This window comes from Pseudomonas sp. LjRoot277 (genome assembly GCF_964253845.1).
Taxonomy (GTDB): Bacteria; Pseudomonadota; Gammaproteobacteria; order Pseudomonadales; family Pseudomonadaceae; genus Aquipseudomonas.
Genome location: NZ_CAXURI020000001.1, coordinates 1 through 55,929, shown reverse-complemented (window position 1 = coordinate 55,929; position 55,929 = coordinate 1). Strand labels below are relative to the sequence as shown.

Annotated in this window: 53 protein-coding genes, 2 tRNA genes, 2 rRNA genes and 1 pseudogene (1 of these 58 only partly in view); 23 read left to right on the top strand and 35 right to left on the bottom strand. The window is 58.0% G+C overall.

The genetic code is table 11. The annotated features are described in order from the left end of the window. Together znuB and ACSQ87_RS00285 are read left to right on the top strand one after the other, a co-directional pair. On the top strand, positions 1–742 hold the 3' portion of the coding sequence (gene znuB / locus ACSQ87_RS00290; RefSeq protein WP_046044875.1) for a zinc ABC transporter permease subunit ZnuB. The gene continues 47 nt to the left of window position 1, outside the view; 742 of the gene's 789 nt are visible here — the last part of the coding sequence; the start codon falls outside the window, past its left edge; it ends in the stop codon at positions 740–742. Positions 743–779: 37 nt separating this feature from the next. Further along, the gene (locus ACSQ87_RS00285) at positions 780–1,496 is read left to right on the top strand and encodes a PA5502 family lipoprotein (protein ID WP_436273131.1); all 717 of its coding nucleotides are present in this window, start codon (positions 780–782) and stop codon (positions 1,494–1,496) included. A 110-nt stretch (positions 1,497–1,606) separates the two neighbouring features. Here the strand turns inward: ACSQ87_RS00285 and katE are convergent, their stop codons facing one another. Further along, complete coding sequence (gene katE, locus ACSQ87_RS00280; RefSeq protein WP_436273130.1) at positions 1,607–3,745, bottom strand: catalase HPII; 2,139 nt, start codon at positions 3,743–3,745, stop codon at positions 1,607–1,609. Positions 3,746–4,007: 262 nt separating this feature from the next. Between katE and ACSQ87_RS00275 the strand changes: the two genes are divergently transcribed. The 3 genes from ACSQ87_RS00275 (at position 4,008) to ACSQ87_RS00265 (ending at position 6,560) form a co-directional block, all read left to right on the top strand. Beyond that, entirely contained in the window at positions 4,008–5,015 is a 1,008-nt protein-coding gene (locus ACSQ87_RS00275; protein WP_150657821.1) for a methionine ABC transporter ATP-binding protein, read from the top strand. Next, complete coding sequence (locus ACSQ87_RS00270) at positions 5,015–5,710, top strand: methionine ABC transporter permease (protein ID WP_436273129.1); 696 nt, start codon at positions 5,015–5,017, stop codon at positions 5,708–5,710. Before ACSQ87_RS00275 ends, ACSQ87_RS00270 begins: the two co-directional genes overlap by 1 nt. Before the next feature lie 76 nt (positions 5,711–5,786). Then, entirely contained in the window at positions 5,787–6,560 is a 774-nt protein-coding gene (locus ACSQ87_RS00265; RefSeq protein WP_223432346.1) for a MetQ/NlpA family ABC transporter substrate-binding protein, read from the top strand. Positions 6,561–6,740: 180 nt separating this feature from the next. Here the strand turns inward: ACSQ87_RS00265 and ACSQ87_RS00260 are convergent, their stop codons facing one another. Genes ACSQ87_RS00260 through ACSQ87_RS00240 form a run of 5 tightly spaced genes read right to left on the bottom strand, consistent with a single transcriptional unit; the run spans position 6,741 to position 10,649 of the window. Then, positions 6,741–7,376 (bottom strand): SCO family protein, encoded by a 636-nt coding sequence (locus ACSQ87_RS00260; protein WP_223432345.1) that lies wholly within the window; start codon positions 7,374–7,376, stop codon positions 6,741–6,743. Continuing rightward, positions 7,373–8,272: a heme o synthase gene (gene cyoE / locus ACSQ87_RS00255; RefSeq protein ID WP_046044868.1), complete on the bottom strand. Its 900-nt coding sequence runs from the start codon at positions 8,270–8,272 to the stop codon at positions 7,373–7,375. The genes ACSQ87_RS00260 and cyoE overlap by 4 nt, the downstream gene beginning before the upstream one ends. Beyond that, positions 8,260–9,339, bottom strand: coding sequence for a COX15/CtaA family protein (locus tag ACSQ87_RS00250; protein WP_123367407.1), 1,080 nt, complete (start codon positions 9,337–9,339; stop codon positions 8,260–8,262). Before ACSQ87_RS00250 ends, cyoE begins: the two co-directional genes overlap by 13 nt. Before the next feature lie 10 nt (positions 9,340–9,349). Next, positions 9,350–9,943, bottom strand: a complete 594-nt coding sequence (locus tag ACSQ87_RS00245) for a hypothetical protein (RefSeq protein ID WP_436273128.1) — start codon at positions 9,941–9,943, stop codon at positions 9,350–9,352. Next, complete coding sequence (locus ACSQ87_RS00240) at positions 9,909–10,649, bottom strand: SURF1 family protein (protein ID WP_436273127.1); 741 nt, start codon at positions 10,647–10,649, stop codon at positions 9,909–9,911. Before ACSQ87_RS00240 ends, ACSQ87_RS00245 begins: the two co-directional genes overlap by 35 nt. A 70-nt stretch (positions 10,650–10,719) precedes the next feature. Between ACSQ87_RS00240 and ACSQ87_RS00235 the strand changes: the two genes are divergently transcribed. Beyond that, complete coding sequence (locus tag ACSQ87_RS00235) at positions 10,720–10,923, top strand: twin transmembrane helix small protein (RefSeq protein WP_008152470.1); 204 nt, start codon at positions 10,720–10,722, stop codon at positions 10,921–10,923. 3 nt (positions 10,924–10,926) lie between these two features. Here ACSQ87_RS00235 and ACSQ87_RS00230 read toward each other — a convergent pair whose 3' ends face one another. The 4 genes from ACSQ87_RS00230 to coxB all read right to left on the bottom strand — a co-directional run bounded on the left by ACSQ87_RS00230 (position 10,927) and on the right by coxB (position 15,388). Continuing rightward, on the bottom strand, positions 10,927–11,814 hold the full coding sequence (locus ACSQ87_RS00230) for a cytochrome c oxidase subunit 3 (protein WP_150657827.1): 888 nt from the start codon (positions 11,812–11,814) through the stop codon (positions 10,927–10,929). A 33-nt stretch (positions 11,815–11,847) separates the two neighbouring features. Continuing rightward, positions 11,848–12,405, bottom strand: coding sequence for a cytochrome c oxidase assembly protein (locus ACSQ87_RS00225; protein ID WP_150657828.1), 558 nt, complete (start codon positions 12,403–12,405; stop codon positions 11,848–11,850). Positions 12,406–12,585: 180 nt separating this feature from the next. Further along, positions 12,586–14,178 (bottom strand): cytochrome c oxidase subunit I, encoded by a 1,593-nt coding sequence (ctaD, locus tag ACSQ87_RS00220; RefSeq protein ID WP_008152477.1) that lies wholly within the window; start codon positions 14,176–14,178, stop codon positions 12,586–12,588. An 82-nt stretch (positions 14,179–14,260) separates the two neighbouring features. After that, positions 14,261–15,388 carry a cytochrome c oxidase subunit II gene (gene coxB, locus ACSQ87_RS00215; protein WP_436273126.1) on the bottom strand — a complete coding sequence of 376 codons (1,128 nt, stop codon included), beginning with the start codon at positions 15,386–15,388 and terminating at the stop codon, positions 14,261–14,263. A 371-nt stretch (positions 15,389–15,759) separates the two neighbouring features. Here coxB and ACSQ87_RS00210 point away from each other — a divergent pair, with 371 nt between their 5' ends. Further along, the gene (locus ACSQ87_RS00210) at positions 15,760–16,410 is read left to right on the top strand and encodes a hypothetical protein (RefSeq protein WP_046044861.1); all 651 of its coding nucleotides are present in this window, start codon (positions 15,760–15,762) and stop codon (positions 16,408–16,410) included. 44 nt (positions 16,411–16,454) lie between these two features. On the opposite strand, the gene ACSQ87_RS00205 is transcribed toward ACSQ87_RS00210, so the two are convergent. The 6 genes from ACSQ87_RS00205 to ACSQ87_RS00180 form a co-directional block, all read right to left on the bottom strand. Then, positions 16,455–17,984, bottom strand: a complete 1,530-nt coding sequence (locus ACSQ87_RS00205; protein ID WP_223432341.1) for a SulP family inorganic anion transporter — start codon at positions 17,982–17,984, stop codon at positions 16,455–16,457. A gap of 90 nt (positions 17,985–18,074) precedes the next feature. Continuing rightward, entirely contained in the window at positions 18,075–18,806 is a 732-nt protein-coding gene (locus tag ACSQ87_RS00200; RefSeq protein WP_223432340.1) for a carbonic anhydrase, read from the bottom strand. 243 nt (positions 18,807–19,049) lie between these two features. Continuing rightward, complete coding sequence (locus tag ACSQ87_RS00195; RefSeq protein WP_008152485.1) at positions 19,050–20,108, bottom strand: PA0069 family radical SAM protein; 1,059 nt, start codon at positions 20,106–20,108, stop codon at positions 19,050–19,052. A gap of 70 nt (positions 20,109–20,178) precedes the next feature. Then, positions 20,179–21,483, bottom strand: coding sequence for a c-type cytochrome (locus tag ACSQ87_RS00190; RefSeq protein ID WP_436273125.1), 1,305 nt, complete (start codon positions 21,481–21,483; stop codon positions 20,179–20,181). 12 nt (positions 21,484–21,495) lie between these two features. Continuing rightward, positions 21,496–23,280: a GMC family oxidoreductase gene (locus ACSQ87_RS00185; protein ID WP_150657836.1), complete on the bottom strand. Its 1,785-nt coding sequence runs from the start codon at positions 23,278–23,280 to the stop codon at positions 21,496–21,498. A 2-nt stretch (positions 23,281–23,282) separates the two neighbouring features. Further along, positions 23,283–24,023: a gluconate 2-dehydrogenase subunit 3 family protein gene (locus ACSQ87_RS00180; RefSeq protein WP_150657837.1), complete on the bottom strand. Its 741-nt coding sequence runs from the start codon at positions 24,021–24,023 to the stop codon at positions 23,283–23,285. Positions 24,024–24,323: 300 nt separating this feature from the next. Here ACSQ87_RS00180 and ACSQ87_RS00175 point away from each other — a divergent pair, with 300 nt between their 5' ends. After that, entirely contained in the window at positions 24,324–24,968 is a 645-nt protein-coding gene (locus ACSQ87_RS00175) for a phosphatase domain-containing protein (RefSeq protein ID WP_223432337.1), read from the top strand. A gap of 173 nt (positions 24,969–25,141) precedes the next feature. On the opposite strand, the gene ACSQ87_RS00170 is transcribed toward ACSQ87_RS00175, so the two are convergent. Continuing rightward, positions 25,142–25,429, bottom strand: coding sequence for a YheV family putative zinc ribbon protein (locus ACSQ87_RS00170; RefSeq protein WP_436273124.1), 288 nt, complete (start codon positions 25,427–25,429; stop codon positions 25,142–25,144). Continuing rightward, on the bottom strand, positions 25,426–27,504 hold the full coding sequence (gene prlC / locus ACSQ87_RS00165; protein ID WP_223432336.1) for an oligopeptidase A: 2,079 nt from the start codon (positions 27,502–27,504) through the stop codon (positions 25,426–25,428). The genes ACSQ87_RS00170 and prlC overlap by 4 nt, the downstream gene beginning before the upstream one ends. Before the next feature lie 62 nt (positions 27,505–27,566). Here prlC and ACSQ87_RS00160 point away from each other — a divergent pair, with 62 nt between their 5' ends. Then, complete coding sequence (locus ACSQ87_RS00160; RefSeq protein ID WP_436273123.1) at positions 27,567–28,112, top strand: gamma carbonic anhydrase family protein; 546 nt, start codon at positions 27,567–27,569, stop codon at positions 28,110–28,112. A gap of 26 nt (positions 28,113–28,138) precedes the next feature. After that, positions 28,139–28,789: an HAD family hydrolase gene (locus tag ACSQ87_RS00155; RefSeq protein ID WP_223432334.1), complete on the top strand. Its 651-nt coding sequence runs from the start codon at positions 28,139–28,141 to the stop codon at positions 28,787–28,789. Between the two features lie 112 nt (positions 28,790–28,901). Here ACSQ87_RS00155 and ACSQ87_RS00150 read toward each other — a convergent pair whose 3' ends face one another. Beyond that, positions 28,902–29,978 carry an aminopeptidase gene (locus ACSQ87_RS00150; RefSeq protein WP_436273122.1) on the bottom strand — a complete coding sequence of 359 codons (1,077 nt, stop codon included), beginning with the start codon at positions 29,976–29,978 and terminating at the stop codon, positions 28,902–28,904. A gap of 59 nt (positions 29,979–30,037) precedes the next feature. On the opposite strand from ACSQ87_RS00150, the gene ACSQ87_RS00145 reads away from it, so the two are divergent. Both ACSQ87_RS00145 and ACSQ87_RS00140 read left to right on the top strand, forming a co-directional pair. Continuing rightward, positions 30,038–30,460, top strand: coding sequence for a hypothetical protein (locus ACSQ87_RS00145; protein WP_223432332.1), 423 nt, complete (start codon positions 30,038–30,040; stop codon positions 30,458–30,460). Between the two features lie 41 nt (positions 30,461–30,501). Further along, the gene (locus ACSQ87_RS00140) at positions 30,502–30,924 is read left to right on the top strand and encodes a hypothetical protein (protein ID WP_436275068.1); all 423 of its coding nucleotides are present in this window, start codon (positions 30,502–30,504) and stop codon (positions 30,922–30,924) included. A gap of 6 nt (positions 30,925–30,930) precedes the next feature. Here the strand turns inward: ACSQ87_RS00140 and ACSQ87_RS00135 are convergent, their stop codons facing one another. Beyond that, on the bottom strand, positions 30,931–31,164 hold the full coding sequence (locus tag ACSQ87_RS00135; protein WP_150657845.1) for a DUF1161 domain-containing protein: 234 nt from the start codon (positions 31,162–31,164) through the stop codon (positions 30,931–30,933). Between the two features lie 190 nt (positions 31,165–31,354). Beyond that, on the bottom strand, positions 31,355–31,786 hold the full coding sequence (locus tag ACSQ87_RS00130; RefSeq protein ID WP_008152515.1) for an OsmC family protein: 432 nt from the start codon (positions 31,784–31,786) through the stop codon (positions 31,355–31,357). Positions 31,787–32,027: 241 nt separating this feature from the next. Here ACSQ87_RS00130 and ACSQ87_RS00125 point away from each other — a divergent pair, with 241 nt between their 5' ends. Then, positions 32,028–33,029 carry an LLM class flavin-dependent oxidoreductase gene (locus ACSQ87_RS00125; RefSeq protein WP_046044846.1) on the top strand — a complete coding sequence of 334 codons (1,002 nt, stop codon included), beginning with the start codon at positions 32,028–32,030 and terminating at the stop codon, positions 33,027–33,029. A gap of 68 nt (positions 33,030–33,097) precedes the next feature. Here the strand turns inward: ACSQ87_RS00125 and ACSQ87_RS00120 are convergent, their stop codons facing one another. After that, a complete protein-coding gene (locus ACSQ87_RS00120; RefSeq protein ID WP_150657848.1) occupies positions 33,098–33,319 on the bottom strand; it encodes a DUF1161 domain-containing protein in 222 nt (73 codons plus the stop codon). A gap of 122 nt (positions 33,320–33,441) precedes the next feature. Continuing rightward, positions 33,442–33,657 carry a dodecin gene (locus ACSQ87_RS00115; protein ID WP_008027736.1) on the bottom strand — a complete coding sequence of 72 codons (216 nt, stop codon included), beginning with the start codon at positions 33,655–33,657 and terminating at the stop codon, positions 33,442–33,444. Between the two features lie 155 nt (positions 33,658–33,812). Here ACSQ87_RS00115 and ACSQ87_RS00110 point away from each other — a divergent pair, with 155 nt between their 5' ends. After that, on the top strand, positions 33,813–34,139 hold the full coding sequence (locus ACSQ87_RS00110) for a DUF883 family protein (protein ID WP_436273121.1): 327 nt from the start codon (positions 33,813–33,815) through the stop codon (positions 34,137–34,139). On the opposite strand, the gene ACSQ87_RS00105 is transcribed toward ACSQ87_RS00110, so the two are convergent. Beyond that, complete coding sequence (locus ACSQ87_RS00105) at positions 34,136–35,029, bottom strand: LysR family transcriptional regulator (RefSeq protein ID WP_436273120.1); 894 nt, start codon at positions 35,027–35,029, stop codon at positions 34,136–34,138. The two genes, ACSQ87_RS00110 and ACSQ87_RS00105, sit on opposite strands and share 4 nt — an antisense overlap. A 126-nt stretch (positions 35,030–35,155) precedes the next feature. Here ACSQ87_RS00105 and trpB point away from each other — a divergent pair, with 126 nt between their 5' ends. From trpB to ACSQ87_RS00090, 3 genes and pseudogenes are all read left to right on the top strand, one after another. Then, positions 35,156–36,391, top strand: a complete 1,236-nt coding sequence (gene trpB / locus ACSQ87_RS00100) for a tryptophan synthase subunit beta (RefSeq protein ID WP_223432330.1) — start codon at positions 35,156–35,158, stop codon at positions 36,389–36,391. Beyond that, on the top strand, positions 36,391–37,203 hold the full coding sequence (trpA, locus tag ACSQ87_RS00095) for a tryptophan synthase subunit alpha (RefSeq protein ID WP_046044842.1): 813 nt from the start codon (positions 36,391–36,393) through the stop codon (positions 37,201–37,203). Before trpB ends, trpA begins: the two co-directional genes overlap by 1 nt. A 121-nt stretch (positions 37,204–37,324) precedes the next feature. Beyond that, positions 37,325–37,417, top strand: a pseudogene (locus tag ACSQ87_RS00090) (anti-virulence regulator CigR family protein); the annotation flags it as partial. Between the two features lie 110 nt (positions 37,418–37,527). On the opposite strand, the gene ACSQ87_RS00085 reads toward ACSQ87_RS00090, so the two are convergent. The 11 genes from ACSQ87_RS00085 to ACSQ87_RS00035 all read right to left on the bottom strand — a co-directional run bounded on the left by ACSQ87_RS00085 (position 37,528) and on the right by ACSQ87_RS00035 (position 47,630). After that, positions 37,528–39,489 carry a DUF7844 domain-containing protein gene (locus ACSQ87_RS00085; RefSeq protein ID WP_436273119.1) on the bottom strand — a complete coding sequence of 654 codons (1,962 nt, stop codon included), beginning with the start codon at positions 39,487–39,489 and terminating at the stop codon, positions 37,528–37,530. Then, positions 39,486–39,806, bottom strand: a complete 321-nt coding sequence (locus tag ACSQ87_RS00080; protein ID WP_046044839.1) for a DUF2388 domain-containing protein — start codon at positions 39,804–39,806, stop codon at positions 39,486–39,488. The genes ACSQ87_RS00085 and ACSQ87_RS00080 overlap by 4 nt, the downstream gene beginning before the upstream one ends. Before the next feature lie 27 nt (positions 39,807–39,833). Further along, positions 39,834–40,151: a DUF2388 domain-containing protein gene (locus tag ACSQ87_RS00075; RefSeq protein WP_436273118.1), complete on the bottom strand. Its 318-nt coding sequence runs from the start codon at positions 40,149–40,151 to the stop codon at positions 39,834–39,836. A 107-nt stretch (positions 40,152–40,258) separates the two neighbouring features. Further along, the gene (locus ACSQ87_RS00070) at positions 40,259–40,576 is read right to left on the bottom strand and encodes a DUF2388 domain-containing protein (RefSeq protein ID WP_008044656.1); all 318 of its coding nucleotides are present in this window, start codon (positions 40,574–40,576) and stop codon (positions 40,259–40,261) included. A gap of 145 nt (positions 40,577–40,721) precedes the next feature. Beyond that, positions 40,722–40,931, bottom strand: coding sequence for a DUF1127 domain-containing protein (locus ACSQ87_RS00065; protein WP_223432326.1), 210 nt, complete (start codon positions 40,929–40,931; stop codon positions 40,722–40,724). Positions 40,932–41,189: 258 nt separating this feature from the next. Then, complete coding sequence (locus ACSQ87_RS00060; RefSeq protein ID WP_008154465.1) at positions 41,190–41,405, bottom strand: DUF1127 domain-containing protein; 216 nt, start codon at positions 41,403–41,405, stop codon at positions 41,190–41,192. 319 nt (positions 41,406–41,724) lie between these two features. Then, on the bottom strand, positions 41,725–43,218 hold the full coding sequence (locus ACSQ87_RS00055; protein WP_436273117.1) for an acetyl-CoA hydrolase/transferase family protein: 1,494 nt from the start codon (positions 43,216–43,218) through the stop codon (positions 41,725–41,727). A 180-nt stretch (positions 43,219–43,398) separates the two neighbouring features. Further along, on the bottom strand, positions 43,399–44,835 hold the full coding sequence (locus ACSQ87_RS00050) for an NAD(P)(+) transhydrogenase (Re/Si-specific) subunit beta (protein ID WP_064675292.1): 1,437 nt from the start codon (positions 44,833–44,835) through the stop codon (positions 43,399–43,401). Continuing rightward, a complete protein-coding gene (locus tag ACSQ87_RS00045) occupies positions 44,835–45,158 on the bottom strand; it encodes an NAD(P) transhydrogenase subunit alpha (protein ID WP_003187010.1) in 324 nt (107 codons plus the stop codon). Before ACSQ87_RS00045 ends, ACSQ87_RS00050 begins: the two co-directional genes overlap by 1 nt. A 15-nt stretch (positions 45,159–45,173) precedes the next feature. Next, the gene (locus tag ACSQ87_RS00040; protein ID WP_223431503.1) at positions 45,174–46,295 is read right to left on the bottom strand and encodes a Re/Si-specific NAD(P)(+) transhydrogenase subunit alpha; all 1,122 of its coding nucleotides are present in this window, start codon (positions 46,293–46,295) and stop codon (positions 45,174–45,176) included. A gap of 435 nt (positions 46,296–46,730) precedes the next feature. Further along, the gene (locus ACSQ87_RS00035) at positions 46,731–47,630 is read right to left on the bottom strand and encodes a LysR family transcriptional regulator (protein ID WP_201184411.1); all 900 of its coding nucleotides are present in this window, start codon (positions 47,628–47,630) and stop codon (positions 46,731–46,733) included. Between the two features lie 157 nt (positions 47,631–47,787). Between ACSQ87_RS00035 and ACSQ87_RS00030 the strand changes: the two genes are divergently transcribed. The 6 genes from ACSQ87_RS00030 to ACSQ87_RS00005 all read left to right on the top strand — a co-directional run bounded on the left by ACSQ87_RS00030 (position 47,788) and on the right by ACSQ87_RS00005 (position 55,788). Next, a complete protein-coding gene (locus ACSQ87_RS00030; RefSeq protein ID WP_223432324.1) occupies positions 47,788–48,969 on the top strand; it encodes an acyl-CoA dehydrogenase in 1,182 nt (393 codons plus the stop codon). A 13-nt stretch (positions 48,970–48,982) separates the two neighbouring features. Then, entirely contained in the window at positions 48,983–50,203 is a 1,221-nt protein-coding gene (locus tag ACSQ87_RS00025) for a CaiB/BaiF CoA transferase family protein (RefSeq protein ID WP_223432323.1), read from the top strand. A gap of 642 nt (positions 50,204–50,845) precedes the next feature. Further along, positions 50,846–52,384, top strand: a 16S ribosomal RNA gene (locus ACSQ87_RS00020). Between the two features lie 82 nt (positions 52,385–52,466). Further along, positions 52,467–52,543: transfer RNA gene (locus ACSQ87_RS00015), tRNA-Ile, on the top strand. Between the two features lie 27 nt (positions 52,544–52,570). Beyond that, a tRNA-Ala gene (locus ACSQ87_RS00010) sits at positions 52,571–52,646 on the top strand. A 251-nt stretch (positions 52,647–52,897) separates the two neighbouring features. Then, a 23S ribosomal RNA gene (locus ACSQ87_RS00005) occupies positions 52,898–55,788 on the top strand. The 16S and 23S rRNA genes sit together here with 2 tRNA genes alongside, the layout of an rRNA operon. Positions 55,789–55,929 lie beyond the last annotated feature (141 nt).

Genomic DNA, 55,929 nt, shown 5'->3' with positions numbered 1-55,929 from the left:
ATTGGTCGCGGGCCCGCTGGGTTCGTTCGTGGTCTGGCGGCGCATGGCCTATTTCGGCGACACCCTTTCCCATGCCGCGCTGCTCGGCGTGGCGCTGGGTTTTCTGCTGGATGTCAGCCCGACCGTTGCGGTCACCGTAGGCTGCCTGCTGTTGGCGGTGTTGCTGGTGACCTTGCAACAGCGCCAACCGCTGGCGTCCGACACGCTTTTGGGAATTCTCGCACCGAGCACGCTCTCTTTAGGTTTGGTCGTACTAAGCTTCATGCACGAAGTGCGGATCGACCTGATGGCTTATCTGTTCGGCGACTTGCTGGCGATCAGTCCGACCGATCTGGCCTGGATACTCGGCGGCAGCGCGGCCGTTCTGGCTTTGCTGGTGACGTTGTGGCGGCCATTGCTGGCAATCACGGTGCACGAAGAATTGGCCAGGGTTGAAGGTTTGCCGGTGGCGGCGTTGCGCTTGACCCTGATGTTGCTGATCGCTGTGGTGATTGCGGTGGCGATGAAAATCGTCGGTGTGTTGCTGATTACGTCCTTGCTGATCATTCCGGCGGCTGCGGCACAACGTCACGCCCGGTCACCGGAGCAGATGGCACTGGGCGCGAGCCTGCTGGGTATGCTCGCGGTCTGTGGCGGGCTGGCGCTGTCGTGGTTCAAGGACACCCCGGCGGGCCCATCGATTGTTGTGACGGCCGCCGCACTGTTTCTGCTGAGTTTTGTCCTGCCCCGTCGAGGGGTGTAGACTTGCTCGTTTTTTGCGCAAATAGAGAGTCGCAGGAATGAAGCCGTTCGCCTCCCGTTATCTGCTCCTTGTCGCATTTTCGATGCTACTGGGCGCTTGCCAAAGCACGCCACCGACGGCCACCGAGGCTACCGGTGCACGGGCCACGGCCATCGCACAGCTGGAACAAAGCCTCGCCAGCAGTGAACTGGCGACTGCCGAAGATCAACTCGCTGCCTTGCAGGCCGAGTCGCCCAACGATCAATCCCTTGAGCAATACCAGCGGCAACTGGCCGAAGCCTATCTGCGCCGCAGTCAGATCGTGCTGCAAAAGGGCGATGTAAATGCGGCTGCCACGGCGCTGAGCCGCGCCCGGTCGTTGATGCCCAAGGCTCCGGCGCTGACTGGCGGGGTCAACAATGCCATCGTTGATGCCCGTAAAGCTGAACTGGATAGAGCCGAAGCTGCGCTCATGGCTGCCGAAGCCAAACCACAGGCCAAGGTCATTGATCCAACGGCTGAAAGCACCACAGTTGCGTTGAACCTGACGGATATGACCAAGCTTCGTCGCCAACTGGATGCGATCGCCGCCGATGTGGTGAATTACCAATGCGACGTGAGTATTCAGGCGCCACGCACCCAGGACTTCCCTTGGTTGACCACGTTGCTGACCAAGCGCGTGAAGAAACTCGATGCGGATTTTGACCTGAATCTGGAGAAGCAGATTTTGCGCAACGTTCCGGCGCAGATGGTTTTGAGTCCGCGTAAACCTTAAAAGCATCGCGAGCAGGCTCGCTCCCACATTAGACCGAGTTCTTTTGAACAACCCGGTCAACTGTGGGAGCGGGCTTGCTCGCGAAGGCGTCCTTCCATTCACGCTGAACTTCAGGCCGGAATCGCCTTGGCCTTAGGCTCCCGGTCCCACACCCGATGTTGCCCGATCGCGGCAAAAAACGGTTTGATCAACTTCGCATCCGCACCCACGATCAACCCCGCATCAGCCTCCAGCTTCAACACATCCAGCAACTGTTTGGCCTCGCCCTGCAGTGCAATCGCCTTCAAGTGCTTGTACGCCTCCAACAGGTAATGCAGCGCCACACCGTCGGTGCTCAACGCCTTGATCGACGCCGCGCCACCGGGCACAAACACCGCATCGAACGCCACTGAAGGCAAGCCTTCCATCGATGCATCGACCGGCAGCGTCTTGCCATCGGCGGTGGTCACAGGAGCAGACGCCGGGCCGAGCAGTTTGGCGTGCGCACCTTCGGCCTTCAGCGCTTTCTTCATGGCATCAATCGCTGCGCCATCGACGCCATTGGCTGCCAGGATTGCCACTTTGCGGGTTTTGATATCCGCCGGCAGCAAGTTGGCTTGACTCAGGGCCGGCGAGCGATCCAGTGAGGTTTTGCGTACTTCGACCGTCCCGGCTTTGGGCGCTGGCAACCCCAGGTTCTGCGCCACGCGCTTAGCCAGACCCAGATCAATGTTGGCCAGAATCTCATTCACCTGGCGCGCGCGGATGAACGCCCGCTCAACCTTGCCCAGCTCGAAGCTGTAAGCCGAGATGATGTGCTCCTGTTCGTGCTTGCTCATGCTGTGGAAAAACAGCCGCGCCTGGGAGAAGTGGTCGCTGAATGATTCGCTGCGCTGGCGGATCTTGTTGGCGTCGATGCGCTCTGGGTAACTTTCGAAACCGCCATCCTGGGCGGCCGGCAGTGTTTCTTTCGGCCAACCGCTATCAATGGAGTTCGGCTCGTAGGACGCGCGCCCCTTGTCGATGGTGGAGCGATGCAACGCATCCCGTTGGCCATTGTGGAACGGTGCGACCGGGCGGTTGATCGGGATCTCGTGAAAGTTCGGCCCACCGAGTCGGCTGATTTGCGTATCGGTGTAGGAAAACAATCGACCCTGCAGTAATGGATCGTTGGAAAAGTCGATCCCCGGCACGATATGCCCTGGGCAGAAGGCAACCTGTTCGGTTTCGGCGAAGAAGTTGTCGGGGTTACGGTTGAGGGTCATTTTGCCCAGTGGGGTGATCGGCACCAGTTCTTCTGGAATCAGCTTGGTCGGGTCGAGGATATCGAAGTCGAATTTATGTTCGTTCTCCTCCTCGATGATCTGTACGCCCAATTCCCATTCCGGGTAGTCGCCCATCTCGATCGACTCCCAGAGATCGCGACGGTGGTAATCCGTGTCTTTACCGGCGAGTTTCTGCGCTTCATCCCACACCAGCGAACAGGTCCCGGCAGTAGGGCGCCAGTGGAATTTGACGAAGCGCGATTTACCTTCGGCATTGATCAGGAGGAAGGTGTGCACGCCGAAGCCTTGCATGCTGCGCAGGCTTTTCGGGATCGCCCGATCGGACATGGTCCAGATCACCATGTGCGCCGACTCCGGTACCAAAGAGACAAAATCCCAAAAGGTGTCGTGAGCTGAACCGCCGGTGGGTATCTCATTGTGTGGCTCGGGTTTCACCGCGTGCACGAAGTCAGGAAACTTGATCGCATCCTGAATGAAAAACACCGGCATGTTGTTGCCCACCAGGTCGAAGTTGCCTTCGTCGGTGAAAAACTTCACCGCGAAACCTCGTACGTCCCGCACGGTATCGCCCGACCCACGAGGGCCCTGCACCGTGGAGAAGCGGACGAAGACCGGGGTTTTTTGGCTTGGGTCTTGTAGGAATCCGGCCTTGGTCAGTACGGAATGGGTTTCATAGCTCTGGAAGTAGCCGTGAGCACCGGTGCCGTGGGCATGGACGATGCGCTCGGGAATGCGTTCATGGTCAAAGTGCGTGATCTTTTCACGCATGATGAAATCTTCCAGCAACGATGGCCCGCGGGCGCCGGCCTTCAACGTGTTCTGGTTGTCCGAGACTTTCACGCCCTGGTTGGTGCGCAGGGCCTGTTCAGTGGCGTCGGAGCGAAATTGCTCCAGGCTGTCGAGCTTGGCATTGGTGTTCCCGCGGTCCGGGGTATCGGTCCCGGCCAGTGCGCTTTTGGTTGCGGCAGGCTTTTTAGTACTCATCAGACAAAACTCCTCGTTGCGATTCCCGCCGTAGCCAGGACTCTTGAGCAATACCCCAGGCACGGACCGGGGCGTTTTCGAGTTGCCTAATTAGTGACTGATGACGTTTTGTGCCGTTCCTTTTTTCTAACCTTTGATCGCGTTATTGCCAAATGGAAGGTTGAATGCGGAATAAATGCTAATAACCTCTATACGGACAGGCTAAAATGCGCGCCCGGCTAACCGCTGATCCTTTTCCAACGCGCCCCACAAGGTTCGCTACGTGATCGAGTTTCAAAACGTCCACAAAACCTACCGCGTCGCCGGTAAGGATATTCCCGCTCTGCATCCGACCAGTCTGACGATTGAGAACGGTCAGGTCTTTGGTCTGATCGGCCATTCCGGTGCGGGAAAAAGTACTCTGCTGCGTCTGATCAATCGCCTGGAAGAGTCCAGTGGCGGCAAGATATTCGTCGACGGCGAAGAAGTCACCGCGCTCGACGCCAACAGCCTGCGACGCTTCCGTCAGCAAGTCGGGATGATTTTCCAGCACTTCAATTTGCTGGCGTCCAAGACCGTGGCCGACAACGTCGCGCTGCCACTGACCCTGGCCGGTGAACTGTCGCGCAGTGAGATTGACCGGCGTGTGGCCGAATTGCTGAAGCGGGTCGGCCTGTCCGACCACGCCAAGAAGTACCCGGCGCAGTTGTCCGGTGGCCAGAAGCAGCGTGTCGGCATCGCCCGCGCCCTGGCGACCAAGCCGAAAATCCTGCTGTGCGACGAAGCCACCAGCGCACTGGACCCGCAGACCACTGCGTCGGTCCTGCAATTGCTGGCCGAGATCAATCGCGAGCTGAACCTGACCATCGTGTTGATCACCCACGAGATGGACGTGATCCGCCGGGTCTGCGACCAGGTCGCGGTGATGGACGCTGGCGTGATCGTCGAGCAAGGTTCGGTGGCCGAGGTGTTCCTGCATCCGAAGCACCCGACCACCAAGCGCTTCGTGCAAGAAGACGAGCAGATCGATGAAAGCGAACAGCGCGATGACTTCGCTCACGTGCCGGGTCGCATCGTGCGTCTGACCTTCCAGGGCGAAGCGACCTACGCGCCACTGCTGGGTACCGTCGCTCGCGAAACGGGTGTGGACTACAGCATCCTGGCCGGTCGTATCGACCGCATCAAAGACGTGCCCTACGGGCAGTTGACCCTGGCCGTTACCGGTGGCGACATGGAAGCGGCGTTCGCCCGCTTCACCGCAGCTGACGTTCACATGGAGGTGCTGCGCTGATGGAATCGTACGACGCGTTTATCGAAGCGACTAAAGAGTTCTTCAAAAACATCGATTGGCAGGAAATCGGCCTGGCTTCCAGCGACACCCTGCAGATGCTCGGTGGCTCGCTGCTGTTCACCATCCTGCTCGGCCTGCCGCTGGGTGTGCTGTTATTCCTGTGCAGTCCGCGCCAGTTGTTGGAAAACCGCGTGGCCTACGGGTTGATGTCGCTGATGGTGAACATCCTGCGTTCACTGCCGTTCATCATCCTGCTGATCGTGATGATCCCGTTCACCGTATTGATCACGGGCACGTCTCTCGGTGTCGCCGGTGCGATTCCACCGTTGGTGGTAGGTGCCACGCCGTTCTTCGGGCGTCTGGTGGAAACCGCTCTGCGTGAAGTGGATCGCGGCATCATTGAAGCAACCCAGGCCATGGGCGCGACCACCAAGCAGATCATCCTCAACGCCTTGCTGCCAGAAGCCCGTCCGGGCATTTACGCGGCGATTACGGTAACGGCTATTACACTGGTTTCCTACACGGCGATGGCCGGTGTGGTCGGTGCCGGTGGGTTGGGCGACCTGGCGATCCGTTTCGGCTACCAGCGTTTCCAGACCGATGTGATGATCGTCACCGTGGTGCTGTTGCTGTTGCTGGTGCAGGTTCTGCAAATGGTTGGCGACAAGCTGGTCGTACACTTCTCCAGAAAATAAACAGTTCTCGTAAACAAGACATGAGCCGGCCATTCGCTGGCAGGCGCCAAACGGGCGCCCACAAGGAGTTAGCTGAATGAAAAAACTACTCGTCGCGTTCGCTGCCATTGCAGCGTTCTCTGCTCAGGCCAATGAAACCCTGACCGTCGCAGCCACCCCGGTTCCGCACGCAGAAATCCTCGAATTCGTGAAGCCGGCCCTGGCCAAAGAAGGCGTGGACCTGAAGGTCAAAGTATTCACCGACTACATCCAGCCGAACGTGCAGGTGGCCGAAAAACGTCTGGACGCCAACTTCTTCCAGCACCAGCCGTACCTCGATGAATTCAACAAGGCCAAGGGCACCAACCTGGTGGCCGTTGCCGGTGTGCACCTGGAACCGCTGGGCGCTTACTCCAGCAAGTACAAAGCACTGACCGAGCTGCCAGGCGGCGCCAACGTGGTGATCCCGAACGACGCCACCAACGGCGGCCGTGCGCTGTTGCTGCTGGCGAAGGCTGGCCTGATCAAGTTGAAGGATTCGAACAACATCCTCGCGACTGTGAAGGACATCACCGAGAACACCAAGGACCTGAAATTCCGCGAACTGGAAGCCGCGACCATCCCGCGCGTGCTGACCCAGGTCGACCTGGCACTGATCAACACCAACTACGCGCTGGAAGCCAAGCTTGATCCGTCCAAGGACGCGCTGGTCATCGAAGGTAACGACTCGCCTTACGTGAACATCCTCGTTGCCCGTCCAGACGACAAGGACAGCGAAGCGATGAAGAAGCTGATTGCTGCCCTGCACAGCCCGGAAGTGAAAGCCTTCATCCTCGAGAAGTACAAAGGCGCGGTATTGCCGGCGTTCTGATCCGACAGCAATAAAAGAACGGGGACGCATTGATTGCGTCCCCGTTTTTTTATGCCTGGAATACGGACCTTGTGGGAGCGGGCTTGCTCGCGAATGCGGTGTGTCATTCAGCATTTATGTTGGCTGACCCACCGCATTCGCGAGCAAGCCCGCTCCCACGTTAGTTATGTGTTGCCCAAATTATTGACGGTTAAGCATCACCGGCAACTGCGCCACCAATTTCACGTTGTTCAACGGCGCCCGAATGAACCCGCGCTGCGTCCCGTCCGGCCCGATCACCGCCAGGTTGCCGCTATGGTCGACGGTGTAGTTCGGCTTGCTGGTGTCCGCCGGAATGAACGGAATGCTCACCGCGTTGGCCAGTTTCTGAATGTCTTCCACCGACGAAGCCGTCAGCCCTTGGAACTGCGGATCGAAGTAGCCCAGGTACTGCTTGAGCTGCTGGGGGGTATCGCGATTCGGGTCGACGCTGACCAGAATGATCTGCAACTTATCCACCGCTTCCGGCGGCAGCTCGCTCTTGATCTGGCGCAGCTGGGCGAGGGTGGTCGGGCAGATGTCCGGGCAGAAGGTGTAGCCGAAGAACAGCAGCGACCATTTATTTTTCAGCTCGTTGACCGCTACCGGTTTGCCGTCCTGATCGGTCATCGTCACATTCGGCAGGTTACGGCTTTGCGGCAGCAGAATGATCCCGGCATCAATCAGAGCGGTCGGGTCGCCCTGGCCTTTGCCGGACAGCACTTTGTTGATGGTCAGGCCCAGGACCAGCGCGATCAGGGCAACGAGGATGAAGACGGTTTTCTGGGTTCGAGTCATAGGTTCAACAGTAAGTAGTGGTCTACGAGCAGCGCGATAAACAACAGGAACAAGTAATAAATAGAGTACTTGAACGTGTTGATCGCCGCGTGCGGCCGAGTGCCACGGTACAGCACGATGGCCCATTGCAGAAACCTCGCGCCCAGTCCCAGCGCGCAAATCAGGTAGAGCACGCCGCTCATGTGGATCACGTACGGCATCAGGCTCACGGCTAGCAGCGCGAAGGTATAAAGCAGGATGTGGACCTTGGTGTAGTGCTCGCCATGGGTCACCGGCAGCATCGGGATATCGGCCTTGGCGTATTCCTCTTTACGGTGAATGGCCAGCGCCCAGAAGTGCGGCGGGGTCCAGGCGAAGATGATCAGCACCAGCAACAGTGGTTCGGCGCTGACATGGCCGGTGGCGGCGGTCCAGCCGAGCAGTGGCGGGGCAGCGCCGGCCAGTCCGCCGATGACGATGTTTTGCGGCGTCGCGCGTTTCAGGAAACCGGTGTAGACCACCGCATAGCCGAGCAGCGAGGCCAGGGTCAGCCACGCCGTCAGTGGGTTGGTGAAGGCCAGCAGTATGGCTTGCCCAAGCACCGCCAATACCAAGGCAAACGTCAGCGCGGCCGCTGGCGACACTCGGCCTTCGGCCAGGGGACGTTTGTGCGTGCGGGCCATGACCGCATCGATGCGTCGGTCCACCACATGATTGACGGCTGCCGCACCACCGGCACACAAGGCGATCCCCAGATTGCCGAACACCAGCACCGTCCACGGCACCCCGGCGCGGGTCGCGAGGAACATGCCGACCAGCGAGGTGATGAGCATCAGCACCACCACTTTCGGCTTGGTCAGTTCCAGGTAGTCACGCCAGATCGCCTGACTGTGACGTGCGCCGATCAGAGTCGCCATGGCATCTCTCCTTTTATTGTTATGGGCCCGGCTGAGTGTTTACGCGGGCTGAACCGCCAGCGTGCAGGGGGTTGCTGCTTGACCCGAACCAGACTGGTTCGCGCGTGATAATTGACCAGCACCATCGTCAGCAACAGTGCCGCGCCGCCCGCGTTATGCGCGACGGCCACTGGCAGCGGCAGGTGAAACAGCACATTGCTGATGCCGAGGGTGATTTGCGCGGCGAGTGCGATCAGCACCAGCCCCGCCAAGCGCGTCATGCCGACCACCTTCAGTTGCCACGCCAACCCGAGCAGCACCAGCGTCACTAACAATGCGCCGATGCGGTGAGTCAGATGAATCGCCGTGCGGGCATCGCTGTCCAGTTGCCCGCCGAGGTAATTGGGGCCGATGTGTTGGGTCAGGTGAAAGCCGTTGGCGAAGTCCGCAGGCGGCAGCCATTGCCCATGACAGGTCGGGAAGTCGATACAGGCCACCGCCGCGTAGTTGGAACTGACCCATCCACCCAAGGCAATTTGCAGGATCACCAGCAGCAGCCCGGCGGTCGCCCAGTACTGCAAACGCCGTGGCACGGTCAACGCGGGCAACACGCCCGACAATCGCAACGTCAGCAAAAACAGCAGGCTCAACGTCGCAAAACCACCGAGTAAATGCCCGGTGACCACTTGCGGCCAGAGCTTGAGCGTCACCGTCCACATGCCGAATGCCGCTTGGGCAATCACCACAGCCAGCAGAAACAACGGCAACTTCACCGGCTGCCCTGGATGACGGCGATGAACCCAGGCGCGGCCGGCCAATACCGAGATCAACAGCCCCAGCGTGCCGGCGAAGTAGCGGTGAACCATCTCGTTCCAGCCCTTATGGGCTTCGACGGGAGCGTCGGGAAAATGCAGTTCGGCATGGGCCAATTGAACTTCGCTTTTCGGCACGCTGATAAAGCCATAGCAACCCGGCCAGTCCGGACAGCCTAGGCCGGCGTGGGTCAGGCGGGTGTAAGCGCCGAGCAACACCACAATCAGTGCCAGCAAGGTGGCAAACAGCGCGAGGCGAAATCCAGGTTTGGCCATGACGATGCCCTTATCCGATGTTCGACAGTTTCAGCAAATGGCGCAGGTCGTTGAGCAGATCCTTACCCTTCACCGTCGGGTCGTAGCGCAACACCAGATTGCCGTGAGGGTCGATGATCCACAGCTGTGGCACTGACTGGTCGCCGGCGGTCTTATGGAAGTCGGTCAAATTCAGTGGATAACGCTGTAATTGAGGATACTCGCGCGTCAGCTTGGCGTCGTATTCACTGCTCAGCGGTTGTGCCGCGGCCAAGGCATGACTGGCGCGCCCGGCATCACGGCCGAGGCCGATCTGGATCTGCCGCGCCAGGTACACCAGTTGCTGGCAGTCCACCGAGCAATCCTTGGGCGCGGTCACCAGTATCTGCCAACGATCCTCCTGCGCCTGCACGCCGAGGTCGGCGCGGGTCTGGCCGTTGCCGATCAGTTCGCCGTGATAGCTGCGACCTTCCGGCACCCAGAACTGCAATTTGTACATGCCGGTGGCGAGGATCATCGGACCGATCACCCCAAGCAGAATCAGCAGCAACTGCAAGCGACCTTTGCGCCGACTCACCGGCGTTTTCGCCTCAGACATGCTGGGTGGATTCATGGCCGCTCCCATGGTGTTTCTCCTTTGCGTTGTGCCAGCCGAGATAGAGATAGAGGCCGAACAGGGCGATCGACATGGCGAACCACTGCACGGCATAAGCCAGGTGTTTTTCCGGTCCCATGGCAACCACTGGCCAATCAGCCTGGTAAGTCGCGGGACCGCTTTCTGCGCGTAATTCGTAGGCAAAACCTTCGCGATCCAGCGCCGTCCAGAGCTTGGCCGGCTCGACCGCGGTGATCAGTTGTGGCCAGGTCGTGGTGTTCGGGTCGGCGTGCAACTGGAAGGTGGCGCCGGGGGAGACGTAGACCCAGGCAACGAGACTCAAGGCCTGAGTCGGTGTGGTGAATTGCGGTGGGGTGCGGCGATCCGGCCACGGCAGCCAGCCGCGATTGACCAGCAGCCAGAGCCCGGTCGCCTGATCCTGAAACGGTTGCAGCAGTTCGACACCAACCTTGCCGTCGCGCTGACGGTTATCCAGCAACAGGCTGTGTGCGGCATCGAACTGGCCGTGCAGGTGAACCCGGCGAAAGGCTGGATCTGCGGTGGGTTGCAGCTCGTTGCTGGCCATCGGTTCAGCGGCACGGCGCTCGGTGTAGCTTTGCAGCAGCGCGCTTTTCTCTGCGCCCCGGCTCAATTGCCAGAACCCGAGTGACACCAGCATGGGCAACAACACCGCGACCACCAGGGTCGGCACGATGCCCGGCCGGAAACGCTTCATGGCGTCGCCAGAAAGTCGCTAGTCGCGATAGCTATACTCAAGTGCATCGCCTTTCCCCCGGAGTCTCACCATGCTCAAAGCAGCCATCGTCCTGATGCTGATTGCCACGGTTGTCAGCCTGTTCAGCGGCCTGTTTTTTTTGGTCAAGGACGACAGCAGCTCGAACCGCCTCGTCATTGCCTTGAGTGTTCGTGTCGCGCTGGCCGCCATTACCGTCGGCTTGATTGCCTGGGGTTTTTTCAGCGGCCAGTTGGTGTCGCACGTACCTTGGTAAGCCTCAGAGCACGTAGACGAAAACGAAAAGACCGATCCACACCACGTCCACGAAGTGCCAGTACCAGCTCGCCGCTTCAAACGCGAACTGATGATCGGCGTCGAAGTGCCCGCGCATGATCCGCATCAACATCACAAACAAGATGATGGTGCCGATGGTCACGTGGGCGCCGTGGAAGCCGGTGAGCATGAAGAAGGTCGCGCCGTAGATGCCCGAACCCAGCGTCAGGCCCAGTTCGTGGTAAGCATGGATGTACTCTTCGGCCTGAAAGCCGAGGAACCCGCAGCCCAGCAACACGGTGAGCGCCAGCCAGATTTTCAGCGCGCCGCGATGGCCTTTCTTCAAGGCGTGGTGGGCGATGGTCACGGTGACGCTGGAACTCACCAGCAAAACGGTATTGAGCAGCGGCAGGCCCCAGGGGCTGATGACTTCCTTGGGCGGCGGGAAGAGTTTCGGATCAGGGGTGTGCAGCAATGGCCATGCAAACTGGAAATTCGGCCAAAGCATATGAGCGATGCCTTTGACCCCTTCACCCCCGAGCGCCGGGCCGGAAATGTTTCTCACATAAAACAGCGCGCCGAAGAACGCGATGAAGAACATCACCTCCGAGAAGATGAACCAGCTCATGCCCCAGCGGAACGAGCGATCCATCTGTGCGCTGTACAACCCCTGGCGGCTTTCCTTGATCACCGTACCGAACCAGCCGAACAGCATGTAGGCCAGCAGCAGGCCACCGACGAAAAAGATCAGCGGGCCGTGGGACTCCGGCCGCGCCGCCTTCAGGTCGTTGAACCAGGTGGCCAGGCCGAACACGGTGACGAACATACCGACCGTGGCAATGATCGGCCACTTGCTCTGGGCCGGAACGTAATAATGTTCATGAGTTGCCATTTATTGTTCTCCTTATCGGGCACGCTTTAACGCCTAGCCACCGGTGTTTGCAGCAACAGCCGCGGGTGGATGACGTGCGGTGATATCGAACAGCGTGTAGGAAAGCGTCAGGTGCTTCACATCCTTGGGCATGTCACGGTCAACGATGAAACGTACCGGCATCTCGATCCGTTGACCGGGCTGCAGCACTTGCTGGGTAAAGCAGAAACATTCGGTCTTGTGGAAGTACGCCGCCGCGGCGCTGGGCGCGATGCTCGGAACTGCCTGGGCGCTCATCGGGCGATCGGTCGGGTTATGGGCGATGAAGATCATCTCGTTCACCGCTCCCGGATTCGCCACCAGTTCATCGCCCTTGGGATAGAAGTCCCAGGACATGTCGGCGGAATTGGTCGACAGAAACTGCACGCGGACCTGCCGCGAGGTGTCGACCGTTTGCTCGCCCTCGTACTGCCCGCCGGTCTTGCCGTTGATGCCGAACGCCTTGCACATCACGTCGTAGATCGGCACCAGGGCAAACCCGAAGACAAACATCGCCACCACCACCAGCAGCAGGCGCGTGACCAGTTTCTTCAAAGAAATTGAGTCAGCCATGGTTTCCAACCTCTACGCATAACTCGGTAGGAGCAGGCCTTTGTGGCGAGGGAGCTTGCTCCCGCTCGGCTGCGAAGCAGACGCAAAGCTTTTGGGGCCGCTTCGCGACCCAGCGGGACGGTGCGACGATTCGACAAGCTCCCTCGCCACACAAGCTCGCTCCCACAAAGTTAAGGCTGTTCATTTCACTTCCGGCGGCGTGGTGAAGGTGTGATACGGCGCCGGTGACGGGATGCTCCATTCCAGGCCTTCGGCCCCATCCCACGGTTTGGCCGGTGCTGGCGGGCCACCACGGATGGTCTTGATCACGATGAACAGGAAGAAGATCTGCGTGGCGCCGAACATGAACGCGCCGATCGACGACACCATGTTGAAGTCGGCGAATTGCAGGTTGTAGTCCGGAATCCGCCGCGGCATGCCCGCCAGCCCCACGAAGTGCATCGGGAAAAACGCCATGTTCATACCGATGAACGAGAGCCAGAAGTGCAGCTTGCCGAGGGTTTCGTCGTACATGTGGCCGGTCCATTTCGGCATCCAGTAGTAGGCCGAGGCGAAGATCCCGAAGATCGCCCCCGGTACCAATACATAGTGGAAGTGCGCGACCACAAAGTAGGTGTCCTGGTACTGGAAGTCCGCCGGGGCGATGGCCAGCATCAGCCCGGAGAACCCGCCGATGGAGAACAGGATCACGAACGCCACCGCAAACAGCATCGGTGTCTCGAAGGTCAGCGAGCCTTGCCACATGGTGCTGGCCCAGTTGAACACCTTGACTCCGGTGGGTACGGCGATCAGTAGCGTGGCGTACATGAAGAACAACTCGCCCACCAACGGAATGCCGACCACGAACATGTGGTGCGCCCAGACGATGAACGACAGGAACGCGATACTCGCCGTCGCATAGACCATCGAGGTGTAGCCAAACAGCGGCTTGCGCGAGAAGGCCGGAATGATCGAGCTGACGGCACCGAAGGCCGGCAGGATCATGATGTACACCTCGGGGTGACCGAAGAACCAGAACACATGCTGGAACAACACCGGGTCTCCGCCACCGGCGGCACTGAAGAAGCTGGTGCCGAAGTGGATGTCCATCAGCATCATGGTCACGCAACCGGCCAGCACCGGCATCACCGCGATCAACAGGAACGCGGTGATCAGCCAGGTCCAGACGAACAGCGGCATTTTCATCAACGTCATGCCGGGGGCGCGCAGGTTGAGGATGGTCGCGATCACGTTGATCGCCCCCATGATCGAACTGATCCCCATCAAGTGGATGGCGAAGATGAAGAAGGTCACGCTTTCCGGCGCGTAGGTCGTCGACAGCGGGGCGTAGAACGTCCAGCCGAAGTTCGGTCCGCCACCGGGGGTGAACAGGGTCGATACCAGCAGGATGAACGCCGCCGGCAACAGCCAGAAGCTGAAGTTGTTCATCCGTGGCAGGGCCATGTCCGGCGCGCCGATCATCAACGGGATCATCCAGTTGGCGAGGCCGACGAACGCCGGCATCACCGCACCGAAGACCATCACCAGACCGTGCATGGTGGTCATCTGGTTGAAGAACTCCGGCTGGACGATTTGCAGTCCCGGCTGGAACAACTCGGCACGAATCACCATCGCGAACGAGCCGCCGAGCAAGAACATGGAGAACGCGAACCACAGGTACAGCGTGCCGATATCCTTGTGGTTGGTGGTCAGCACCCAGCGCATCAGGCCTTTGGCGGGACCGTGGGCGTGGGCGGTGCCGGTATGAACATGGTCATCGACGACAGCAGTCATGTCCTGTCTCCTGCAAACAGATGGGCTGGGCAGGCCGGAGCGCGATGCCCCGACTGGTTCCTTACGTGCGCAATAGACCGGGTCATTTGCTTTCCGCCTGTTTCAGCTCCAGCACTTCTTTAGGGGTGACCATGTCGCCCTTGTTGTTGCCCCAGGCGTTACGTTCGTAGGTCACGACCGCTGCGATATCGACTTCCGAGAGTTGCTTGCCGAACGCCGCCATCGCGGTGCCGGGCTTGCCGTGGAAGACAATGCCCAAGTGATCCTTGATCGGTCCGGTAGCGATTTTCGAGCCCTTGAGCGCCGGGAACATCGGCGGCAGGCCCTGACCTTCGGCCTGGTGACAGGCGACGCAGGTGGTGTGATAGATCTTGTCGCCGCGCTCTTTGAGCTCGTCGAGGGTCCATTCCTTGCTGGTCAGCTCTTTGAGCTGCATGGCTTCAGCCTTGCGCTCGCCCAGCCATTTTTCGTAATCGGCCTTTTCCTTGACCTCGACCACGATCGGCATGAAGCCGTGGTCCTTGCCGCACAATTCGGCGCATTGACCGCGGTAGAGGCCGGGCTTGTCGACGCGGGTCCAGGCTTCGTTGACGAACCCCGGAATCGCATCGCGCTTGACCGCAAAGGCCGGCACCCACCAGGAGTGGATGACGTCGGCGGAAGTCACCAGGAAGCGCACCTTGGCGCCGATCGGCAGCACCAAAGGCTTATCGACCTCAAGCAAGTAGTGCTCGCTCTTGGCTTCCTTGTTGTGGATCTGATCGGCGGGCGTGGTCAGATTGCTGAAGAACTCAACGTCCTGGCCCAGGTATTTGTAGTGCCACTTCCACTGATAGCCGGTGACCTGGATATCGATATCCGGCTCACTGGCGTCGTACATCTTGATCAGGGTTGCGGTCGCGGGAACCGCCATGGCCACCAGGATCAGGAAGGGCACGATGGTCCAGAGGATTTCAACGGTGGTGCTTTCATGAAATTTTGCAGCCACCTGCCCGGTCGAGCGGCGGTGGAGAATCATCGACCAGAACATGGCGCCGAAGACGATGATGCCGATCACTACACAGATCCAGAAAATGGTCATGTGCAGGTCAAATACTGCGTGACTGATTTCAGTCGCTCCAGGCGCCATATTCACAGTCCAGGCCGCTTGCGCCTGACTGAAAATCGACCACAACAGGAGGCCCATCCAGACATGTGGATGTCGCATCATTGCGGGTTCCCCTTATAGTTCTTTTTATCCCGCCGGCTTTCACCTGCGGCAAGGGAGCGGCTTTTTCAGACTACGAACTTGAATCGCCGAGCCTTGCTGCGTGTGCAGTCGGGCGTCATCAGCTAACTCCATTCCCACCCGAGTATAGACAGCGACTGCCACCTCGCAATGTGAGGGCGTAAATCATCTGAAACAGCTGGGACTTGCGTTCCAGGGCTCGAATGGAGAAGGATGCAGACGAGTGGTGGCAAACCGATATAACTTTGATGTCTCAAGGATGAAATAATTATGACAAATGCGTCTTAGCATTTTTCGTATGCCAGCTAAGTTATGTCTTCCCTATTTCATTGCCTTTGTTTCCTGGAGTTTTCATGAACACCGCCGCATTGCGCGAGCAGATCCAAAAAGCCCAACAACACGAAGCCGAAACCGGCCTGCTGACTCGTCAGCTGGAAAGCAAACTGCCTCATCTACACCCATCCATCCAATTGCCGGAAGCGGACGCCAATGGTGTGCTGACGCGTTTTGTCGCCGCCTACATCGATGAAGTTCCTGATCTGCTGGATGCAGCCAATGAAGTTGCCAGGGAAGCGGGTATCGAGTCACAGATCAAACCGGTGCTGAAAATTGCCGAACAGTACTTCCTCCAGCCGCCGACGATAATGGCTGGGCACATCGGGCTAGACAGCCTGCTGGACGAAGCCTATCTGGCGCACCGTTTTGTCGAAGAGGTCAACGACCTGTACATCAAGCATTTTGGCCAGCCACTGATCCCCTTGGACATGACTGTCGCCAACCTGATTGCCCACCAACTGATCGGTGAGGAGTTTGCCAACCAACTGGATGAGGCTGTACATCACGCCGTGGACGAGATGCTCGACGACGAAAGCTTCGCGCTGGAGTCGGTGGAAGCCTACCGTGGAAAGCTAAGCAGCCCGGACACTGGCGCTGCGTGGAAGCGCTGGCCGTGCATGTCGCGTCGGTTAGGCGTGGGCCTGGAACTGGATCAGCCAGCCGCTTGATTCGTTGCCCATAAAAAAATCGCAGCCTATTGGCTGCGATTTTTTTAAGCGGCTGCGGAACCGACGCCCGTCGTGGTCCGCAATCGTCCTTCCAACCTGCGCTTCAACCCCCGCGCTTCAATCAACAGTTTTGATCCCTTGGCCGCATTGGCCCGACCCCATTCCTCCAGCAACTCCAGACACGAGTGATCGATGTAGCTCAGGTTATTGAGCGGTACATGCACCGTCGCGCCTGCCGGAATGGTCCCCAGCACCTGGGTCAGCGCCGGCACTTTGAGAAAGGTCGCTGCACCTGTCAATCGCAGTTCCATTTCGCCGTCCTTGGGTAGATCGATCAGGCTGATTTTCAGCCGCGAAGCCTTCCAGGCCAGTTTGGCCAGGGTCAGGCCGAAGCCGATCAACACGCCGGTCAGCAGGTCGGTGAAGATGATCGCCAGGGCTGTTGCCGCGTAGGTGAACATCGGCATCCGGCCATAACGGCCCAGACCGCGGAAGGCCTTGAGGTCGACCAGTTTGAAACCGGTATAAACCAGAACACCCGCCAGGCTCGCCACCGGAATGCTTTGCAGCACGCTGGACAGCAGCAACACGAAAGCCAGCAACCACAGGCCGTGGAAGATCGTCGACAGTCGCGTGGTGGCGCCGGCCTGGACGTTGGCCGAACTGCGCACGATCACGCCGGTCATCGGCAGCGCGCCGAGCAGACCGCAGAGCATGTTACCGACGCCTTGAGCCGACAATTCCCGGTCGAAGTCCGAGCGCTGGCCGCTGTGCATGCGGTCCACCGCTGCAGCCGAGAGCAGGGTTTCGGCGCTGGCGATAAACGCCACGGCAAATGCGGCAATGAGCAGCGTCGGGTCAGCCAGGTTGAGTAAATCTGCGGGTTTCAGCCAGTCGATGGCTTCCGCCAGGTTGGCCGGCACTTCCACTCGTTTGACCTGCAAGGCGAGCACGAGGCTGGCGACGGTCGCCAGGCCTACACCCAGCAGTGCGCCGGGAATGAAGCGCAGGGAATGGGGGCGGAATTTCTCCCACAACCACATCACCGCAATCGTCGACAGTCCGAGCAAACCGGCTTGCCAACCCAAGGACGGCAAGGCCTGCAAGACGGCAGCCGGGAAGGCTGCCAGGTTATCCAGCCCGGAAGGCTTGGGCACGGCGTCGAGCATCACATGCACCTGTGACAACACAATCAGCACGCCAATCCCGGCGAGCATGCCATACACCACCGCAGGCGCCGTGACCCGAAACCAGCAGCCCAGTTTCAAACGCCCAGCCACCAGTTGCAGAAAACCGGCGAGCAACAGGATTGGCCCAAGCATGTCGATGCCGTGCTGGCGTACCAGTTCGAACACCAGAACAGCCAAACCGGCCGCCGGGCCGCTGACTTGCAGTGGCGAACCGGCAAGCCAGCCCACCACCAGGCCACCGATGATCCCGGTGATCAAGCCTTTGGACGGCGGCAGCCCCGAGGCGATGGCGATGCCCATGCACAAGGGCAGGGCGACGAGAAACACAACCACGGACGCCAGCAGCTCCCGTGGCAGAACAGCTTTAAGTTGAGCAGCACGCATGGTGACTCTCCCGAAGTTTTCTTCAGGCGTGGCGAAGCCGGGCTGCTTGATCAGCAGCCTCGGCTAAACCACACAGTAATTTAGGAAGATTTAGAAGCGCGCTTTGGGCGTCGCCACCGGAATCGGATGGCTGCCATCGAGCGGCAGGAAACAACCCTTGTCCGCGTCGTAAGCTCTTATTTCGCTGGTTTCGATGTTGTAGATCCAGCCATGGATAAACAGCTGACCATTGGCCATGCGCGAGGCTACCGACGGGTGCGTGCGCAAATGTTGCAGCTGTGCGATCACATTCTCCTCGGTGAGGACGTGCATGCTTTCGTTTTCGTCAGCGCAATGGCAGTTTTCCTGAACCATGGTTTTTGCCACTTCGGCATGACGCAACCAGGCTTTGACCGTCGGCATTTTTTCCAGGCTTTGCGGGTTGAGCACTGCGCGCATCGCGCCACAGTCGGAGTGCCCGCAGATGATGATGTGTTGCACGCCGAGGGCTAAAACGGCGTATTCGATCGCCGTGGAAACACCGCCGTTCATTTGCCCATAAGGCGGCACAACGTTGCCGACGTTACGGGTGACGAACAGATCGCCGGGGGCGCTTTGGGTGATCAGCTCAGGAACGATGCGCGAATCGGCGCAGGCGATGAACATCGCTCTGGGGCTCTGGGCCGTGGCGAGTTTTTTGAAGAGTTCTTCCTGCTGTGGAAAAACCTCGTGATGAAAATGCAAAAAGCCGTCAACGATATGCTGCAGCGCTGCATCGGCGGTTTCCACCTCCGGTTGGGCGGAAGCCGACGCAGCCAACGGCTGTTTATCCTTGTCACTCATGATTCATCCTCTTTGGCGGAGTCAGGGAATTTTCCCGTTTTGTCCGGTGTGAAGCCAGTGGCTGTTTAAAAAACATCCAGGCCGAGAATCTCGACCCGTCAGTCACTCGATGAACAAGGTAGCGGCCGAAACTTAACTCAAACTGAATAAAACGCTCTAGAACGTGTGTTCCAGGTCACAAAAAACGTGACCGGCGTAGTGGCAAAGTGCATTTCACTCTACTCAACCATAGGCCAATTGTCCTCAAATCAACGACATCTGGCGACCCGGCGGACAGAAGGCTTCGCAGTCCAGATTGAAACCTTCCCGACGATTGAGCCCCAGGCGTTTGATGGTTTTGGCAAAGCGTTGCGCCAGCAGATCGGCAAACGGCCCTTCGCCACGCATCCTGGCACCGAAGCGACTGTCGTAGAGCTCGCCACCACGGCTCTGACGAATCAGGCTCAACACATGAGCGGCACGCTGAGGATAGTGGGCCGCCAGCCATTCTTCGAACAGCGGCGCGACTTCCAATGGCAAGCGCAGCATCATGTAGGCCGCACTTTGCGCCCCCGCGGCATGAGCTTCGGTGAGCAGGCTTTCGAGTTCACTGTCGTTGATCATCGGAATCATCGGCGAGCACAGCACGCCCACCGGAATTCCCGCTTCACGCATCACGCGGATCGCCCGTAACCGGGCCTTGGGTGCTGCGGCGCGTGGTTCAAGGATGCGTTTGAGCTCGTCGTCCAGGGTAGTGAGGCTGATCATCACCGCCACCAGCCTTTGCTCGGCGAGTTCGGCCAGCAGGTCCAGATCCCGAAGAATCAGCGAGCCCTTGGTAATGATGGTCACGGGATGGCGATAGCGCAGCAACACTTCGAGGGTTTTGCGGGTAATTTTGTGTTCGCGTTCGATCGGTTGATAAGGGTCCGTATTGGAGCCCAGATTGATCGGCGCACATTGATAGCCACGTTTGGAGAGCTGCTCCTCCAGCACATCGGCGGCGTTGGTCTTGGCGATCAGTTTGGTTTCGAAGTCCAGCCCTGGCGACATGTCCCAATAAGCGTGGCTGGGCCGCGCATAGCAATAGATGCAGCCATGCTCGCAGCCGCGATAGGGATTGATCGAACGATCGAAGGGCAAGTCCGGCGAGTTGTTGCGAGTGATGATGGTTTTCGCCGTTTCGATGCGCACCTCGGTGCCTTGGGTGATCGGCGCTTCCTGATACCAGCCGTCATCCTCGGCCACCGAGCGATTTGGCGCGAAACGGTTGTGCGGGTTGGTGGCGGTGCCGCGGCCGCGTGGGGGAAGAGGGGTGGACATGAAAACGCCTCTGTACTGTTTTTATATACAGTATAGAGGCGTTATTCATCTGGCTAGTGCCGCTGGGCAGTCAGTTCTTCTGGGTAACTTGCCCCAGGTCGTCGCTCGACGTGGTCTTCAATTCATTCGTGCGCAGGTTCGCCACTTCGCTCGCCTTGACCAGCGAGCCGCCGTTGCCCCAGCTGCCGCGGATGAAACTCACCACATCCGCCACTTCCTGATCCGACAAACGCCAGGCGAACCCGGGCATCGTGAAGGTCGAAGGGGCCATGTGAGTCGCCGGCAGCGTACCGCCCTTGAGCACGATGTGGATCAGCGACGTCGGATCTTCCGACTGCAGCACCGGGTTGCCCGCCAGCGCCGGGAACACTTTGGTGTAGCCATGGCCATCGGTCCGGTGACAGGCCGCGCAGTTGTCGATGTACACCGAAGCGCCGGGTTTGCTGTCGTCCCCGTTCCACAGCGCCTGTGCGATCTGTTTGTCGTACTGGTGCGGCTGATCGTCGGCATCATTCGCCGGCAATGACTTGAGGTAACGGGCAATCGCGGTCAGATCGTTGTCGGTCATGTACTGCATGCTGTGCGTCACCACATCACTCATACCTCCAAACACCGCGCTACGATCGCTGCGACCGGTCTTGAGGAACTGCACCAGTTGTTCTTCGCTCCAGCTGCCGAGGCCGTCTTTGTGATCGCCGCGCAGACTTTTCGCGATCCAGCCTTCAAGCGGCGCACTGCCTGACAGAAATGTGCTGCCTTCACCGGCACTCAGGGCTTTTTCCTGCATGGTCAGGGCACGCGGCGTATGGCACGCACCGCAATGTCCGAGTCCTTCCACCAGATAAGCCCCACGACTGACCACGGCATCTTCGTCGGGTGCCGCTTTGTAGTCCGCCACGGCCGGGGCAAACATCCAGCGCCAGCCCGCAAGCGGCCAGCGCATACTCAAAGGCCAGGGAATGTCGCTGGCCTGGTTCTCCTGAGCGACAGGCGCCACGCCCTGCATGAAGTAGGCGTACAAGGCCTTCATGTCGATTTCGTTGACGCTGGCGTAGGACGGATAGGGCATCGCCGGGTACAACGTACTGCCGTTTTTGGCGACGCCATGGCGCACGGCTTTGTCGAAGTCCTCGAAGCTGTAGTCGCCCAGGCCGGTTTTATCCGGGGTGATATTGGTGGAGTAGATCGTCCCGATCGGCGTTTCCATCGGCAGGCCGCCGGCGAACGGCTTGCCGTCCTTGGCGGTATGGCACGCCACGCAGTCACCCGCGCGGGCGAGGTACTCGCCTTGGTTGATCAGGTTTTGATCAACTTCTGCGGCGTTGATCGAGCCACAACCGAGCAGCGCCAGGGTCGCGATAACAAGTGCTTTCATGGTTATCGCTCCTTAAGCCTGAACCAGCGGGCCGGGGTTTTTCAGGTACTGCTCGCGGATCGCCCGGGCCGACCAGTAGGTCAAAGCTGCCACCAGGCCGGTAGGGTTGTAGCCCAGACCTTGTGGGAAAGCTGACGCTCCGGGGACGAAAACGTTGTGTACGTCCCAGCTCTGCAAGTAACGGTTCACGGCGCTGGTTTTCGGATGGGTGCCCATGATCGCGCCACCGTTGAGGTGGGTGGTCTGGTAAGACGCCGTGTTGAAGTGATCGCCAACCTTCTTGCCCAGTACGGCGATGGCCTTGGGGCTCATCGCTTCGGCGATCTTGCCCATTTTCTCGACCATGAAGCGGTTCATCTTGATGTCGTTTTCCTGCCAGTCGAAGGTCATCCGCAACAGCGGCAAGCCGTAGGCATCGCGGTACACCGGGTCCAGATCGAGGTAGTTGCCGCGGTAGGACTGATGCGCGCCGTGGGCATCCATCGACACTTGATGGGTGTAGTAATCGGCGGTGGCACGTTTCCAGGCACTGCCCCAGGTCGGGGTGCCCGGCGGGTTGGATGTGCCTGCAATCGGTCGGCTGCCGGCCTGATTGACCCACATCGGCGAGCCGCCGACGAAACCATGGGGGCCGTGATCGAAGTTGTCGGCGTTGAAGTCATCCACCGCCACGCCGTTACCGCCGGCACCAATAAAGTTATTGGTGTGGGTGTCTTTGTCGAAGTAGGCCTTGATGGTGGCCATGTTCTGGTAGGCGAAGTTCTTGCCGACCACACCTTCGCCGCTGATCGGGTCATACGGCTTGCCGATACCCGAAAGCAACATCAGCCGCACATTGTGGAACTGGAAGGCACCGAGGATCACCAGATCTGCCGGCTGCTCGATCTCCCGGCCCTGACCGTCGATGTAGGTCACGCCTGTCGCCTTGCTCTTGGTGCTGTCGAGATTGACCCGCAGTACGTGGGAGTTGGGACGCAGCTCGAAATTGGGCAGCGGTTTGAGTGCCGGCAGAATGTTTACGTTCGGTGATGCCTTGGAATACATGTAGCAGACATAGCCGCTGCAAAAACCGCAGAAGTTGCACGGGCCCATCTGAGCGCCGTAGGGGTTGGTGTAGGGGCCTGACGTATTGGCTGAGGGCAGGTTGTAGGGTTTGTAACCCACAGCGGTCGCCGCTTTCTGAAACAGCTGTGCGGAGACAGTGTTCTTCTGCGATTCCAGCGGGAAATGATTCGAACGATCCGGCGCATACGGGTTGCCGCCCTTGCCTTCGCCGACCAACTGACCCTTCACCGTCCAGGCTTGACCCGACGTGCCGAAAACCTTCTCGGCGTAATCGAAAAACGGTTCCAACTCTTCATAGCTGACGCCGAAGTCCTGGATGGTCATGTCCTTGGGGATAAAGCTTTTGCCGTAGCGTTCTTCATAGTGGCTGCGCATGCGCAACTCGATCGGGTCGACCCGAAAGTGCACGCCGGACCAGTGCAAACCGGCGCCGCCGACACCATTGCCGGGCAGGAAGGCGCCCAGTTGGCGGTTCGGCAGCGCGATGTCATTCACGCTATGGCGAATGGTCACGGTCTCTTTGGAAATGTCCTGGAAGAGTTTTTTCCGCACGCTGTAGGTGAGTTCGTCGATCACCTGTGGATAGTTGCCGTCGGGGTAGGTGTCCTGCATCGGCCCGCGCTCCAGCGCCAGCACATTCAGGCCGGCTTCTGTCAGCTCCTTGGCCATGATCGCGCCCGTCCAGCCAAAACCGACGATCACTGCGTCGACCTTTTTCATTACCGTTGCCATGCTTACGCCCTCTCGCCGCGAATCGAAACTGCCGGGAAGGGGTATTGCTCGTTGCGTTCCACCCAATCCATGAAATCGGCGCGGGCGCCGGGGAAGCCAATCATGGTCCAGCCGACCATGCCTTTATTGCCGCCGTGAATCGGGTCGCAGAAGAACCCTTCTTTGGTGTTTTGCAGCAGCAGGTTGAAGAAAATCTTCGCTGGAACACTGTCGAACTGAGGTTTTCCGACCTCGAGTTGCTTGAGCAAATCGTCTCGGGTAGCGCTGTCTTGCTCGGCAAATACTTTACCGTTGAATGCTTTCGACCAAGCATCCGTCGCGGCGATGCCCAGGCGATAAATCTCTTTGGGCACCAGTTTGCTCTGCCAGCCCATTTCCGGAGCAGCGTCTGCGTTGAATGGTCCCTGCATGAACCACAGCGCGCCGGCTGCGTAAGGTGTGTTCATCTGGCGGTCGATGTATTCGGGCACACCGGCTTCCAGGGCGCCTGGCCCTTGGGCATCGCTCGGAATCAGCTGGGCGACAGCCGCCTGGATAAACGTCCATTCTTCGGCGGTGAAGTAGCTGGGTTCATAGGTGCTGGTGCTGACCGGCGCTTTGCCGGAACTGGCCGGGGCTGCTTCGGGCGCGGCCATCAGGACCGTGCTGCCCAGACCGGTGCTGGCAACGGTGACCACCGGGATCAAGGTCAGGGATTTGCGCAAAAACTCACGCCGCGGGTTGTCTCGATCTTGATCGGACATAGGGTGGCACCTCATCAGGCATAGCGGTTTTTCAGCCGTCTCGCAGGACGACTTTTCGTTTTGGCACCGATGCAGATCGCCACCAAGCGGGGGAGCAATAGGGCGCATCGGTAATATGGAGAAACAAATGGTAGCAGGCTAAGCATAAAGATGAACCGATTCAGCTAAAAAACCTCGGTTTTGCGACGAAAGCGATCGGCTGATTCACGATTCTTTGACAGAGGGGTCACAGGCCTTTGACTGCTCGGGGTTGAAGCTGGGCGTCATCTTCCCGATTCTTCCTGAACGGTCACCCCGAGCATGTCTCTATCGCGTTGCATCCCAGCGATCTGCCTGTCGCTGGCCGCACTTTTGAACCTGACGCTGGCCCTTGCCGACGACAGTGCGTTGCCCCGACCTGCGGAGTGGGCTCAATCGGTCGAGGTGCAATACAACCTCTTCAAAATGTCCCCGACGCTCTATCGCAGCGCATTGCCCGACAGAGGCGCCGTGCCGTTACTGGAAAAACTCAAGGTCGGGACGGTTATCACGTTCCTGCCCGAGTCGGATTCAAGCTGGTTGGCGACGCCAGGTATCGCACAAGTACAGCTGCCATATCGCACCAACCATGTGGATGACGCGGATGTACTCAAAGCCCTTCGTACGATCCAGACTGCCGAAGCCAAGGGACCGGTGCTGATGCACTGCAAACATGGTTCGGACCGCACGGGCCTGATGGCGGCCATGTACCGGGTCGTGGTGCAGGGCTGGAGCAAGGAAGACGCCCTGAACGAAATGACCCAGGGCGGCTTTGGTGACAGCACTCATTTCAAGGACGGCATCCGTTACATGATGCAGGCCGATGTCGACAAGCTCCGCACCGCGCTGGCCAACGGCGATTGCAGCACGAGTCCGTTCGCCAGTTGTTCGATGAAGAGCTGGTTCAAATCGGCCCACATCGAGTAAACCGTTGCGTCAGCGGGCAACGGCCTCTGGGCCTGTAAAAGCGGATTGGTGTCGGGCATGGCGTCTTCCTTGAGTAAAGGCTGAATGTGGTCAGCCTATAAAGGAAGCGCAGGGGAAAGGTGGTAGATAGATACCACCTTCCAATCCATTCAGGAGTGGAAGGTGGTGTTGGCTCAGTGTTGCTCGTCAGGCTTTTTCTTCAGCTTCGGGTTCGGGAAAAACTGTACGGCCTGAACCTTGGCGTCCGGCACCTTCAGCGCCGCAATGTTGACCCGCGTGCCCAATTCCTTGGGCACGGACAGGCCTTGTTCATTCAACGTATCGGAATAACCGCAGGCCACGCACTCGCGGTGCGGGACTTCGTCTTCGTTCCACATCATCAACTTGTCCGGCTCGCTGCAGGCCGGGCAGACTGCCCCGGCGATAAAGCGTTTTTTCGTCTTCACAGGCCCCTCGCTCATGCTGCCGCGACCTCACTCAGGCCGCTGTGGCGCAAGAGTGCGTCAATCGACGGCGGGCGTCCGCGGAAGTCGACGAACAGCACCATCGGTTCCTGGGAGCCACCGCGCGCCAGGATCGCTTCGCGGAAGGCGCGGCCGGTCTCGGCGTTGAGTACGCCTTCTTCTTCGAATTTCGAGAAGGCATCCGCCGACAGCACTTCCGCCCATTTGTAGCTGTAGTAACCCGCCGCGTAACCGCCGGCGAAGATGTGGGCGAAGCTGTTCGGGAAACGGTTGTAGGCCGGTGGACGCATCACCGACACCTCGTCGCGCACACCTTCAAGTACCTGCGCCACGCTACGGCCGTCACCGTGGGTGGCGTGCAGGTCGAAGTCGAACAGCGAGAACTCCAGCTGGCGGACCATCATCAGACCGGACTGGAAGTTCTTCGCGGCGAGCATTTTCTCCAGCAGGTCCTGAGGCAGCGGTTCGCCGGTTTCGTAGTGACCGGAGATCAGCGCCAGACCTTCAGGCTCCCAGCACCAGTTCTCCATGAACTGGCTTGGCAGCTCGACCGCATCCCAGGCCACGCCGTTGATGCCGGATACGCCGGCGTGTTCAACGCGGGTCAACAGGTGATGCAGGCCGTGACCGAATTCGTGGAACAAGGTGGTCACTTCGTCGTGGGTCAGCAGCGCTGGTTTGCCGCTATCGGCCGGGGTGAAGTTGCACACCAGATTCGCCACCGGACTTTGCAATACGCCGCTGATCGTGCGGCGACGGTCGCGGGCGCCGTCCATCCAGGCACCGCCACGCTTGTTGGCGCGGGCGTAGAGGTCGAAGAAGAAGCGGCCGACGTGCTGGCCGTTTTCCTTGATTTCGAACAGGCGAACATCCGGGTGCCAGGTGTCGAAGCCTTTCAGTTCGGCGATTTCGATGCCGTACAGACGCTGGACGATAGCAAACAGACCGCCCAGCACTTTGTCGATCGGGAAGTAAGCGCGAAGGGTTTCCTGGGCGACGCTGTAGCGCTGCTCGCGAAGCTTTTCACCGTAGAAACCGCTGTCCCAGCTTTGCAGGTCCGGGCAGCCTTGTTCGGCGGCGTACGCCTTGAGCTGTTCCAGATCCAGGGCGGCGAATGGTTTGCTGCGCTTGGCCAGATCGCGCAGGAAACTCAGCACCTGATCGCTGGATTCGGCCATTTTGGTGGCCAGGCTCAGCTCCGAGAAGCTGGCGAAACCCAAGAGTTTTGCAAGCTCCTGACGCAGGTCGAGGATTTCTTCCATGACCGGGCCGTTATCGTTCTGACCGGCATTCGGGCCTTGGTCCGACGCACGGGTGCAGTAGGCGGCGTAGACTTCTTCGCGCAGGGAGCGGTCGTGGGCGTAGGTCATCACCGCGTAGTAGCTCGGGAATTCCAGGGTGATCAGGAAGCCTTCCAGGCCTTTGGCCTGTGCAGCCGCGGCCATTTGCGCCTTGGCCGAATCGGTCAGGCCGGCGAGGGTAGCTTCGTCAGTGACGTGTTTGGTCCAGGCCTGAGTGGCGTCGAGCAATTGGTTGGAGAAGCGGCTGCCCAGCTCCGACAATTTGCTCTGCACTTCGGCGTAACGCTTTTGTTCGGCTTCCGGCAGGTCGATACCCGACAGGCGGAAGTCACGCAGGGAGTGTTCCAGGATAGTTTTCTGCGCCACCTCGAAACCGGCAGCTTCGGGGCTGTTGGCCAGCGCTTCGAACGCCTCGAACAACTCGCGGTTCTGGCCCAATTCGGTGGAGTAGGCGCTCAAGGCCGGCAGGCAGGACTCGTAGGCTTCGCGCAATTCGGCGCTGTTGCACACGGCATTCAGGTGGCTGACCGGGCTCCAGGCGGCGCCCAGTCGATCATTCAGCTCGTCCATTGCCAGCACCAGGCCGGCCCAGGTTGGTTGTTTGCCCTGGGTTTTGAGGATCTCGATAATGGCGGCGCGGTTGTCAGCCAGGATCTGTTCGATGGCCGGTTGCACGTGTTCGGCCCGGATCGCCGAGAACGGCGGCAGGTCGTAGGACTGCAAAAGAGGGTTGTTCACACTCACGTTTGGCACCTTGGCTGGAAGAAACATTGCGCCATCTTAATTACAATCGACGCTCACCGCAGCTATCAGCAAAAGAGAGAGAGCCTATCGTGACCCTTCGCAAGTATCAGAACCACACGCCGCTACTGGGCAAAGGCGCCTTTGTCGACGGTTCGGCGGTGGTGATCGGCGACGTTGAAATCGGCGAAGACAGCTCGGTGTGGCCGCTGACGGTGATTCGTGGCGACATGCACCGCATCCGTATCGGCGCGCGCACCAGCGTGCAGGACGGCTGTGTGCTGCACATCACCCACGCCGGGCCGTTCAATCCCGATGGCTTTCCGTTGCTGATTGGCGACGATGTGACCATCGCGCATAAAGTCATGCTCCACGGCTGCACCGTGGGCAGTCGGATTCTGATCGGCATGGGCAGCATCGTCATGGACGGTGCGGTGGTCGAGGACGACGTGATTATCGGTGCTGGAAGCCTGGTGCCCCCGGGCAAACGCCTGGAAAGCGGCTTCCTTTATGTGGGCAGCCCGGTGAAGCAGATTCGACCGCTGACTGACAAGGAAAAAGCCTTTTTCACCTACAGCGCCGCGAACTACGTGAAGCTCAAGAATTTGCATCTGGCCGAAGGCTACGACCCGCTCTGACCCTGCGCCCTTATTCAGGATTCAACATGCATTACCAAACCGTATTGTTCGACCTCGATGGCACCCTGACCGATCCACGCGAGGGCATCACCCGTTCGATCCAGTTCGCCTTGAGCAAACTGGGCATCGATGAACCCGACCTGACCAAACTTGAACACTTCATCGGCCCGCCGTTATTGCAGGCGTTCATGCAGTTCTACGACTTCGACGAGCCCAAGGCGTGGGAAGCGGTGAACTTCTATCGCGAACGCTTCAAGGTCACCGGCCTGTACGAGAACCGCGTGTTCGACGGCGTCACACCATTGCTGGAAACCCTCGGAGGGCAAGGGCGACAGCTGTACATCGCAACGTCCAAACCGTGGATTTTCGCCCGGGAAATTGCCCGGCACTTCGACTTCGCCAAGCACTTCAAAGTGATCTATGGCAGCGAACTGGATGGAACCCGGACCAACAAAGTCGAGCTGATCGCCCACTTGATGGCCGAAGAAGGCCTGGACCCGGCCAACACCCTGATGATCGGCGATCGTAAACACGATTTGATCGGTGCGCGCAGCAATGGGCTGGATGCAGCGGCTGTTGGTTATGGTTTCGGAAGCCGGGAAGAGTTGAGCGCTGAAGCCCCGACCTGGCACTTCGAAACGCTGGAAGAGATGCATCAGGCGTTTTTGCGGGGCTGATACTAAATTGTGGCGAGGGAGCTTGCTCCCGCTGGGTCGCGGAGCGGCCCCAAAATCGGCAGGTACCACATGGCGTCGCCGCCGAACGGGAGCAAGCTCCCTCGCCACAACATTATTTGTCTGTCAGCTTCCTCAGCGTGGCTTTTCGTTCTGCAACCGACAACGCGCCAAGCTGCTCGACTGCCGCATAAAACTTCACCCAATCCCCACCCACCTGTTTGAACAACGCTGCAAACGCCGGCACCCATTGGTCGTACAGCCCAAATGGCAACAGCCGGGCATTGTTCATCGGCGCATTGATCCACGCGTCATAGCGTTTGTCCCCAGCCCATTGGCTGTCGCGCAGCTGCCGGTATTCACCCCGCAATCGTTCGAACTCGTCGGCTTTGCGCTGGCGCATCTGGTCGACGGGCAGGGGCAGGGTGTACAGCCGTTCAAGTCGCGTGCGGGTATCCAGAACCAATTGAATGAACTGGTCCCGTTGCTGCAACTGCGCGCCGCTGTCCGGTGGCAAGCTGCGGAATGCACGCCATTGGCGGGTGCCTTCCTGTTCGACGAAGGTGGCGAAAGACTCATTGAACTCGGTGTCGTCCTTCACATAAAAACGTTGATGCGCCAGTTCATGGAAGATCAGCGTGGCCAATCGTTCGTCACCCCAGGCCATCATCGAACTGATAATCGGATCGTTGAACCAGCCGAGCGTCGAATAAGCCTCGACGCCGCCGATCGACACGTCCATACCTTGCAAACGTTGCAACGCCGCTTCACCGCGGGCCGCGCTCTGACTGTAATAACCGCGATAGGCGACGCAGCCGGCGATCGGAAAGCAATGGTTCTGCGGTGTCAGGGAAAATTCCGGCGTGGCAAACACGTTCCAGACTACGAACGGCCGGCCAATGTCGGCGTACAAACGGTAACTCTGGTTATCCGGCAGCTGCAGCTGTTGGCTGGCGAAGGTGCGGGCCTTTTGCGATTGAGTCAGGTGCGCACGCAATAGCGGATCGCGACCCGGATCGGCAATCACTCTGGAAACCGGCTCCCGCGCCCGCAGCAATTGCAGCTGACCACTGGCCAATTGGCCGTAATAGCTGACGCCGGCGCAACCGTTGAGAAACAAAAACAACACACCCGGAAACAAAATGCGTAAAACGCGATCAAGTAACCCAAGGCTTGGAAGCGGCCTGATCAAAATGAATCATCCCTGGAGAGTCTGCCCGCAAGACTATCCCGCCTGACTGGAGCTCCGCTATGCGCATGTTGATGCTGACAGGAAGCCTGTTGATGCTGGCAGGTTGTGCTGGATTCGGATTACCCCGCCATGATCCGGCTCAAGCGTGGATCGATCTGGAGTCGAAGCAGGAAGACACCGCGCTGCAAGCGCTGGAAGTCGATGACGAGGCCGCCACCGACAAGCGCTATTTCGAGGTTCAGCCGGGTAGCCATGAACTGACGGTTCGTTACCAATTCCCGGTCGCGCCAAGCAACATCGGACCCGACGCCGAACCACTGTGGCGAGACTGTCAGCTAAACGTGAAATTCAACGACTTCAATGCCGGCGAGCGGTATCAGCTGAAAGCAGGAAATATCGGTTTTCGGCCGTGGGCAAAGCTCTATGATCAGCAGCGAAAAGTGATTGGCCAGGGTGTACCGGCAGGCTGCCAACGCATCTGATCGGCGTTATTCTAAAGGACTAGTCCTTGAGAAAGATCATCATGCGCAGGTTAACGCTGTTACTTGCTGCAAGCATCGTTGCTGGCTGTCAGAGTCCGTTGCCAGCGGTTAATCCGCAGATGGCGTGGGTCGAGTTTTCTACGCCATTCCCCAACGATAAATTGCTGATGGCCGAACGACTGGACAATCAGCGATTGCGTGACGGGCGTTTTTTCCAGGTCACCCCCGGTAGCCATGAGCTGATCGTTCGATTCGACTTTGAAGTGCCCGGTGGTGGGGGCCTGAGCATGATGAACGGCCCCTCGGAACGCTTGTGCTACCTGACCATCAACTACGATCATTTCGAAGCCGGCCAACGTTATGTGCTGGTAGGCCAGTCGATAGCGTTTACTCCCGGCGCCCGGTTGTACAACGCCAAGCGGGAGATTGTCGCTGAAGATCGAGAGTCCTATTGCCTCCTGTGAGGTGAATCAGCGGTCGTTCTTCTGGTAGATGATTTTCTTCGTGCCGCCTTCGCACGAGCCAACGACCATATTCTGATCGTGTACTTCGTCGTTGGTGACGATTTCCAGCGTGTAGGACGAGACGTTATTGGCCTGGATCTTGGCTTCAATCTCGGCCTTGAGTTCTTCACAGGATTTCGGTGCCGCCAGGGCCGATGTGGCCAGCGCGCAACAGATAATTGCCAAGGCAAAACGTTTCATGGTTGAAGCTCCTTTGAGGCAGCGCGCACGATGATGCGTTTTAGCTGCTGTCATTTATTCGACCACAATCTCGCTAACCAGGTTTTGTTTCCGTACAAAAAAGATCGCAGCCTTCGGCAGCTCCTACAGGTGTATTGCAATCCCATGTAGGCGCTGCCGAAGGCTGCGATCTTTTCGCGTCAACGGGAATTTAGCTGACCAGCGTCGCATCCAGACTGATTTTCGCATTCAGCACTTTGGATACCGGGCAGCCTTCTTTGGCTTTATTGCTCAATTCCTCAAATTGAGCCTGAGTCGCCCCAGGAATCTTCGCTTTGAGGATCAATTTCACTGCCGTGATCGCGAATCCGCCGTCCACCTGGTCCAGGGTGACTTCGGCATTGGTATCGATGCTGTCAGCCTTGAGACCGGCATCGCCGAGAATCATCGAAAACGCCATGGAGAAGCAGCCCGCGTGCGCTGCTCCGATCAGCTCTTCCGGATTGGTGCCCTTGCCGCCTTCGAAACGTGCCTTGAAGCCGTAGGGCGCTTCTCTGAGGACACCGGTTTCCGTGGAAATCGAGCCGATACCGGTTTTCAGGTCACCTTCCCAGTGAGCCGATGCTTTCTTCGTAATAGCCATGTCTGCCTCCTCAAGATCCGGCACGAAGCGTCGCGCCTTTGTGGTTTTCGGTTGCTAGGGTTCTGAGGATAGACCGTGATGCAAAGTTCACCTGATCTGATCGGTCCTCTTATTTCGTAGGAATTTTGGCTCTGCCATTGAAACTCGGGTATATGCCCTCATTGCATGAATCACGCTTATAGATTCGGCAGGTTTTCGTTTGTAAGAAAAAACCTGCGCCCTCAATTGGAGAAGCAGGCTTATGAAACGACTGTCCGATATCAAGTTCTCGACCCTCGATCTGGTGCCCGTGCGGGAGAACGGCAGCGCGGCCCAGTCGCTGCGCAATTCCCTGGACCTGGCGCAGCACGTCGAAAAATTCGGCTACAACCGTTTCTGGGTTGCCGAACACCACAACATGGACGGCATTGCCAGTTCGGCGACTTCGGTACTGCTTGGCTACCTGGCGGGCGGCACCTCGACCATTCGTGTTGGCTCGGGCGGTGTGATGCTGCCAAACCACGCGCCGCTGGTGATCGCCGAGCAGTTCGGCACGCTCGAAAGTCTGTACCCGGGCCGGATCGACCTGGGCCTGGGCCGTGCACCCGGTTCCGACCAGATGACCGCCCGCGCTTTGCGTCGTGAACGCTCTGGCAGCGCCGACGATTTCCCGGAAGATGTTGCCGAACTGATGCGTTACCTCGGCCCACGTACTCCGGACCAGCGGATCATCGCAATGCCAGGCACCGGCACCAATGTCCCCGTCTGGCTGCTGGGCTCCAGTTTGTTCAGTGCACAACTGGCGGGTGAACGCGGTTTGCCCTACGCCTTCGCCTCACATTTCGCACCGCGCTTCATGCATGAGGCCATTCGCGTCTATCGCAACCACTTCAAGCCTTCAGCAATATTGGATAAGCCTTACGTGATGCTCGGTGTGCCGTTGGTGGCTGCAGACACCGACGAGCAGGCCGATTATCTGGCGACCTCGGTCTATCAGCGCATCCTTGCGTTGATGCGTGGCCAGAGCCTGGTGCAACGTCCTCCGGTAAAAACCATGGACGGCCTGTGGCTGCCTCATGAGAAAGAGGCGGTCGGCGATTTCCTTGGTCTGGCGATGGTTGGCAGTCCGCAGAAAATCCGCGCCAAACTGGAAGTGCTGATCGAGCAGACCCAGGCGGACGAGCTGATTTTTACCTGCGACCTGTATGAACATGCCGATCGCGTGCACTCTTATGAGCTGCTGGCCCAGGTCATGAAGGGCTGACGCTCAAATAGCGAGCGCAAAAAAGCCGACGTCATTGCGTCGGCTTTTTCATATGCGCAGTAATCAGCCTACTTCGTATAGACGATTACCTTGGAGCCTTTTTCACAAGTGCCGACGACTTTCCCGCCAGCAGCGGTGCCTTTATCAACGATTTCAAGTGTATAACCAGCAATGCCCTTGGCATCCAGTTTCGCGGCGATTTCGGCTTTTAGCTCTTCACACGACTTGCCCTGAGCCAGGGCTGTTCCCGCAAGACTCAACAATCCTACCGCCAAAATAAAATTCTTCATCGGTCGCATTCCCTGGTCGGGTCAATAGGGGCACCCAGCAATCAGCCGGATGTAAATATGTAGCGCTTTGCCATTCCCTATGGCGCTCGGCCAGCGCGCAGGCTCAGAAGACTAGCTCAAACTCAGCTACTGGCAATCCGGAACCCGACTTTGAGCGTCACCTGAAAGTGCGCTGCCTTACCGTCCTTGATGTGCCCGCGGGTTTCGGTCACTTCAAACCATTCCATATATTTGAGGCTTTTGCTGGCCTCGGCCAGTGCGTTGTTGATGGCGTCTTCAATGCTGCTGGTGGACGAGCCGACGAGTTCGACTTTCTTGTAGGTGTGATGGTCAGTCATGGCGTTCTCCTCAGGGTGTGAAATACAGACTAGCAGTGATTTTTCGTATTACTTCTGTCGGTCAATCCGAAGTGGAAGTTCAGATTTACTGCACTTTCTCGAACCCCTGAAGTCCCAACCAACACACGCAACTCAATCAATGCAGGAGAGCCACCATGGCCAACACCTCTTTACGTAAAGCCTCATTGCAAAGCATGGAAGCCGAGATCGAGAGTCTGCTGAAGTCTTTGGAAAACCTGAAGGACGACGCCTCGGACGAGTCGCGTAAAACCCTTAAAGCCTTGAAAAGCAGCGCCGAGAACGCGCTGAAGCATTCGCGCCATCTGCTCAGCGATGCGTACGAAGACGTCAAAGTCAAAACCCGTGAAACCGGGATTGCCACGCGCGACTACGCCCAGGAACACCCTTGGACGACAGCGGGTGTGGCTGTCGGTGCATTGGGTCTGCTCGCGGCTTATCTGCTGTTCAAACGTGGTGACTAATCTGTCTGGCGCAGCTCGTTTTTGAGCCACTGCGCCAGTTGCCGAGCGCGCCCGTCCGCGGCGCGCTTGGGTAGCCACAACGCCAGTTGCGCCGGGGTTTCACTGAAGCCCCATGGGGCAACCAGGCGCCCGGCCTTCAAGTCCTCGGCCACCAGCGGCTCGGGCGCAATCGCCACACCCAGGCCGGCCACTGCTGCCTCCAGCAAATAATACAAATGCTCGAAACCCTGTCCGTACTTCAATGCTTTGGCGTCGAGGTCACTTTGCTGCGCCCAACTAGGCCAGGCCTGAGGGCGTGAGGTGGTGTGCAGCACTGGCTCGCTCAGCAGCGCTGCGGGCGGTGCATTTTGCAGTCGTTCGTAGCCCGCGAATCGCGGGCTCATGACCGGGCCGATCCGTTCGCTCGCCAACTCATAGACCTGCATGTCCGCTGGCCACGGTGGCTCGGCAAACACCAGCAAAGCGTCCAGCCCCGGGCGACGTGGATCGAGATCACCCTCGCCAGCCGACAGGTGCAGGCGCAGGTCCGGCAGGTCGGTATTCAATCGTCCCAACCTGGGAATAAACCAGCGTGCCAACAAGCTACCCGAGCAACCCAGTACGAACGGTGCATCGGCGGTGCTTTGGGTCAGCTCTGCACACACAGTCCGTAAACGCTCGAACGCCTCGCCGCTGGCATCGCGCAAACGAATGCCGGCATCTGTGAGTTTAAGGCCGCGACCATCCTTGATGAACAGGCTCACGCCCAAGTGTTCTTCAAGCACCTTGAGTTGCCGGCTGACCGCACCATGGGTGACGTGCAGCTGTTCGGCGGCCTTGCTGACGCTGTTCAGGCGTGCAGTGGCTTCGAAGGCCCGAAGGGCGTTCAGCGGGGGAAGGTCATGGCTCATGAGATCTGTGAGTTTTCCTGACAGGTTGCAGCGATCTTATCGGTTTTCAGCCTGAGGCGTCAGGGGTAGAGTGAAGCCCACTCTCTCTTCAAAAGCATCATCCCACGCATTCAACTGGAGCGACCCATGACCCAGACTAATCTGCGCAACGGCCCCGACGCCAACGGCCTGTTTGGCGCGTTCGGCGGCCGTTACGTCGCCGAAACCCTGATGCCGTTGATCCTCGATCTGGCCCGTGAATACGAATTGGCCAAGGATGATCCTGCATTCAAAGAAGAATTGGCCTACTTCCAGCGCGACTACGTGGGTCGCCCAAGCCCACTGTACTTTGCCGAACGTCTGACAGAATTCTGCGGCGGCGCGAAGATTTACCTCAAGCGCGAAGAGCTGAACCACACCGGCGCGCACAAGATCAACAACTGCATCGGCCAGATCCTGCTGGCGCGGCGCATGGGCAAGAAACGCATCATCGCCGAGACCGGTGCTGGCATGCACGGCGTGGCGACCGCCACCGTGGCTGCGCGTTTTGGCCTCGATTGCGTGATTTACATGGGCACCACTGACATCGAACGTCAGCAGGCCAACGTATTTCGCATGAAGCTGCTGGGCGCCGAAGTGATCCCGGTCGTGGCCGGTACCGGCACCCTGAAAGATGCGATGAACGAAGCCCTGCGTGACTGGGTGACCAACGTCGACAGCACCTTCTACCTGATCGGCACTGTGGCCGGTCCGCACCCTTATCCAGCGATGGTTCGCGACTTCCAGGCCGTTATCGGCAAAGAAACCCGTACGCAACTGCAGGACCAGGAAGGTCGTCTGCCGGACAGCCTGGTGGCGTGCATCGGTGGCGGCTCCAACGCCATGGGCCTGTTTCACCCGTTCCTCGACGACAAAAGCGTCGAGATCATCGGCGTTGAAGCGGCCGGCTACGGCATCGAAACCGGCAAGCACGCGGCCAGCCTGAACGGCGGTGTACCGGGCGTACTGCACGGCAACCGTACCTTCCTGCTGCAGGACGACGATGGTCAGATCATCGACGCTCACTCGATCTCTGCCGGCCTCGACTATCCAGGCATTGGCCCGGAACACGCCTGGTTGCATGACATCGGCCGCGTCCAGTACACCTCGGTAACCGACGACGAAGCCCTCGATGCATTCCACAAATGCTGCCGTCTGGAAGGGATTATTCCTGCACTGGAAAGCGCCCATGCCTTGGCCGAAGTGTTCAAGCGCGCACCGAACCTGCCGAAGGATCACCTGATGGTGGTCAACCTGTCCGGTCGTGGCGACAAAGACATGCAAACCGTGATGCACCACATGGAAAACTCTCAACAAGAGCAGTCCAAGCAGGAGAAACACTGATGAGCCGCCTGCAAACGCGTTTTGCCGAACTCAAGGAACAGAATCGTGCCGCCCTGGTGACCTTCGTGACCGCTGGCGACCCGAGCTATGACACCTCTCTGGCGATCCTCAAAGGCCTGCCTGGCGCCGGTGCCGACGTGATCGAGTTGGGCATGCCCTTCACCGATCCGATGGCCGATGGCCCGGCAATCCAGTTGGCCAACATCCGCGCCCTCGGCGCCAAACAGAACCTGGCGAAAACCCTGCAAATGGTTCGCGAGTTCCGTGAGGGCAATACCGAGACGCCGCTGGTGCTGATGGGTTACTTCAACCCGATTCACATGTATGGCGTGCCGCGCTTCATCGCCGACGCCAAAGAGGCCGGCGTTGATGGTCTGATCGTGGTCGATCTGCCGCCGGAGCATAACGGCGAACTGTGCGATCCGGCCCAGGCTGCCGGTCTGGACTTCATCCGTCTGACCACCCCGACGACTGATGATGTACGTCTGCCGACCGTCCTGAACGGCAGCTCCGGCTTCGTCTATTACGTGTCTGTTGCCGGTGTGACCGGTGCGGGCGCGGCGACGCTGGAGCATGTTGAAGAAGCCGTTGCGCGTCTTCGTCGCCATACCGATCTGCCGATCAGCATCGGTTTCGGTATTCGTACACCGGAGCAAGCGGCGTCCATCGCGCGTCTGGCTGATGGCGTGGTGGTGGGTTCGGCGTTGATCGATCACATCGCCAATGCGTCAACGCCGGATCAGGCAGTTGATGGCGTGTTGAGCCTTTGCTCGGCGCTGGCCGAAGGCGTGCGTAAAGCCCGCGTCAGCTGAAGGTAAAGTTCCTGATACAGAGGAATTAGAGCCTCGCGGTACAGACTAAACAGCAAGACCGAGGGCTTCAGGACTACGTTCTGAAGCCCTTTTTGCTGTATGTGCGGTGAGGAAAGACCCAATGAAAATGCCGAAACGTCTGATGGCCAGCCTGGGTGTGTTGATGCTCAGTGCCACCCCGTTGCTGAATGCGAGTGCTGATCAGCGCGACGACATTGAGCTGATCGCCGTAGGAACCGGGATCGTTTATGAAATTCTCGAAGGGGTGCTTTGAATAGCAGGTAGGTGTTGAAGGCTTCGCGGATTAGCCGCGAAGCCTGTTGGTTACGGCAACTCCAACCCGCCCGCAGCCTTGTGCAACTTCCTCAGATGCTCGCCAACCTGCTTCAGGTTGGCTTCATTGGCGGCCATCTCGGCTGCACGGCTCGGTTCGAGCAGTGCTCTCACCTCTTTGTCCAGATCGCCTGTGAGAGCCTGAAGCTGCTTCTGCCGCAGGCTGCTTTCCGACTCCAGCCGTTGCCACTCACTTGGCTGCGGTAATCCATAACCGCCGGTGCCGAGCAACTCCGCCGGACGGCTGAGGAAGCCGCTGTTGGCAAGAATTTGCTGCAAAGTCGCGTTGGCCTTGTCCATGCCGCCGTTCTTCAGTTCCCGAGCGCCCAGATAGCGCTGCTTTACTTCGTCCTGAGCCAGCACCAATTGTTGGCGGAAGGCTGCCTGCTCCAATAACAGCAATGCTGCGCTGGTGCGCAAATCGGCTTGGTCGATCCATTGTCGGCGCTCTTCAGCTTTTAATGAGAGCCAGTCTTCGACCTTTTCCTGCTTTATCGGCAAGTGCTTCTTCAGCACTTCGAACATCGCTTGATAACGATCACGGAAGGAGTCGAATCGGTAGCCCAGGCGCAGCGCTTCGCGGGGATCGTCCAGCACGCTGGTGTCCGCCAGCCCGCGGCCCTTGAGCACTTCCAGCAAACCGTTGGGCATGATGCTGTCCAACCCGACCAGTTTTGTATTGTTGGTACTGCTACGCAGTAACTTCAGGCCCTCTACAGCACAGTTATTGGATAGGAAGAAGTAGTTGCCGTCGTAACTCCAGTGCATTTCGGCGGCGTGTTCCACCACGTCGTCGATCTCGCTACGCGACAGGTTCAGCGGCACCGAAGCCAGACTGCGCAGTTCGGTCTTGGTGTATTCGTCGATCACCTGCGCCAGCGGCAGGACAAACAGGCGCGACGGGTATTTGCCCACCAATCCGTCCCAGCTCGACAGTTGCACGTCACCGACGAAGGCGCGGTAGGACAACACCAGATGTTGATCCAGATCCAGTCGACAATCCGGCCCACGGGGGCGACCGGGTGCGCAGATCACCAGCCGCAACATGCTGTGACCCCAGCGGCTGACCCAGTTCTGGTTGGCTTCCGCCAGCAGATAGTCGACGGCGTAGACCCGTTCCGGATCGACCTGGCCCAGAGGTGTTTTGGCGAAGTCGTTGCCGGCGTTGAGGAAGGAGAAGGTTTTGCCGCAGGTGTCTTTAGCGGCGGGCGCCCAGCCGAAATGTTCTTTGTAGTAGCGGTACAACGCAGGACGGCGACAGGCGTAGGCCGGGTCGAGAAGGAAATATTCCATGTTGACCGCGACGAACTCCTTGGGGCTGCTCGTCTCGTAAATGTCCGGGCTGCGGGCAATTTGCCGGTTGTACTGTTCGCGTTCGCCACGACGGCCGACATACTGTGGCCAGCCGGCGAGGTCGAGCAGGTGCGGGTCGTCACTGAGCGTAAAGCGTCGGTCGGACTGGCCGCGGCATTGATCGGGAATGCCAATCAACCCTGAGCTGCTGTTGCGCCGGGTGCAGCGCTGAATCAGCGTGCGCTCCGCGTTTGGCCACAGGCGCGAGCGGTCATAGATGTGGGTGAGTTCGTGCAACACCGTGGCCAGCATTTCGCGGCGTACGGTGCCATGGGGACGATAAGTCTTTTTGGTCGCGGCGCTGCCGTCAGTGAGGCTGGCAAGCAGGTTGCGGTTCAGATCGAGCTCGGACACCAGCGACGCCTGGCCGTAAGCGTTGCTCGGCATGTCAGCGGTCCAGCCGACGTCGATGCGTCGGTCGAGCTGCTCGATGAACCGCGGCGGCAGCGCCTGCATGGCTTCATCGAGCAACGCCTGACTGGCCTGCTGTTGAGCGGGGCTGAGGCCTTCGGTTTTAAGCCTTAATTGCAAGTCAGCCTGGGCCGTGTTGCCGAGCAGCAACATGACCCCGGCCAACAACCAGGCGCCTGGCGACCTCACAGTGCGAGGATGGCTTCGGCGAGAACCTGATCACTGGCGTCGCGGGCTTCCGGTACGCGGGTGCGCAACGTGTTGAAGGCCGCTTCCAGGTGCGCGCCACGAATCTCGCCATCGCTGGCGACGAAACTGGCCGCATCGTCGTGGGCTTCACGAACGATCTTCGAGTCACGGATGGACGTCGTGGTATCGGAAGTGAAATCAAGGGTGCGGCGGGTGGCGTTGATGAGGATGTTACTGGTGGCAACCAGGGTGTGCGCCTGAGTCACATCGGCCAATAACAGCAGGCCAAGGGCGGCAACAATCAGGGGGCTACGCATGGAACGACTCCGCAAGAACAAGGATAACTATTGGACGAGAATTGCCTGCGCCAGTTCAAGGTCGCTGGCACGAAGTTTTGGCTGGGTCCGGCGCAGATAAATCAGGGCAGACTCCAGTTGTGCTCCTCGCAGTTGGCCGTCGCTGCCGATGAACGCCGCAGCGTCATCGTGTGCCGCGACTAGCAGCTTACGGTCGAAGGGTGCGGAGGTCACCATGCTTGTGGCGTAGCCGGTAGCCACGATGCCTTGTGTAGACAGATTGAAGGCGTCATAGGCATGGACCGAGCCCACCCAGCAGGCTGCCACGAAAAGCGGAGAGATCAACAGATTTGAAAGAAAACGCATGAGACTCGATAGTTGAAGGCGAGTCGCAAGGCTAGCGCAACGCCCGATCTAGAGCCAGCGCCGAAACATTGGGACACGGCGGGCGTGTCCCACGTCAGTGATGTCGCTTAGATCGTTAGTATGGCTTGCGCCAGTTGTGCATCAGTCGCGTTCAGCTGAGGTGCCTGGTGGCGAATATGGTCGAGTGCGCTTTCCAGTTTCACGCCACGAATGGCGCCTTCGCTGGCCACGAAGCTGGCGGCGTCGTCACGGGCGGCGCGCACGATTTTGTCATCGCGAAAGGAAGAAGTGACATCGGAGGTCGCATCGGACGTGGCCTTGAGCGCGCCGACGACGGCATCGGTGGTCACGATAAAGCTGGTGGCGTGGGAATTGGCGGCCACGGCAAGCAAGGCTGCAGCGCTGAGCAGACGAAGACGGGACATGGTGAAACTCCTTTGGGAAAACCGATTGAGAGATGGCGCAGTGTCTGTTGAATCAGACGCCAATCATGCAGCGTTCGCCACGTTCAATCTGGATATTAGGCCTATGAGTATCGGTTCGCACAGTCCCGTCTGTTCAAGCAGGAAGCTAACGCCAGAACGGTTTATCCAATTCGTTGAGACGATCCGCCTGGCTGATGTTCAGGTCTGAGAGTTGCCGGTCATCAAGTTGGCCCAATAAACGCCGGGTTCGTGCCCTTTCCAGGCTGTTGGCGAGGCCCCTGAGCAATCTACGAACCCAGTGGGAGCGAGGCGTTGATTGAGGCGTGGAAACGGAAACATCCAGTAAGCGATTCATGGCGCAGTCCTTTAGCGGGCAGTTCGGGATTTCATGGTGATCCCGTCCTCTCTTCCGCAACAGACACACTGCGCTTAAATTGTACTGGTTCAGTTGTTTAAATAGTAAAACTGTACCTATAAAGCGGTATCTATTCTGTATGACCCATGTCGAGGGTCCAAAACGACAAAGCCCGTCGTGGTTTCCCACGACGGGCTTTGTTTTTTCAATTTGGAGTGCTGGCGGTGGACCCGGTGGGTCAGAGCCAGCGACGCTAACTTAGCGCCAGAACGGCTTGCTCAGCTCTTCGTAGCGTTGTGCTTCGCTAATCCCTGCGTCAGCCAGCAGACGCGAATCCAGACGAGCCAGTTGATGGCGGCTGGAGATGCGGCGCTGCCACAGCATCAGGTTGGCGAGAACGCGAAGAGGCGTGGAGGCCTGGGTTTTTACAGCGTTGTCTTCGAAAAACAGCTCGGAACTGAGTGTACGTTCCATGGTTGACATCCTTCCGCTTATGGCGGGATTAGGTAGTGGTTTAACTGATGCCAATGATCCTCTCGTTTGGCCAGTCTCTCTAGATACAGTTCACCTGTATTGTGAGGGACCAGTTAACTGTTAAAGGGTGGTGTACTGGTCAAAATTGAGGCAACTGTACCTATCTGCACTGACATGGTGCATTTTTGGCTGATTGACTCGAAAAGGTAGGCAATTACGGTAGGAAAAGACCGGTACAGCAGTACAGTTTTATTCAGAATTTAGTCTGGCAACAGCGAGCTGACGAAACTGTGTTTGCGTCAGCTGCTATCTGTACCAATTACACCGCGAGCATCCGCCCGGTTTCTTCCAGGTTTATGTGCCAGTCCAGGGCATCACGCAGGATATGCGGCGTATGTCCGCCGAGTTCACACGCGGCTGTGAAGTAGTCATCCAGGGCTTGGCGATAGTCCGGGTGCACGCAGTTGTCGATGATGACTCGAGCGCGTTCTCGCGGCGCCAGGCCACGCAAGTCCGCCAGACCGATCTCGGTGACAAGGATGTCGACGTCATGTTCAGTGTGATCGACGTGGCTGACCATCGGCACCACGCTGGAAATCGCGCCGCTCTTGGCGATCGATTTGGTTACGAAGATCGCCAAATGCGCATTGCGCGCAAAGTCGCCCGAGCCGCCGATGCCGTTCATCATCCGCGTGCCGCAGATGTGGGTGGAGTTGACGTTGCCGTACAAGTCGAACTCAAGCGCCGTGTTGATGCCGATGATGCCGAGCCGGCGCACCACTTCCGGGTGGTTGGAGATTTCTTGCGGGCGCAGGACCAGTTTGTCCTTGTAGCGCTCAAGGTTGCCGAAAACATCGGTATTGCGACGGCTCGACAAGGTGATCGAACTGCCCGAAGCAAAACTCAGCTTGCCGGCGTCGATCAGGTCGAAGGTCGAGTCCTGAAGCACTTCGGAGTACATCGTCAGGTCTTCGAACGGCGAGTCGATCAGGCCGCACATCACCGAGTTGGCGATGTTGCCAATCCCGGCTTGCAGCGGGCCGAGCTTGTTGGTCATGCGCCCGGCAGCCACTTCCTGCTTGAAGAAGTCGATCAGGTGGTCGGCAATGGCCTGGGTATCAACGTCCGGCGGCAGTACGGTGGATGGCGAGTCGGACTGATTGGTGATCACGATAGCGACGATCTTTTCCGGCGGAATCGGGATGGCAGTGCTGCCAATGCGATCGTCAACCTTTACCAGCGGGATCGGCGTGCGGGTCGGCCGATAGGTCGGGATATAGATGTCGTGCAGGCCTTCGAGATTGGGGTTGTGCGCCAGGTTGATCTCGACGATCACCTGTTTGGCGAAAATCGCGAAGCTGGCCGAGTTACCCACCGACGTGGTCGGCACGATATGGCCCTGCTCGGTGATCGCCACGGCTTCAATCACCGCGATGTCCGGCAGCTTGAGTTGCTGATTGCGCAGCGACTCCACGGTTTCCGACAGATGCTGGTCAATGAACATCACTTCGCCGGCGTTAATGGCTTTGCGCAGGGTGCTGTCGACCTGGAAGGGCATGCGTCGTGACAATACGCCGGCTTCGGTGAGCTGTTTATCGAGGTCATTGCCCAGGCTGGCGCCGGTCATCAGCGTGATTTTCAGCGGGGTGATTTTGGCGCGCTCGGCCAATGCGTGGGGCACGGCTTTGGCTTCGCCGGCGCGAGTGAAGCCACTCATGCCGACGGTCATGCCGTCCTCAATCAGAGCGGCGGCGTCAGCAGCGCTCATCACTTTATCCAACAACGAAGGCAAGCGAATACGATCACGGTACATGGATTGTCATCTCGGGCAACGAAAGCAAGGTGTGCAGTCTAGTGACTTCAAAAAAATTCCTCCCGCTACCATGGTCGAATGCAGAGCCCCGATTTAGAGCCTTTGGTCGGTTTTTAGCGGGCAATAAAAAACCCCAGCCTACTAAAGGCTGAGGTTTTGGGTATTGCGCTGGAGCAGGTTTTACTCGACGGCTTTGACCATGTCTTCGATGACTTTCTTGGCGTCGCCGAAGACCATCATGGTTTTGTCGAGGTAGAACAGCTCGTTGTCCAGGCCGGCATAGCCGCTGGCCATCGAGCGCTTGTTGACGATGACGGTCTTGGCTTTGTAGGCCTCGAGGATCGGCATGCCGGCAATCGGCGATTTCGGATCGTTCTTCGCCGCCGGGTTGACCACATCGTTGGCGCCCAACACCAGCACCACGTCGGTCTGACCGAACTCGGAGTTGATGTCTTCCATCTCGAACACTTGCTCGTAAGGTACTTCGGCCTCGGCCAGCAGGACGTTCATGTGCCCTGGCATCCGCCCGGCGACCGGGTGGATCGCAAACTTCACAGTGACACCACGGTGAGTCAACTTCTCCGCCAGTTCCATCAGCGAGTGCTGGGCACGTGCCACCGCCAAGCCATAGCCCGGCACGATGATCACGGTGTCGGCATTGGTCAGCAGGAACGCGGCGTCATCGGACGAGCCGGACTTCACCGGACGAGCTTCCTTGGCGCCAGCGGGGCCTGCGGTTTCCGTTGCACCGCCGAAACCGCCGAGCAGTACGTTGAAGAAAGAACGATTCATCGCTTTGCACATGATGTACGAGAGGATCGCACCGGACGAACCCACCAGCGAACCGGCGATGATCAGCATCGAGTTGTTCAGCGAGAAGCCGATGCCCGCCGCTGCCCAGCCGGAGTAGCTGTTGAGCATCGACACCACCACCGGCATGTCCGCGCCGCCAATCGGGATGATGATCAGCACGCCCATCACGAAGGCCAGGGCCAGCATCAGGGCGAAGGCGCCGAGGTTGCCGGTCAGCATGAAAGTGATGCCCAGGCCGAGCGTCGCCAGGCCCAACACCAGGTTCAACTTGTGTTGACCGCTGAACTGTACCGGTGCGCCCTGGAACAGACGGAACTTGTACTTGCCCGACAGCTTGCCGAAGGCAATTACCGAACCGGAGAAGGTGATGGCACCAATCGCTGCGCCAAGGAACAGCTCCATGCGGTTACCGGCCGGAATCGAATCACCTAGCTGTTTGACGATGCCCAGAGACTGCGGCTCGACCACCGCCGCAATGGCGATGAAGACTGCGGCCAGACCGATCATGCTGTGCATGAAGGCGACCAGTTCCGGCATCTTGGTCATTTCAACGCGCTTGGCCATGATCGACCCGGCGGTACCGCCGACCAGCAGGCCGACAATGACGTAGCCGATCCCGGCGGTGGCCAGCTCTGCGCCGAGCTTATAGATGAGGCCCACGGTGGTCAGGATGGCCAGCGCCATGCCAAGCATGCCGAACAGGTTGCCGCGCCGCGACGTAGTCGGGTGCGACAGGCCTTTGAGGGCCTGGATGAAGCAGATCGACGCGATCAAGTAGAGCGTCGTGACAAGATTCATGCTCATTACTTAGGCGCCTCTTCTTTTACGGCTTTTGGGGCTTTTTTCTTGAACATTTCCAGCATGCGCCGGGTCACCAGGAAGCCACCAAATACGTTCACCGCCGCCAGCGCCACGGCCAGGGTGCCCATGGTCTTGCCCAGAGGTGTGACGGTCAACGCCGCCGCCAGCATGGCGCCGACGATCACGATCGCCGAAATGGCGTTGGTCACCGCCATCAAAGGCGTGTGCAGTGCAGGTGTAACGTTCCAGACCACGTGATAACCGACATAAATCGCCAGCACGAAGATGATCAGGTTGTAGATACCGGGGGAGATAAGCTCTTCCATCGTCTGAATCCCTGCTTAGGCGTTTTTGCGGATGACTTGGCCGTCGCGGCACATCAGGCACGCGGCGACAATGTCGTCTTCGAGGTTGATCTCGAACTGGCCTTCTTTGTTGAAGACCAGCTTCAGGAAGTCCAGCAGGTTGCGCGCGTACAGTGCCGAAGCGTCTGCCGCGACGGCGCCGGCCAGGTTGGTCGGGCCGCAAATGATCACGCCATTCTCGACGACGACCTGATCGGCCACGGTCAGCGGGCAGTTGCCGCCCTGGGCTGCCGCGAGGTCGATGACCACCGAGCCCGGCTTCATCTGCGCCACGGTTTCCGCACTCAACAACGTCGGTGCCTTGCGGCCCGGGATCAGTGCGGTGGTGATCACGATGTCAGCCTGCTTGGCGCGTTCGTGCACGGCCAGGGCCTGACGTTGCATCCAGCTGGCGGGCATCGGGCGCGCGTAACCGCCGACACCGACGGCGCATTCGCGCTCTTCATCGGTCTCGTAAGGCACGTCAACGAACTTGGCGCCGAGGGATTCGATCTGCTCTTTTACCGCAGGACGTACGTCAGACGCTTCGATCACTGCACCCAGACGTTTCGCCGTAGCGATCGCCTGCAAACCGGCTACGCCTGCGCCGAGAATCAGCACCCGCGCGGCTTTCACGGTACCTGCAGCGGTCATCAGCATCGGCATGAAGCGTGGATAGTGGTGAGCGGCCAGCAACACGGCTTTATAACCGGCGATGTTGGCTTGAGAAGACAGCACATCCAGGCTCTGAGCGCGGGAGGTGCGCGGCGCGGCCTCCAATGCGAAAGCGGTAATGCCGCACTCAGCCAGCTTGGCAATGGTTTCATTGCTGAACGGGTTGAGCATGCCCACCACAACGGTGCCGCTTTTAATCAGCGTCAGTTCGCTGTCGCTGGGGGCGACCACCTTGAGAATCAGCTCGGCACCCAACGCATCGTTGGCGCTGCCAATAATTGCGCCTGCCGCTTCATAGGCACTGTCGACAACGCTGGCGTTAATGCCGGCGCCGCTTTGCACAGTGACCTTATGCCCCTGGCCGATCAGCTTCTTGATGGTTTCCGGGGTTGCAGCAACCCGTGTTTCACCGGTCTGGGTTTCGAGAGGAACACCAATGTGCACGTCAAATCTCCTGCGTGATCTTATTGAGTAAACCCAGGCACTTCGGATGGTGCGGCTGGGGCGGCCGATCAGCACGATCCCGCCAAATCAGGGCGGGGCGCGGCATTTTGCAGGCGAACTTAGTGCCCTTCAAGGGTTTATGACGGGTGACGGAAAATTAACTACAAGTCACCCCGTGACCGAATGTCGCAACTACCCAGTTCAATCCCTTGCAGGCCGTGCCTTGTAAGGATTCTTGTAAAAATTGAAGAATTTACGCATCGGTCAGGTGAATGAGTCGTTATTGCTCCGCAATAGAGGCTCAAGGCCACGTTTTCAGGCTCTTGTGGGACGTTTGTACTGCTTGTCGGTACAGTCTTCGAATATGCGACAAATACTTATATCTGTAGTGCTTTTGGTTTACTGACTACGAGGTCAGCTAATCAGGCGAGGCCTTTATCCTTCTAGGCTGTAGCTCTGTGCCTGATTGACCAGCCAATCGCGAAATGCCCTTAAAGAGGCCGATTCGACCTTTCGCTCGGGAATCATCAAGTAATACGCCTTGATGCTTGATAACGCCTGGGCGTTGGCAATGACCAGGCGCTTCTCGGCCAGTTCACGTTGAATCAGGAACGGTGGAATCAGCGCTATTCCCATATCGTGCATGGCCGCTTGGGCAAGCATGGAGAATAGCTCGTAGCGCGGCCCTGTCATGTCTCGAGGGATATTAAGGTTTTGGGAGTTGAACCACTGACGCCAGGCATAAGGGCGGGTGGTCTGCTGCAACAGGGGCAATTCGGCGATGTCGCCGGGAGACAGGGTTGTCTTTTTCCCCATGAGATTGGGGCTGCACACCGGCATCGGATTTTCGCCCATCAGCCTGTGGGATTCAGTACCCGACCAGTCCGCATCGCCAAAATAGATCGCGGCATCGAAGTCGGTGTCGGCAAACAGGAACGGGCGCGTTCGGTTGGTGAGGTTGACCGTCACTTCCGGGTGTTTTTGCTGGAAGTCCTTGAGTCGTGGCAGCAGCCATTGAGTGCCGAAGGTTGGAACCACCGCCAGCTCGATCACGTTGGCACCTTGCTGGCCCATCACTGACAAGGTGTCTCGTTCAACGGCATCGAGTTGGGTGGCCACCCGGCGGCTGTAGGAAAGACCGGCCTCCGTCAGCTTGACTCCGCGTCGCGAGCGTCGGAACAGTTCTACGCTGAGGAACTCCTCAAGGCTGGCGATCTGTCGGCAAATGGCGCCCTGAGTGAGAGAAAGCTCCTGAGCTGCCTTGGTAAAACTTTCGTGGCGAGCTGCCGCTTCGAAGCTGATCAGCGCCGTTGTGCTGGGAATTTTCCTGCGCATGTACGTCTACCTCACTAATACATCGCATAAAAGCTATTTTGCGATGTTTCGGAGTGAGAAATTAGCACAACAGTATGCAAAATCCTCGTTTGCCGTAATGCCGAACCCGGCCTAGGATCAGCCCACGTTATTTGACACGATTCGAGAGGACACACTCATGGGCGGTAAAGCTAGCTTCAACTGGATCGATCCCCTGCTGCTGGATCAACAGCTCACCGAAGAAGAACGCATGATCCGCGACACCGCTGAGCAATTCGCTCAGCAGAAGCTCGCGCCGCGTGTTCTTGAAGCTTTCCGCCATGAAAAGACCGACCCGGCGATCTTCCGCGAGATGGGCGAAATAGGTCTGTTGGGCGCGACCATCCCTGAACAGTATGGCGGCAGCGGTCTGAACTACGTCAGCTACGGCCTGATCGCCCGTGAAGTCGAGCGCGTCGACTCCGGCTACCGCTCGATGATGAGCGTGCAGTCATCGCTGGTCATGGTGCCGATCAATGAATTCGGTACCGAAGCCCAGAAGCAGAAGTACCTGCCGAAACTGGCCTCGGGTGAATGGATCGGTTGCTTTGGTCTGACCGAACCTGACCACGGCTCCGACCCAGGCGCGATGATTACTCGTGCACGCAAAGTGGAAGGCGGCTACAGCCTGACCGGCAGCAAGATGTGGATCACCAACAGCCCGATCGCCGATGTGTTCGTCGTATGGGGTAAGGACGATGCGGGTGACATCCGTGGCTTCGTACTGGAGAAAGGCTGGAAAGGCCTGAGCGCTCCGGCGATTCACGGCAAGGTCGGCTTGCGTGCATCCATCACCGGCGAGATCGTCATGGACAACGTGTTTGTCCCTGAAGAAAACATTTTCCCGGATGTGCGCGGTCTGAAAGGTCCGTTCACCTGCCTCAACTCCGCACGCTATGGCATCTCCTGGGGTGCGCTGGGTGCTGCCGAGTTCTGCTGGCATACCGCTCGCCAGTACACTCTGGATCGCAAGCAGTTCGGTCGCCCATTGGCCGCCACTCAGCTGATCCAGAAGAAGCTGGCCGACATGCAGACTGAAATCACCCTGGCGCTGCAAGGTTGCCTGCGTCTGGGTCGTATGAAAGATGAAGGTACTGCAGCGGTCGAGATCACTTCGATGATGAAGCGCAACTCCTGCGGCAAGTCCCTGGACATTGCTCGCATGGCGCGCGACATGCTGGGTGGTAACGGTATTTCCGATGAGTTCGGTGTTGCTCGCCACTTGGTCAACCTGGAAGTGGTGAATACCTATGAAGGTACACACGACGTCCACGCACTGATTCTCGGTCGTGCGCAGACCGGCATCCAGGCGTTCTATTAATAGGAGAACGGCCATGGGCGCGCTTTCGCATCTACGGGTACTGGATTTATCGCGGGTGCTGGCCGGGCCTTGGGCCGGGCAGATCCTTGCTGACCTTGGCGCCGAAGTGATCAAGGTCGAGCGCCCGGGTAATGGCGATGACACGCGCGCCTGGGGGCCTCCCTTCCTTAAAGACGCTTATGGCGAGAACACTAGCGAGGCCGCCTATTACTTGTCGGCCAATCGCAACAAGCAATCGGTCACCATCGACTTCACCCGGCCTGAAGGGCAGAAGCTGGTGCGTGATCTGGCGGCGAAGTCGGACATCCTGATCGAGAACTTCAAGGTCGGTGGGCTGGCGGCATATGGTTTGGACTATGAGTCTCTAAAGGCGATCAATCCGAATCTGATCTATTGCTCGATTACCGGGTTTGGTCAGACGGGCCCTTACGCCAAGCGCGCGGGTTATGACTTCATGATCCAGGGCCTGGGCGGTCTGATGAGTCTGACGGGGCGACCCGAAGGGGATGAGGGCGCCGGGCCGGTGAAAGTCGGCGTGGCGCTGACGGACATTTTGACCGGTCTCTATTCGACCGTGGCGATCCTTGCAGCGCTTGCGCATCGGGATCATGACGGTGGCGGTCAGCATATTGATATGGCGCTGCTGGATGTTCAGGTGGCTTGCCTGGCCAACCAGGCAATGAATTACCTGACTACGGGCAATGCTCCGAAGCGCTTGGGTAATGCTCATCCGAATATCGTGCCTTATCAGGACTTTCCTACGGCGGATGGAGATTTCATCCTCACCGTGGGTAATGACGGGCAGTTCCGCAAGTTTGCTGAAGTGGCAGGTCAGCCGCAGTGGGCGGATGATCCACGCTTTGCGACCAACAAGTTGCGGGTGACGAATCGTGCGGTGTTGATTCCGCTTATCCGCCAGGCGACGGTGTTCAAGACGACTGCTGAGTGGGTGCTGCAGCTGGAGCAAGCAGGTGTGCCGTGCGGGCCTATCAATGATCTGGCTCAGATGTTTGCGGATCCTCAGGTTAAGGCGCGTGGGTTGGCCATCGAGCTGCCTCATGTGCTGGCCGGGATGGTGCCGCAGGTGGCGAGTCCGATTCGTCTGTCCGAAACACCTGTGGAGTATCGCAATGCGCCTCCTCTATTAGGGGAGCATACGCTGGAGGTTCTGCAGCGGGTGTTGGGTCTGGATGCTGGTGCTGTGGCGGCATTCAAAGAGGCCGGGGTGCTCTGAGGATTTCTTCTATATAGGGGGAGTGGTTTTACTCTCCTGCATAGAGAGGAAACGGGCTGTTTTCCGGCGTTCAGCAAGTGATTGATAGAAAAGCGCAATTAAGGGTTGACGACAGATTCTGGAAGTCTATAATTCGCCCCACTTCCGGCGCGGTCGAAACGGAAAACTCCTTGGTAAACAATGAGTTACGCAGTTTTCGACAGCGAGTTGCTTCAGGTCATCGAAGCCCAGAAGGAGTTGAAAGAGCGAAGTGGTTTGGCTCTTTTAATGATTCGATCTTCTCGGTCGAAAGCGGAGAAAAAGAGGTGTTGACAGCAGCGAGTAACGCTGTAGAATTCGCCTCCCGCTAACGAGAGATCGCAAGCGCAAGTGGTTGAAGTTGCAAAGGAAACTTTGAAAACTTCGAAAAATAACCGCTTGACAGCAACAGAGGCTGCTGTAGAATGCGCGCCTCGGTTGAGACGAAAGATCTTAACCAACCGCTCTTTAACAACTGAATCAAGCAATTCGTGTGGGTGCTTGTGGAGTCAGACTGATAGTCAACAAGATTATCAGCATCACAAGTTACTCCGCGAGAAATCAAAGATGTAACCAACGATTGCTGAGCCAAGTTTAGGGTTTCTTAAAAACCCAAAGATGTTTGAACTGAAGAGTTTGATCATGGCTCAGATTGAACGCTGGCGGCAGGCCTAACACATGCAAGTCGAGCGGCAGCACGGGTACTTGTACCTGGTGGCGAGCGGCGGACGGGTGAGTAATGCCTAGGAATCTGCCTGGTAGTGGGGGATAACGCTCGGAAACGGACGCTAATACCGCATACGTCCTACGGGAGAAAGCAGGGGACCTTCGGGCCTTGCGCTATCAGATGAGCCTAGGTCGGATTAGCTAGTTGGTGAGGTAATGGCTCACCAAGGCGACGATCCGTAACTGGTCTGAGAGGATGATCAGTCACACTGGAACTGAGACACGGTCCAGACTCCTACGGGAGGCAGCAGTGGGGAATATTGGACAATGGGCGAAAGCCTGATCCAGCCATGCCGCGTGTGTGAAGAAGGTCTTCGGATTGTAAAGCACTTTAAGTTGGGAGGAAGGGCATTAACCTAATACGTTAGTGTTTTGACGTTACCGACAGAATAAGCACCGGCTAACTCTGTGCCAGCAGCCGCGGTAATACAGAGGGTGCAAGCGTTAATCGGAATTACTGGGCGTAAAGCGCGCGTAGGTGGTTTGTTAAGTTGGATGTGAAATCCCCGGGCTCAACCTGGGAACTGCATTCAAAACTGACAAGCTAGAGTATGGTAGAGGGTGGTGGAATTTCCTGTGTAGCGGTGAAATGCGTAGATATAGGAAGGAACACCAGTGGCGAAGGCGACCACCTGGACTGATACTGACACTGAGGTGCGAAAGCGTGGGGAGCAAACAGGATTAGATACCCTGGTAGTCCACGCCGTAAACGATGTCAACTAGCCGTTGGGAGCCTTGAGCTCTTAGTGGCGCAGCTAACGCATTAAGTTGACCGCCTGGGGAGTACGGCCGCAAGGTTAAAACTCAAATGAATTGACGGGGGCCCGCACAAGCGGTGGAGCATGTGGTTTAATTCGAAGCAACGCGAAGAACCTTACCAGGCCTTGACATCCAATGAATCTGCTAGAGATAGCGGAGTGCCTTCGGGAACATTGAGACAGGTGCTGCATGGCTGTCGTCAGCTCGTGTCGTGAGATGTTGGGTTAAGTCCCGTAACGAGCGCAACCCTTGTCCTTAGTTACCAGCACGTAATGGTGGGCACTCTAAGGAGACTGCCGGTGACAAACCGGAGGAAGGTGGGGATGACGTCAAGTCATCATGGCCCTTACGGCCTGGGCTACACACGTGCTACAATGGTCGGTACAGAGGGTTGCCAAGCCGCGAGGTGGAGCTAATCCCAGAAAACCGATCGTAGTCCGGATCGCAGTCTGCAACTCGACTGCGTGAAGTCGGAATCGCTAGTAATCGCGAATCAGAATGTCGCGGTGAATACGTTCCCGGGCCTTGTACACACCGCCCGTCACACCATGGGAGTGGGTTGCACCAGAAGTAGCTAGTCTAACCTTCGGGAGGACGGTTACCACGGTGTGATTCATGACTGGGGTGAAGTCGTAACAAGGTAGCCGTAGGGGAACCTGCGGCTGGATCACCTCCTTAATCGACGACATCAGCTGCTCCATAAGTTCCCACACGAATTGCTTGATTCATTGAAGAAGACGATAAGAAGCAGCCCGAAATTGGGTCTGTAGCTCAGTTGGTTAGAGCGCACCCCTGATAAGGGTGAGGTCGGCAGTTCGAATCTGCCCAGACCCACCAATTTTGTGTGGGAACCTGTAGAAATACGGGGCCATAGCTCAGCTGGGAGAGCGCCTGCCTTGCACGCAGGAGGTCAACGGTTCGATCCCGTTTGGCTCCACCACTACTGCTTCTGTTTGTTGAAAGCTTAGAAATGAGCATTCCATCGTGATGATGGTGAATGTTGATTTCTAGTCTTTGGCTAGATCGTTCTTTAAAAATTTGGGTATGTGATAGAAAGATAGACTGGACGTTACTTTCACTGGTAACGGATCAGGCTAAGGTAAAATTTGTGAGTTGCTCTTGATTAAGAGAGCATGCGAATTTTCGGCGAATGTCGTCTTCACAGTATAACCAGATTGCTTGGGGTTATATGGTCAAGTGAAGAAGCGCATACGGTGGATGCCTTGGCAGTCAGAGGCGATGAAAGACGTGGTAGCCTGCGAAAAGCTTCGGGGAGTCGGCAAACAGACTTTGATCCGGAGATGTCTGAATGGGGGAACCCAGCCATCATAAGATGGTTATCTTAAGCTGAATACATAGGCTTAAGAGGCGAACCAGGGGAACTGAAACATCTAAGTACCCTGAGGAAAAGAAATCAACCGAGATTCCCTTAGTAGTGGCGAGCGAACGGGGACTAGCCCTTAAGTGGCTTTGAGATTAGCGGAACGCTCTGGAAAGTGCGGCCATAGTGGGTGATAGCCCTGTACGCGAAAATCTCTTGGTCATGAAATCGAGTAGGACGGAGCACGAGAAACTTTGTCTGAATATGGGGGGACCATCCTCCAAGGCTAAATACTACTGACTGACCGATAGTGAACTAGTACCGTGAGGGAAAGGCGAAAAGAACCCCGGAGAGGGGAGTGAAATAGATCCTGAAACCGTATGCGTACAAGCAGTGGGAGCCCACTTGTTGGGTGACTGCGTACCTTTTGTATAATGGGTCAGCGACTTATTTTCAGTGGCGAGCTTAACCGAATAGGGGAGGCGTAGCGAAAGCGAGTCTTAATAGGGCGTCTAGTCGCTGGGAATAGACCCGAAACCGGGCGATCTATCCATGGGCAGGTTGAAGGTTGGGTAACACTAACTGGAGGACCGAACCGACTACCGTTGAAAAGTTAGCGGATGACCTGTGGATCGGAGTGAAAGGCTAATCAAGCTCGGAGATAGCTGGTTCTCCTCGAAAGCTATTTAGGTAGCGCCTCATGTATCACTGTAGGGGGTAGAGCACTGTTTCGGCTAGGGGGTCATCCCGACTTACCAAACCGATGCAAACTCCGAATACCTACAAGTGCCGAGCATGGGAGACACACGGCGGGTGCTAACGTCCGTCGTGAAAAGGGAAACAACCCAGACCGTCAGCTAAGGTCCCAAAGTTATGGTTAAGTGGGAAACGATGTGGGAAGGCTTAGACAGCTAGGAGGTTGGCTTAGAAGCAGCCACCCTTTAAAGAAAGCGTAATAGCTCACTAGTCGAGTCGGCCTGCGCGGAAGATGTAACGGGGCTCAAACCATACACCGAAGCTACGGGTATCACTTAGGTGATGCGGTAGAGGAGCGTTCTGTAAGCCTGTGAAGGTGAGTTGAGAAGCTTGCTGGAGGTATCAGAAGTGCGAATGCTGACATGAGTAACGACAATGGGTGTGAAAAACACCCACGCCGAAAGACCAAGGTTTCCTGCGCAACGTTAATCGACGCAGGGTTAGTCGGTCCCTAAGGCGAGGCTGAAAAGCGTAGTCGATGGAAAACAGGTTAATATTCCTGTACTTCTGGTTATTGCGATGGAGGGACGGAGAAGGCTAGGCCAGCTTGGCGTTGGTTGTCCAAGTTTAAGGTGGTAGGCTGGAATCTTAGGTAAATCCGGGATTCTAAGGCCGAGAGCTGATGACGAGTTACCCTTTGGGTGACGAAGTGGTTGATGCCATGCTTCCAAGAAAAGCTTCTAAGCTTCAGGTAACCAGGAACCGTACCCCAAACCGACACAGGTGGTTGGGTAGAGAATACCAAGGCGCTTGAGAGAACTCGGGTGAAGGAACTAGGCAAAATGGCACCGTAACTTCGGGAGAAGGTGCGCCGGTGAGGGTGAAGCATTTACTGCGTAAGCCCATGCCGGTCGAAGATACCAGGCCGCTGCGACTGTTTATTAAAAACACAGCACTCTGCAAACACGAAAGTGGACGTATAGGGTGTGACGCCTGCCCGGTGCCGGAAGGTTAATTGATGGGGTTAGCTAACGCGAAGCTCTTGATCGAAGCCCCGGTAAACGGCGGCCGTAACTATAACGGTCCTAAGGTAGCGAAATTCCTTGTCGGGTAAGTTCCGACCTGCACGAATGGCGTAACGATGGCGGCGCTGTCTCCACCCGAGACTCAGTGAAATTGAAATCGCTGTGAAGATGCAGTGTATCCGCGGCTAGACGGAAAGACCCCGTGAACCTTTACTATAGCTTTGCACTGGACTTTGAATTTGCTTGTGTAGGATAGGTGGGAGGCTTTGAAGCGTGGACGCCAGTTCGCGTGGAGCCAACCTTGAAATACCACCCTGGCAACTTTGAGGTTCTAACTCAGGTCCGTTATCCGGATCGAGGACAGTGTATGGTGGGTAGTTTGACTGGGGCGGTCTCCTCCTAAAGAGTAACGGAGGAGTACGAAGGTGCGCTCAGACCGGTCGGAAATCGGTCGTAGAGTATAAAGGCAAAAGCGCGCTTGACTGCGAGACAGACACGTCGAGCAGGTACGAAAGTAGGTCTTAGTGATCCGGTGGTTCTGTATGGAAGGGCCATCGCTCAACGGATAAAAGGTACTCCGGGGATAACAGGCTGATACCGCCCAAGAGTTCATATCGACGGCGGTGTTTGGCACCTCGATGTCGGCTCATCACATCCTGGGGCTGAAGCCGGTCCCAAGGGTATGGCTGTTCGCCATTTAAAGTGGTACGCGAGCTGGGTTTAGAACGTCGTGAGACAGTTCGGTCCCTATCTGCCGTGGACGTTTGAGATTTGAGAGGGGCTGCTCCTAGTACGAGAGGACCGGAGTGGACGAACCTCTGGTGTTCCGGTTGTCACGCCAGTGGCATTGCCGGGTAGCTATGTTCGGAATAGATAACCGCTGAAAGCATCTAAGCGGGAAACTAGCCTCAAGATGAGATCTCACTGGGACCTTGAGTCCCCTGAAGGGCCGTCGAAGACTACGACGTTGATAGGTTGGGTGTGTAAGCGCTGTGAGGCGTTGAGCTAACCAATACTAATTGCCCGTGAGGCTTGACCATATAACACCCAAGCAATTTGCTGACCTGAAGAGGCACCAGATTGCGGTGTGTGAAGACGACACAAGTCGAAAATTCGCAACGCAACACACAAATCTATTGCATACCCAATTTGCTGATACGTCGAAAGACGGTTCAGTACCC

Coding starts and splice junctions, on each gene's coding strand:
- ACSQ87_RS00180 (WP_150657837.1), bottom strand. CDS start 24,023: ATGTCCGATCAAGATCGAGACAACCCGCGGCGTGAGTTTTTGCGCAAA.
- ACSQ87_RS00155 (WP_223432334.1), top strand. CDS start 28,139: ATGCATTACCAAACCGTATTGTTCGACCTCGATGGCACCCTGACCGAT.
- katE (WP_436273130.1), bottom strand. CDS start 3,745: ATGAGTACTAAAAAGCCTGCCGCAACCAAAAGCGCACTGGCCGGGACC.
- ACSQ87_RS00175 (WP_223432337.1), top strand. CDS start 24,324: ATGTCTCTATCGCGTTGCATCCCAGCGATCTGCCTGTCGCTGGCCGCA.
- ACSQ87_RS00125 (WP_046044846.1), top strand. CDS start 32,028: ATGAAACGACTGTCCGATATCAAGTTCTCGACCCTCGATCTGGTGCCC.
- ACSQ87_RS00170 (WP_436273124.1), bottom strand. CDS start 25,429: ATGAGCGAGGGGCCTGTGAAGACGAAAAAACGCTTTATCGCCGGGGCA.
- ACSQ87_RS00025 (WP_223432323.1), top strand. CDS start 48,983: ATGGGCGCGCTTTCGCATCTACGGGTACTGGATTTATCGCGGGTGCTG.
- ACSQ87_RS00190 (WP_436273125.1), bottom strand. CDS start 21,483: ATGAAAGCACTTGTTATCGCGACCCTGGCGCTGCTCGGTTGTGGCTCG.
- ACSQ87_RS00265 (WP_223432346.1), top strand. CDS start 5,787: ATGAAAAAACTACTCGTCGCGTTCGCTGCCATTGCAGCGTTCTCTGCT.
- trpB (WP_223432330.1), top strand. CDS start 35,156: ATGACCCAGACTAATCTGCGCAACGGCCCCGACGCCAACGGCCTGTTT.
- ACSQ87_RS00110 (WP_436273121.1), top strand. CDS start 33,813: ATGGCCAACACCTCTTTACGTAAAGCCTCATTGCAAAGCATGGAAGCC.
- ACSQ87_RS00080 (WP_046044839.1), bottom strand. CDS start 39,806: ATGCGTAGCCCCCTGATTGTTGCCGCCCTTGGCCTGCTGTTATTGGCC.
- ACSQ87_RS00065 (WP_223432326.1), bottom strand. CDS start 40,931: ATGAATCGCTTACTGGATGTTTCCGTTTCCACGCCTCAATCAACGCCT.
- ACSQ87_RS00130 (WP_008152515.1), bottom strand. CDS start 31,786: ATGGCTATTACGAAGAAAGCATCGGCTCACTGGGAAGGTGACCTGAAA.
- ACSQ87_RS00045 (WP_003187010.1), bottom strand. CDS start 45,158: ATGGAAGAGCTTATCTCCCCCGGTATCTACAACCTGATCATCTTCGTG.
- ACSQ87_RS00195 (WP_008152485.1), bottom strand. CDS start 20,108: ATGTCCACCCCTCTTCCCCCACGCGGCCGCGGCACCGCCACCAACCCG.
- ACSQ87_RS00245 (WP_436273128.1), bottom strand. CDS start 9,943: ATGGGAGCGGCCATGAATCCACCCAGCATGTCTGAGGCGAAAACGCCG.
- ACSQ87_RS00235 (WP_008152470.1), top strand. CDS start 10,720: ATGCTCAAAGCAGCCATCGTCCTGATGCTGATTGCCACGGTTGTCAGC.
- ACSQ87_RS00270 (WP_436273129.1), top strand. CDS start 5,015: ATGGAATCGTACGACGCGTTTATCGAAGCGACTAAAGAGTTCTTCAAA.
- prlC (WP_223432336.1), bottom strand. CDS start 27,504: ATGTTTCTTCCAGCCAAGGTGCCAAACGTGAGTGTGAACAACCCTCTT.
- ACSQ87_RS00205 (WP_223432341.1), bottom strand. CDS start 17,984: ATGCGTGCTGCTCAACTTAAAGCTGTTCTGCCACGGGAGCTGCTGGCG.
- ACSQ87_RS00225 (WP_150657828.1), bottom strand. CDS start 12,405: ATGGCTGACTCAATTTCTTTGAAGAAACTGGTCACGCGCCTGCTGCTG.
- trpA (WP_046044842.1), top strand. CDS start 36,391: ATGAGCCGCCTGCAAACGCGTTTTGCCGAACTCAAGGAACAGAATCGT.
- ACSQ87_RS00240 (WP_436273127.1), bottom strand. CDS start 10,649: ATGAAGCGTTTCCGGCCGGGCATCGTGCCGACCCTGGTGGTCGCGGTG.
- ACSQ87_RS00200 (WP_223432340.1), bottom strand. CDS start 18,806: ATGAGTGACAAGGATAAACAGCCGTTGGCTGCGTCGGCTTCCGCCCAA.
- ACSQ87_RS00250 (WP_123367407.1), bottom strand. CDS start 9,339: ATGGCCAAACCTGGATTTCGCCTCGCGCTGTTTGCCACCTTGCTGGCA.
- cyoE (WP_046044868.1), bottom strand. CDS start 8,272: ATGGCGACTCTGATCGGCGCACGTCACAGTCAGGCGATCTGGCGTGAC.
- ACSQ87_RS00115 (WP_008027736.1), bottom strand. CDS start 33,657: ATGACTGACCATCACACCTACAAGAAAGTCGAACTCGTCGGCTCGTCC.
- ACSQ87_RS00260 (WP_223432345.1), bottom strand. CDS start 7,376: ATGACTCGAACCCAGAAAACCGTCTTCATCCTCGTTGCCCTGATCGCG.
- ACSQ87_RS00070 (WP_008044656.1), bottom strand. CDS start 40,576: ATGTCCCGTCTTCGTCTGCTCAGCGCTGCAGCCTTGCTTGCCGTGGCC.
- ACSQ87_RS00135 (WP_150657845.1), bottom strand. CDS start 31,164: ATGAAACGTTTTGCCTTGGCAATTATCTGTTGCGCGCTGGCCACATCG.
- ACSQ87_RS00050 (WP_064675292.1), bottom strand. CDS start 44,835: ATGAGCATGAATCTTGTCACGACGCTCTACTTGATCGCGTCGATCTGC.
- ACSQ87_RS00140 (WP_436275068.1), top strand. CDS start 30,502: ATGCGCAGGTTAACGCTGTTACTTGCTGCAAGCATCGTTGCTGGCTGT.
- ACSQ87_RS00210 (WP_046044861.1), top strand. CDS start 15,760: ATGAACACCGCCGCATTGCGCGAGCAGATCCAAAAAGCCCAACAACAC.
- ACSQ87_RS00120 (WP_150657848.1), bottom strand. CDS start 33,319: ATGAAGAATTTTATTTTGGCGGTAGGATTGTTGAGTCTTGCGGGAACA.
- ACSQ87_RS00285 (WP_436273131.1), top strand. CDS start 780: ATGAAGCCGTTCGCCTCCCGTTATCTGCTCCTTGTCGCATTTTCGATG.
- ACSQ87_RS00105 (WP_436273120.1), bottom strand. CDS start 35,029: ATGAGCCATGACCTTCCCCCGCTGAACGCCCTTCGGGCCTTCGAAGCC.
- ACSQ87_RS00145 (WP_223432332.1), top strand. CDS start 30,038: ATGCGCATGTTGATGCTGACAGGAAGCCTGTTGATGCTGGCAGGTTGT.
- ACSQ87_RS00035 (WP_201184411.1), bottom strand. CDS start 47,630: ATGCGCAGGAAAATTCCCAGCACAACGGCGCTGATCAGCTTCGAAGCG.
- ACSQ87_RS00060 (WP_008154465.1), bottom strand. CDS start 41,405: ATGGAACGTACACTCAGTTCCGAGCTGTTTTTCGAAGACAACGCTGTA.
- ctaD (WP_008152477.1), bottom strand. CDS start 14,178: ATGACTGCTGTCGTCGATGACCATGTTCATACCGGCACCGCCCACGCC.
- ACSQ87_RS00230 (WP_150657827.1), bottom strand. CDS start 11,814: ATGGCAACTCATGAACATTATTACGTTCCGGCCCAGAGCAAGTGGCCG.
- ACSQ87_RS00030 (WP_223432324.1), top strand. CDS start 47,788: ATGGGCGGTAAAGCTAGCTTCAACTGGATCGATCCCCTGCTGCTGGAT.
- ACSQ87_RS00075 (WP_436273118.1), bottom strand. CDS start 40,151: ATGCGTTTTCTTTCAAATCTGTTGATCTCTCCGCTTTTCGTGGCAGCC.
- coxB (WP_436273126.1), bottom strand. CDS start 15,388: ATGATGCGACATCCACATGTCTGGATGGGCCTCCTGTTGTGGTCGATT.
- ACSQ87_RS00055 (WP_436273117.1), bottom strand. CDS start 43,218: ATGTACCGTGATCGTATTCGCTTGCCTTCGTTGTTGGATAAAGTGATG.
- ACSQ87_RS00185 (WP_150657836.1), bottom strand. CDS start 23,280: ATGGCAACGGTAATGAAAAAGGTCGACGCAGTGATCGTCGGTTTTGGC.